Source organism: Veillonella parvula (genome assembly GCF_047241225.1).
Lineage (GTDB): Bacteria > Bacillota > Negativicutes > Veillonellales > Veillonellaceae > Veillonella > Veillonella parvula_O.
In genome coordinates, this window is sequence record NZ_JBKTIE010000001.1 from 288,358 (window position 1) to 346,028 (window position 57,671).

At 38.6% G+C, this 57,671-nt stretch carries 60 protein-coding genes (2 of these 60 only partly in view); 59 read left to right on the top strand and 1 reads right to left on the bottom strand.

The genetic code is table 11. From position 1 onward, the window contains the following. The 20 genes from ACLRYO_RS01330 to ACLRYO_RS01425 form a co-directional block, all read left to right on the top strand. On the top strand, window positions 1–2,577 hold the 3' portion of the coding sequence (locus tag ACLRYO_RS01330) for an insulinase family protein (protein WP_120055321.1). It extends 333 nt beyond the left edge of the window; the window shows 2,577 of its 2,910 coding nt (coding positions 334–2,910); the start codon falls outside the window, past its left edge; the stop codon is at window positions 2,575–2,577. 80 nt (window positions 2,578–2,657) lie between these two features. Continuing rightward, window positions 2,658–3,632, top strand: a complete 975-nt coding sequence (gluQRS, locus tag ACLRYO_RS01335) for a tRNA glutamyl-Q(34) synthetase GluQRS (RefSeq protein WP_120055319.1) — start codon at window positions 2,658–2,660, stop codon at window positions 3,630–3,632. Window positions 3,633–3,764: 132 nt separating this feature from the next. Further along, a complete protein-coding gene (locus ACLRYO_RS01340) occupies window positions 3,765–4,139 on the top strand; it encodes a CoA-binding protein (RefSeq protein WP_120055317.1) in 375 nt (124 codons plus the stop codon). A gap of 9 nt (window positions 4,140–4,148) precedes the next feature. After that, a complete protein-coding gene (trxA, locus tag ACLRYO_RS01345) occupies window positions 4,149–4,469 on the top strand; it encodes a thioredoxin (protein ID WP_004696229.1) in 321 nt (106 codons plus the stop codon). 402 nt (window positions 4,470–4,871) lie between these two features. Beyond that, complete coding sequence (mraZ, locus tag ACLRYO_RS01350; protein ID WP_004696227.1) at window positions 4,872–5,303, top strand: division/cell wall cluster transcriptional repressor MraZ; 432 nt, start codon at window positions 4,872–4,874, stop codon at window positions 5,301–5,303. A 9-nt stretch (window positions 5,304–5,312) separates the two neighbouring features. After that, the gene (gene rsmH / locus ACLRYO_RS01355; RefSeq protein WP_413084638.1) at window positions 5,313–6,245 is read left to right on the top strand and encodes a 16S rRNA (cytosine(1402)-N(4))-methyltransferase RsmH; all 933 of its coding nucleotides are present in this window, start codon (window positions 5,313–5,315) and stop codon (window positions 6,243–6,245) included. 21 nt (window positions 6,246–6,266) lie between these two features. After that, a complete protein-coding gene (ftsL, locus tag ACLRYO_RS01360) occupies window positions 6,267–6,671 on the top strand; it encodes a cell division protein FtsL (protein WP_004697156.1) in 405 nt (134 codons plus the stop codon). 55 nt (window positions 6,672–6,726) lie between these two features. Then, window positions 6,727–8,211: a UDP-N-acetylmuramoyl-L-alanyl-D-glutamate--2,6-diaminopimelate ligase gene (locus ACLRYO_RS01365; RefSeq protein ID WP_278618157.1), complete on the top strand. Its 1,485-nt coding sequence runs from the start codon at window positions 6,727–6,729 to the stop codon at window positions 8,209–8,211. Window position 8,212: 1 nt separating this feature from the next. Continuing rightward, window positions 8,213–9,571, top strand: coding sequence for a UDP-N-acetylmuramoyl-tripeptide--D-alanyl-D-alanine ligase (locus ACLRYO_RS01370; RefSeq protein WP_120055311.1), 1,359 nt, complete (start codon window positions 8,213–8,215; stop codon window positions 9,569–9,571). A gap of 56 nt (window positions 9,572–9,627) precedes the next feature. Further along, window positions 9,628–10,614: a phospho-N-acetylmuramoyl-pentapeptide-transferase gene (mraY, locus tag ACLRYO_RS01375; RefSeq protein WP_008601232.1), complete on the top strand. Its 987-nt coding sequence runs from the start codon at window positions 9,628–9,630 to the stop codon at window positions 10,612–10,614. Between the two features lie 83 nt (window positions 10,615–10,697). Then, window positions 10,698–12,068: a UDP-N-acetylmuramoyl-L-alanine--D-glutamate ligase gene (murD, locus tag ACLRYO_RS01380; RefSeq protein WP_021148273.1), complete on the top strand. Its 1,371-nt coding sequence runs from the start codon at window positions 10,698–10,700 to the stop codon at window positions 12,066–12,068. Then, window positions 12,068–13,177, top strand: a complete 1,110-nt coding sequence (gene murG / locus ACLRYO_RS01385) for an undecaprenyldiphospho-muramoylpentapeptide beta-N-acetylglucosaminyltransferase (protein WP_021148272.1) — start codon at window positions 12,068–12,070, stop codon at window positions 13,175–13,177. Before murD ends, murG begins: the two co-directional genes overlap by 1 nt. 14 nt (window positions 13,178–13,191) lie before the next feature. Beyond that, on the top strand, window positions 13,192–14,574 hold the full coding sequence (gene murC, locus ACLRYO_RS01390; RefSeq protein WP_215675560.1) for a UDP-N-acetylmuramate--L-alanine ligase: 1,383 nt from the start codon (window positions 13,192–13,194) through the stop codon (window positions 14,572–14,574). After that, window positions 14,571–15,503 carry a D-alanine--D-alanine ligase gene (locus ACLRYO_RS01395; RefSeq protein WP_215675562.1) on the top strand — a complete coding sequence of 311 codons (933 nt, stop codon included), beginning with the start codon at window positions 14,571–14,573 and terminating at the stop codon, window positions 15,501–15,503. The genes murC and ACLRYO_RS01395 overlap by 4 nt, the downstream gene beginning before the upstream one ends. A gap of 28 nt (window positions 15,504–15,531) precedes the next feature. Next, a complete protein-coding gene (locus ACLRYO_RS01400; RefSeq protein ID WP_021148270.1) occupies window positions 15,532–16,413 on the top strand; it encodes a cell division protein FtsQ/DivIB in 882 nt (293 codons plus the stop codon). After that, window positions 16,414–17,109 (top strand): DUF881 domain-containing protein, encoded by a 696-nt coding sequence (locus ACLRYO_RS01405; protein ID WP_042986433.1) that lies wholly within the window; start codon window positions 16,414–16,416, stop codon window positions 17,107–17,109. Continuing rightward, window positions 17,106–17,450, top strand: a complete 345-nt coding sequence (locus ACLRYO_RS01410) for a small basic family protein (RefSeq protein ID WP_021148268.1) — start codon at window positions 17,106–17,108, stop codon at window positions 17,448–17,450. Before ACLRYO_RS01405 ends, ACLRYO_RS01410 begins: the two co-directional genes overlap by 4 nt. A gap of 138 nt (window positions 17,451–17,588) precedes the next feature. After that, complete coding sequence (gene ftsZ, locus ACLRYO_RS01415) at window positions 17,589–18,629, top strand: cell division protein FtsZ (RefSeq protein ID WP_004697140.1); 1,041 nt, start codon at window positions 17,589–17,591, stop codon at window positions 18,627–18,629. 80 nt (window positions 18,630–18,709) lie between these two features. Beyond that, complete coding sequence (locus ACLRYO_RS01420) at window positions 18,710–19,279, top strand: outer membrane beta-barrel protein (protein WP_278618156.1); 570 nt, start codon at window positions 18,710–18,712, stop codon at window positions 19,277–19,279. A gap of 249 nt (window positions 19,280–19,528) precedes the next feature. Then, window positions 19,529–20,776, top strand: a complete 1,248-nt coding sequence (locus tag ACLRYO_RS01425; protein WP_278618155.1) for an aminotransferase class I/II-fold pyridoxal phosphate-dependent enzyme — start codon at window positions 19,529–19,531, stop codon at window positions 20,774–20,776. A gap of 129 nt (window positions 20,777–20,905) precedes the next feature. On the opposite strand, the gene ACLRYO_RS01430 is transcribed toward ACLRYO_RS01425, so the two are convergent. Beyond that, window positions 20,906–21,175, bottom strand: coding sequence for a DUF896 domain-containing protein (locus tag ACLRYO_RS01430; protein WP_278618154.1), 270 nt, complete (start codon window positions 21,173–21,175; stop codon window positions 20,906–20,908). Window positions 21,176–21,298: 123 nt separating this feature from the next. Here ACLRYO_RS01430 and nth point away from each other — a divergent pair, with 123 nt between their 5' ends. The 39 genes from nth to ACLRYO_RS01625 all read left to right on the top strand — a co-directional run. Continuing rightward, the gene (nth, locus tag ACLRYO_RS01435) at window positions 21,299–21,934 is read left to right on the top strand and encodes an endonuclease III (protein ID WP_278618153.1); all 636 of its coding nucleotides are present in this window, start codon (window positions 21,299–21,301) and stop codon (window positions 21,932–21,934) included. Between the two features lies 1 nt (window position 21,935). Beyond that, window positions 21,936–23,381, top strand: a complete 1,446-nt coding sequence (locus tag ACLRYO_RS01440; protein WP_413084640.1) for a hypothetical protein — start codon at window positions 21,936–21,938, stop codon at window positions 23,379–23,381. 104 nt (window positions 23,382–23,485) lie between these two features. Next, on the top strand, window positions 23,486–23,755 hold the full coding sequence (locus ACLRYO_RS01445) for a YdbC family protein (RefSeq protein ID WP_004696187.1): 270 nt from the start codon (window positions 23,486–23,488) through the stop codon (window positions 23,753–23,755). A gap of 79 nt (window positions 23,756–23,834) precedes the next feature. Then, the gene (rpmE, locus tag ACLRYO_RS01450; RefSeq protein ID WP_004696185.1) at window positions 23,835–24,032 is read left to right on the top strand and encodes a 50S ribosomal protein L31; all 198 of its coding nucleotides are present in this window, start codon (window positions 23,835–23,837) and stop codon (window positions 24,030–24,032) included. Between the two features lie 57 nt (window positions 24,033–24,089). Beyond that, the gene (locus ACLRYO_RS01455) at window positions 24,090–24,995 is read left to right on the top strand and encodes a DUF1385 domain-containing protein (RefSeq protein ID WP_008601206.1); all 906 of its coding nucleotides are present in this window, start codon (window positions 24,090–24,092) and stop codon (window positions 24,993–24,995) included. 2 nt (window positions 24,996–24,997) lie between these two features. Then, the gene (gene prfA, locus ACLRYO_RS01460) at window positions 24,998–26,080 is read left to right on the top strand and encodes a peptide chain release factor 1 (protein ID WP_004697261.1); all 1,083 of its coding nucleotides are present in this window, start codon (window positions 24,998–25,000) and stop codon (window positions 26,078–26,080) included. After that, entirely contained in the window at window positions 26,073–26,942 is an 870-nt protein-coding gene (gene prmC / locus ACLRYO_RS01465) for a peptide chain release factor N(5)-glutamine methyltransferase (protein ID WP_004697198.1), read from the top strand. The genes prfA and prmC overlap by 8 nt, the downstream gene beginning before the upstream one ends. A gap of 1 nt (window position 26,943) precedes the next feature. Next, complete coding sequence (locus ACLRYO_RS01470) at window positions 26,944–27,975, top strand: L-threonylcarbamoyladenylate synthase (protein WP_004697150.1); 1,032 nt, start codon at window positions 26,944–26,946, stop codon at window positions 27,973–27,975. A 112-nt stretch (window positions 27,976–28,087) separates the two neighbouring features. Next, window positions 28,088–28,534 (top strand): low molecular weight protein arginine phosphatase, encoded by a 447-nt coding sequence (locus ACLRYO_RS01475; RefSeq protein ID WP_004697098.1) that lies wholly within the window; start codon window positions 28,088–28,090, stop codon window positions 28,532–28,534. 11 nt (window positions 28,535–28,545) lie between these two features. Then, window positions 28,546–28,983: a ribose 5-phosphate isomerase B gene (gene rpiB / locus ACLRYO_RS01480; protein WP_004696955.1), complete on the top strand. Its 438-nt coding sequence runs from the start codon at window positions 28,546–28,548 to the stop codon at window positions 28,981–28,983. A gap of 46 nt (window positions 28,984–29,029) precedes the next feature. After that, window positions 29,030–30,262: a serine hydroxymethyltransferase gene (gene glyA, locus ACLRYO_RS01485; RefSeq protein WP_004697326.1), complete on the top strand. Its 1,233-nt coding sequence runs from the start codon at window positions 29,030–29,032 to the stop codon at window positions 30,260–30,262. 184 nt (window positions 30,263–30,446) lie between these two features. After that, window positions 30,447–31,073 carry a uracil phosphoribosyltransferase gene (gene upp / locus ACLRYO_RS01490; RefSeq protein ID WP_004697164.1) on the top strand — a complete coding sequence of 209 codons (627 nt, stop codon included), beginning with the start codon at window positions 30,447–30,449 and terminating at the stop codon, window positions 31,071–31,073. A 239-nt stretch (window positions 31,074–31,312) separates the two neighbouring features. Continuing rightward, complete coding sequence (locus tag ACLRYO_RS01495) at window positions 31,313–32,338, top strand: sugar-binding transcriptional regulator (protein WP_004697235.1); 1,026 nt, start codon at window positions 31,313–31,315, stop codon at window positions 32,336–32,338. Window positions 32,339–32,405: 67 nt separating this feature from the next. Continuing rightward, entirely contained in the window at window positions 32,406–33,416 is a 1,011-nt protein-coding gene (gap, locus tag ACLRYO_RS01500; protein ID WP_004697289.1) for a type I glyceraldehyde-3-phosphate dehydrogenase, read from the top strand. A 13-nt stretch (window positions 33,417–33,429) separates the two neighbouring features. Further along, a complete protein-coding gene (locus tag ACLRYO_RS01505; RefSeq protein ID WP_039964996.1) occupies window positions 33,430–34,608 on the top strand; it encodes a phosphoglycerate kinase in 1,179 nt (392 codons plus the stop codon). 1 nt (window position 34,609) lies between these two features. Further along, window positions 34,610–35,380 carry a triose-phosphate isomerase gene (gene tpiA, locus ACLRYO_RS01510; protein ID WP_060919726.1) on the top strand — a complete coding sequence of 257 codons (771 nt, stop codon included), beginning with the start codon at window positions 34,610–34,612 and terminating at the stop codon, window positions 35,378–35,380. A 13-nt stretch (window positions 35,381–35,393) separates the two neighbouring features. Beyond that, on the top strand, window positions 35,394–36,920 hold the full coding sequence (gene gpmI / locus ACLRYO_RS01515) for a 2,3-bisphosphoglycerate-independent phosphoglycerate mutase (RefSeq protein ID WP_105086770.1): 1,527 nt from the start codon (window positions 35,394–35,396) through the stop codon (window positions 36,918–36,920). Window positions 36,921–37,037: 117 nt separating this feature from the next. Continuing rightward, entirely contained in the window at window positions 37,038–38,321 is a 1,284-nt protein-coding gene (eno, locus tag ACLRYO_RS01520; RefSeq protein WP_008601191.1) for a phosphopyruvate hydratase, read from the top strand. Between the two features lie 188 nt (window positions 38,322–38,509). After that, entirely contained in the window at window positions 38,510–39,520 is a 1,011-nt protein-coding gene (locus ACLRYO_RS01525; protein WP_413084641.1) for a GspE/PulE family protein, read from the top strand. Then, complete coding sequence (locus ACLRYO_RS01530; RefSeq protein ID WP_105086768.1) at window positions 39,504–40,523, top strand: type IV pilus twitching motility protein PilT; 1,020 nt, start codon at window positions 39,504–39,506, stop codon at window positions 40,521–40,523. The genes ACLRYO_RS01525 and ACLRYO_RS01530 overlap by 17 nt, the downstream gene beginning before the upstream one ends. 8 nt (window positions 40,524–40,531) lie before the next feature. Continuing rightward, window positions 40,532–41,707 (top strand): type II secretion system F family protein, encoded by a 1,176-nt coding sequence (locus tag ACLRYO_RS01535; RefSeq protein ID WP_105086767.1) that lies wholly within the window; start codon window positions 40,532–40,534, stop codon window positions 41,705–41,707. A 36-nt stretch (window positions 41,708–41,743) separates the two neighbouring features. Then, on the top strand, window positions 41,744–42,190 hold the full coding sequence (locus ACLRYO_RS01540; RefSeq protein WP_004697182.1) for a competence type IV pilus major pilin ComGC: 447 nt from the start codon (window positions 41,744–41,746) through the stop codon (window positions 42,188–42,190). 164 nt (window positions 42,191–42,354) lie between these two features. Then, the gene (locus ACLRYO_RS01545) at window positions 42,355–42,786 is read left to right on the top strand and encodes a prepilin peptidase (protein ID WP_413084642.1); all 432 of its coding nucleotides are present in this window, start codon (window positions 42,355–42,357) and stop codon (window positions 42,784–42,786) included. After that, the gene (locus tag ACLRYO_RS01550; protein WP_004697487.1) at window positions 42,765–43,226 is read left to right on the top strand and encodes a hypothetical protein; all 462 of its coding nucleotides are present in this window, start codon (window positions 42,765–42,767) and stop codon (window positions 43,224–43,226) included. Before ACLRYO_RS01545 ends, ACLRYO_RS01550 begins: the two co-directional genes overlap by 22 nt. Before the next feature lie 43 nt (window positions 43,227–43,269). Continuing rightward, complete coding sequence (locus ACLRYO_RS01555; RefSeq protein ID WP_227037026.1) at window positions 43,270–43,590, top strand: hypothetical protein; 321 nt, start codon at window positions 43,270–43,272, stop codon at window positions 43,588–43,590. After that, window positions 43,587–44,258: a hypothetical protein gene (locus ACLRYO_RS01560; RefSeq protein ID WP_105086765.1), complete on the top strand. Its 672-nt coding sequence runs from the start codon at window positions 43,587–43,589 to the stop codon at window positions 44,256–44,258. The genes ACLRYO_RS01555 and ACLRYO_RS01560 overlap by 4 nt, the downstream gene beginning before the upstream one ends. Then, window positions 44,239–44,646 carry a hypothetical protein gene (locus ACLRYO_RS01565; RefSeq protein ID WP_004697137.1) on the top strand — a complete coding sequence of 136 codons (408 nt, stop codon included), beginning with the start codon at window positions 44,239–44,241 and terminating at the stop codon, window positions 44,644–44,646. Before ACLRYO_RS01560 ends, ACLRYO_RS01565 begins: the two co-directional genes overlap by 20 nt. A gap of 9 nt (window positions 44,647–44,655) precedes the next feature. Then, window positions 44,656–45,510, top strand: a complete 855-nt coding sequence (locus ACLRYO_RS01570) for a hypothetical protein (protein WP_105086764.1) — start codon at window positions 44,656–44,658, stop codon at window positions 45,508–45,510. 322 nt (window positions 45,511–45,832) lie between these two features. Continuing rightward, window positions 45,833–46,090, top strand: a complete 258-nt coding sequence (locus tag ACLRYO_RS01575; protein WP_278604837.1) for a hypothetical protein — start codon at window positions 45,833–45,835, stop codon at window positions 46,088–46,090. Between the two features lie 7 nt (window positions 46,091–46,097). Then, window positions 46,098–46,487 (top strand): hypothetical protein, encoded by a 390-nt coding sequence (locus ACLRYO_RS01580; protein WP_051147528.1) that lies wholly within the window; start codon window positions 46,098–46,100, stop codon window positions 46,485–46,487. A gap of 119 nt (window positions 46,488–46,606) precedes the next feature. Continuing rightward, window positions 46,607–47,449 (top strand): shikimate kinase, encoded by an 843-nt coding sequence (locus ACLRYO_RS01585; RefSeq protein WP_105086762.1) that lies wholly within the window; start codon window positions 46,607–46,609, stop codon window positions 47,447–47,449. Beyond that, entirely contained in the window at window positions 47,421–48,335 is a 915-nt protein-coding gene (locus ACLRYO_RS01590) for an ATP-dependent 6-phosphofructokinase (protein WP_233189879.1), read from the top strand. The genes ACLRYO_RS01585 and ACLRYO_RS01590 overlap by 29 nt, the downstream gene beginning before the upstream one ends. 159 nt (window positions 48,336–48,494) lie before the next feature. Continuing rightward, the gene (locus ACLRYO_RS01595; RefSeq protein WP_413084643.1) at window positions 48,495–49,577 is read left to right on the top strand and encodes an efflux RND transporter periplasmic adaptor subunit; all 1,083 of its coding nucleotides are present in this window, start codon (window positions 48,495–48,497) and stop codon (window positions 49,575–49,577) included. Between the two features lie 12 nt (window positions 49,578–49,589). Next, window positions 49,590–50,312 (top strand): ABC transporter ATP-binding protein, encoded by a 723-nt coding sequence (locus ACLRYO_RS01600; RefSeq protein WP_119207986.1) that lies wholly within the window; start codon window positions 49,590–49,592, stop codon window positions 50,310–50,312. Then, entirely contained in the window at window positions 50,305–51,516 is a 1,212-nt protein-coding gene (locus tag ACLRYO_RS01605; RefSeq protein WP_178884799.1) for an ABC transporter permease, read from the top strand. The genes ACLRYO_RS01600 and ACLRYO_RS01605 overlap by 8 nt, the downstream gene beginning before the upstream one ends. A 225-nt stretch (window positions 51,517–51,741) precedes the next feature. Next, on the top strand, window positions 51,742–52,206 hold the full coding sequence (locus tag ACLRYO_RS01610) for a PaaI family thioesterase (RefSeq protein WP_060924243.1): 465 nt from the start codon (window positions 51,742–51,744) through the stop codon (window positions 52,204–52,206). Window positions 52,207–52,242: 36 nt separating this feature from the next. Next, window positions 52,243–53,265, top strand: a complete 1,023-nt coding sequence (gene pheS / locus ACLRYO_RS01615; RefSeq protein WP_316138577.1) for a phenylalanine--tRNA ligase subunit alpha — start codon at window positions 52,243–52,245, stop codon at window positions 53,263–53,265. 9 nt (window positions 53,266–53,274) lie between these two features. Continuing rightward, window positions 53,275–55,719: a phenylalanine--tRNA ligase subunit beta gene (pheT, locus tag ACLRYO_RS01620; RefSeq protein ID WP_413084644.1), complete on the top strand. Its 2,445-nt coding sequence runs from the start codon at window positions 53,275–53,277 to the stop codon at window positions 55,717–55,719. 88 nt (window positions 55,720–55,807) lie between these two features. Continuing rightward, window positions 55,808–57,671: the 5' portion of a DUF3656 domain-containing U32 family peptidase gene (locus ACLRYO_RS01625; RefSeq protein WP_287507684.1), read on the top strand. Its footprint extends 560 nt past the window's final position; the window shows 1,864 of its 2,424 coding nt (coding positions 1–1,864); the start codon lies at window positions 55,808–55,810; its stop codon lies beyond the right edge, outside the window.

The window sequence follows — 57,671 nt, forward strand, 5'->3', positions numbered from 1 at the left end:
AAGAATGATAAAGACTTCCACAACTTGATGGACGTATATCTTGATGCTGTATTCTATCCACGCGTTCGTGAAGATGCGGAAATCGTGATGCAAGAAGGTTGGCATTATGAGTTAGATAGTGCGGACGATGAACTTACCTATAAAGGCGTTGTCTTCAATGAGATGAAGGGTGTTTATTCCTCTCCGGATTCCGTTTTAGAGCGCCAAATGATGCGTGAACTTTTCCCAGACACCACTTATGGTGTTGATTCTGGTGGAGATCCTGACCATATTACAGACTTAACTTATAAAGAGTTCCAAGAGTTCTATCGAGTTCATTATCATCCGTCCAATAGTTATATCTTCCTTTATGGTGATATGAATATTGAAGAGCAATTGGCATTCTTGAATGATGAGTACTTAAGTCATTTTGATGCTATTGAGGTTAATACAGAGGTTGGTATACAAACGCCATTTACGGAAGGTAAAGTGGTAAGTTATCCATATAGCGTAGGTTCTGAAGAGCCAACAGACAACCGAACTTTACATTCCTTTGCCTATGTGTTACCTGATGTAACTCCTGAGCATAGCTTGGCTTTTGAGGTATTAACACATGCATTGTTGACATCTCCTGCGGCTCCTCTTAAACAGGCTTTGGTGAAAGCCGGTATCGGCTCTGATGTGAGTGGTTATTATCTTGATAGCATTCGTCAACCTTTGTGGACCGTGCAAGCAACTGGTTCTAATCTCGATAAACAAGCTGACTTGCAGCGTATTGTGGAATCTACATTGCAAGAACTTTGTGATAACGGTTTAGATAAAGAATTATTAGAAGCTTCCTTGAATAGCATTGAGTTTGCTCTTCGTGAAAGCGACTTTGGTGGTCGCCCAATTGGTCTTGCTTATGTTATCCGTATGATGGATAATTGGCTATATGACAATGACCCACTTGAGTTATTACACTACGAAGAAGCATTAGTGAATATTCGCAAGGGCTTATCCGGTACGTACTTTGAAGATTTAATTCGTCAATCTATCTTAAATAACAATCATAAAGTGCTTGTTTCTATTTATCCTGAACGTGGTCTTCAAGAGCGCAAGGATGCAGAGGTTAAAGAATATTTAGCTTCTGTAAAAGCTAAGATGACTCCAGAAGAAATCGAAGCGATTGTAGAGCAAACAAAACGACTTAAACTTCGTCAAGAGGCTCCAGATAGCGACGAAGCATTAGCGTCGATTCCATTGCTTGAATTATCAGATTTAAATCCTAATATTGAAGAAGTAGAACGTCGTGAAAGTAAAATTGGCAATACTACAGTACATTTTGTACCTACTTTCACAAAAGGCATCAACTATGTAGGTCTTTACTTTAATTTAAGTTGTCTTACAGAAGATGAGTTGTTCTATGCCGATATTCTAAGTGATATTATCGGTCGTATCAACACATCTGAACGTGGCTATGAAGCATTGGCGAAAGATATCAATATGAATCTTGGTGGTTTAAGCTCAGATATTACGGCTATTAGCAAAGATGGTAAGCGTGATGAATTTACGCCTCTCATGATTGTTCGAGCTAAAGCCTTGCATTCTAAATTACCTGACTTATGCCGTTTGATTAACGAAGTAGTACAAAAAGCAGATTATAGTGACCATAGACGCTTGACCGAACTTGTTCAAGAAAGCAAAGCTATTTGGGATAATGAAGCGTTTCGTCGTGGCAACTCCATTGTAAGTCAACGTGTTATGGCACAAGTATCTGCAGTTGGTAAATTTAGAGATAATGGTAACTTCGGTTACTATCAAAAGATTAGCGAATTGGCTTCTAATCCTGCGGCATTACCATTATTGCCGGAAAAATTAGCTGATGTGGCTCGTAAGATTTTTCGTGCTAATAATGTGGATATCATGTTCGTTGGTGAAGAAGGAGAATTAGAAGCCTTTGAAAATCTTATGAAACCATTGATTGAAACCTGGGATACTACTGACTTAAGTAATGATACATTAAAAATTACACGTTTGTCTGGTAATGATGGTATCGTTACAGCTGGTAAGGTTCAATACGTAGCTCAAGGTGGTAACTTTATAGACCATGGGTATAAACACGTAGGCCCAATGAGTGTATTGGAAACGATTTTACGTTATGAGTATCTTTGGATTCGTATTCGTGTACAAGGCGGTGCTTACGGTGCCTTTGCAAACTTCTATGACGATGGTAATATGATTTTCTGTAGCTATCGCGATCCAAACTTGGTAGAAACATTAAATGTATATAAAGAATTACCTCAATACCTTCGTGAGTTTGCGTTGACTGATCGTGAGATGCGTAAATATATTATCGGTACTATGAGCTCCTTGGACTTGCCTATGACTCCTGCGTTGCGTGGTCCACGTGCGATGGGGATGTATTTTAGCGGTGCTAAACTAGAGGATAAGGTAGAGTTTCGTAAACAAGTTATCGCTTGTAAGCCAGAGGATATCGTTGCTTTAGCAGATGTGGTTGAACCAGTGTTGAAGGACAATCACATTTGTACAATGGGGAACGAACAAAAAATTAAAGACGCTGGTAAGGTATTCGATAACATTATTTCTCTAGGATAATCGTTTTATATTATTTATAGTGGCATATTCTGTGTAAGTTTACGGGATATGCCACTTGTTTTGTACTGTAGGAGGGCATCATGAAAGGTCGATTTGCTCCAAGCCCCACAGGATATATCCATCTCGGAAATGTATGGATAGCCCTCTTATCTTATATTTCTACGAAGCAACAAAAAGGGCAGTATGTTGTGCGAATGGAGGATATAGACATCCAACGCTCTAAACGTGAGTTAGGGGAAGCTCTATTAGATGATTTAGAGTGGCTAGGATTTGAATGGGATGAAGGACCTCGCGTTGGTGGCTCAGAATCAACATATTGGCAAAGTGAACGACAAGCATTTTATGGAGATATATTAGAACATCTTGCATCAGAAAAACTAATTTATCCTTGCTTTTGTAATCGCACGAGACTGCATTCTATTGCTTCGGCGCCCCATGTAGGAGAGGTAGTACATCGATATGATGGCCGTTGCCGTCATCTAGAGGATAAATTGATAAAAGAGTTTATGATGTCTAAGGAGCCATCTTTGCGTTTAGCCGTTAATTCCTGTGATATAGATTTCGTAGATTGTTGGCAAGGCTTTCAACATATTCATTTGGAAGGTGAATTAGATGATTATGTATTGCGTCGTGGTGACGGTATGTATGCCTATAATTTAGCTGTTGTACTGGATGATATTGCTATGGGGATAACGGAGGTCATTCGTGGAGACGATTTACTAGAGACTACAGGGCAGCAAATATATTTATATAGAACATTACAAACCAGTTTCAAATCTAAAAATATACAACTACCTTCTTATGGGCATGCTCCATTATTAATTGATTCTGAAGGGCATAGATTATCTAAGCGACAAAAGAGTATTACTATTCGTGAATTACGTGAAAATCAATGGTCTCCTAATAGGATTTTAGGTGAGCTGGCTATTGTAGGGGGGTTAGTTGAAGCTCATACATTAAGTCGTAGAGAAATCAGTTTATCTGAATTAATTGAGATTGATTTAAATGTACCTAGTCTTAGTCAGAAAACGATTGAGATACAAATTAAAGAATAGAGTAATAAAATAGTATTGATTTATGTTATAGGATGTTTGCTAAAAGAGAATAATTCTTCAACTATATAATTCGATATAATATATTGACAATATTCGATATTTATTTATAATAGTATATAAGAGGTGGTCGAAATGACAATTCAACAAGCTTTAGATCAAAAAGTATGGGCCGTTATTGGAGCTACCCATAAAACCGAGAAGTTCGGTTATAAGATTTATAAATGTCTTAAAGATCACGGATATGAAGTATATCCAGTCAATCCTAATATTGCAGAAATAGATGGAGACACTTGTTACTCTAGTCTTTCTGCACTTCCCGTTGTGCCTGCTGTGGTAGATTTTGTTGTACCAGAAGTAGCGGGGTTAGCTGCACTTGATGAATGCAAAGAACTTGGCATTTCTGTTGTGTGGTTGCAACCGGGGGCGGATAAACCATCTGTTGTTGAAAAAGCACATGCTTTAGATCTGCATGTCATTCAAGATTGTGTATTAGTTCAATTACCGTAGGAGGGTACAATGAGCGAATTAAAAGATTTAAAAACTGCTGAATATCAAGATTTAGTAAACCAAGGTGGTGTTACTGTTGTTGACTTCTGGGCTCCATGGTGCGGTTATTGCGTACGTATGATGCCAATCATTGAAGAAATTGCAGGTGAGCTTGAAGGTAAAGCTAACTTTGTAAAAGTAAACGCTGATGAAGAACCAGAATTAGCACGTAACTTACAAGTTGAAGTATTGCCTACATTCGTTATTCTAAAAGATGGTGAAGTAGTAGACCGTAAAATTGGTTTCTTGCCTAAAGGCGATCTTCAAGCGGCTATCGAATCTAAATTCTGATACTATAATTAAAATTATATAAATAGAGGAAAACCTCATCAATGTATGTGTTGTACATTGATGAGGTTTTTTTGCTTTTTTAATATAGACCTAAATATATTTAACGTTTATGCGTTACTAAACATAATATATTGAATTGCTAAACATAATACATCTAAAAGTGGGGTTTATGTCCATTTAAGGAGTGACATTACGCAATTGTGGTGGAGAGTGGTTTAAATTGTTTATTTTTTAATATTTAATCGAACATATGTATTGTAGAAAAGAGGAGAAAAATAGAGATTAAACAAGAAAAATATAAAAAAGTGGGATAAAAATGGATTTTTTGTTGTGAAAGGTGGGGAATTGTGGTAGAATTTACCATATAGTGGTGGATAAGAAATAGTAAAGGCGGTGATACATATGTTCATGGGCGAATATAATCACACCATTGATACAAAAGGGCGGATGATTATACCTGCTAAAATACGTGAACAACTAGGCGATTTGTGCATCGTTACAAAAGGCCTAGATAACTGCTTGGCTATTTACACCGAAGAGGCATGGAAAAAAATTTCTACTGCTTTACAATCACAATCCTCCACTAAAGCTAGCGTGCGTGCTTTAAAACGTTTTGTTTTTGGTAGTGCCGCTGAACTTGAATATGATAAACAAGGTCGTGTCCTCATTCCTGTACCATTACGTGAATATGCAAGCCTTGATAAACAGGCTGTTATTGTAGGTGCTGGAGACCACGTTGAAATTTGGAGCCGTGAAAAATACGATTTCTATGATGAGCAAGTGGCTGAAAGTATGGAAGAATTAGTTGAAGGGCTTGAAGGGATTATGTTATAGGAGGCTATGATGGAATTTAATCATACTAGCGTACTCTTACGTGAAACGGTGGACTCCGTCGTAACTAATCCAAAAGGCATTTATGTGGACTGTACCCTTGGTGGGGCAGGACATGCTCATGCAGTGGGCGAGATGCTAGATCCAGAAGGCATGATTATAGGTTTAGATCAAGATGAAGATGCTTTGAGTGTAGCTCGACAGCGTTTATCTGATTTGAAATGTCAGGTGTTAACGATACCTACAAACTTTTCTAACTTAAAAGAAGCCCTCCAAAATGCGGGCATTTATGAAGTCGATGGTTTTATATTTGATCTTGGTGTATCCAGCTATCAACTAGATACTCCTGAACGAGGTTTTTCATATATGAATGATGGACCTCTTGATATGCGAATGGATAAAGATGCACCTCTCACGGCAGAGGAAATTGTCAATGAATATGACAGTGAACAATTACTGCAAATTATCCGCGATTATGGGGAAGAACGATGGGCTAAACGAATTGTCGAGTTTATTGTTGAAGCACGTCAAGAAAAAAGAATTACTACTACTGGTGAGTTAGTTAGAATTATTAAGAATGCAATACCTGCAAAGGCGCGACAAGATGGACCTCATCCGGCAAAACGGACGTTTCAGGCCATACGTATTGAAGTAAATAGAGAATTAGCAATTTTGCATGATAGTTTTGTAGATGCTGTATTGATGTTAAAACCAAAGGGAAAGATTGGAGTTATTACATTCCACTCCTTGGAAGATCGAATTACAAAGCAAACTTTTAAAGAGTTAAGTACTGCATGTATATGTCCTCCACAATTGCCTGTGTGTGTTTGTAATCACAAGGCAGTTGTAAAGGCAAAGAATAAGGCTATAGAGCCAAGTATAGGGGAGATTGAAGTTAATCCGAGAGCTAGAAGCGCTAAATTGCGCGTAGCAGTAAAGTTGTAGATTTGGAAGGGGTTAAGTGTTATGTTAGCGAGAAAGGCTGTTGTGGGCCAAGTAAAAGGTGATATGTTGGTCATTGCACAAGGGAGAAGACGTAGTGCAAACGTAGCTTTAGATTTAAGCCCTATGATGTGGCAAGTTGTATATGGTATTGCTGCATTAGTTGCATGCTTACTTATCATGATGGTTATGAATGCATACAGTACAAAGTTGGGCTATGAGGTAGTTAAAACACAGCAAGCTGTAGTACAATTAACAAAAGATAACGATGCATTGGACGTTGAAGTGGCTTCCTTGAAGTCTCCTGTACGTATCCAACAAATCGCAGAAGAACAACTAGGAATGGTTTTGCCTGATTCTTTTGTTTATAGCACAAAAAGCGCTGTTACTGAACGTAATGTACAAGAGAAACAGCAAATTATAGACTAGCAGGCGAAGCAGCTCGTATTGGGCTGCTTTCCTTTGCGTGTAAAGGAGATTGTATATGAAACACTTACAAGATATAGTAAAAACCTTACATGCACCGCATGTAGAAGGTAATACAGCTGTTGAAATTTTAGATGTAACCGCTGATTCTCGTGCTGTAAAAGCAGGTAGTTTATTTATTGCTTTAGATGGTGCTACTGTCGATGGACATGACTATGTTAATAAAGCTGTTGAGGCTGGGGCAGTAGCCGTATTAGTATCTAAACCTGTTGAGATAAGTAGTGACGTTTGTGTTATCACTGTTGAAGATACACGTGCGGCTATGATGGCCTGTGTGCCATACTTTTTTGATTATCCAGCCAATTCCATGCGCATGATTGGTGTCACTGGTACTAATGGTAAAACGACTACAACTCATATGATTCGTCATATTTTGAAAGCTCAAGGTCATAAGGTCGGTGTGATTGGTACTGTTCATATCATGATTGGTGATACATCATATCCGATTCATAATACGACTCCTGACGTAGTGGATTTACAACATATTTTGCATCAAATGGTAGAAGAGGGTGTTACACATTGTGTAATGGAAGTATCTTCTCATGCGTTGGCTTTAGGACGCGTATCTGGTGTTGAGTATGATACGGCTGTATTCACAAATCTTACACAAGATCATTTAGATTTTCACAAAACATTTGAGAATTACTTGGCAGCTAAATGTAAACTATTTGAACAAGTTAGCAAATCAAACCAAATAAAATCTGGTAAAGGTGCTGTTATCAATATTGATGATACCTATGGGCATCGGGTTGTTGAAAAAACTACAGCCCCTATCATTACCTATAGTATTGATGGTAGCGGCACATTGAATGCTCATGACGTAGATATGACGCCAAAGTCTAGCTGTTATACTGTATCTTATGATGGTCATGATTATACAGTTGCAATGAATACGACTGGCTTGTTTAATGTGTATAATACATTAGCAGCTATTGGTGCCTGCCTATTAGAAGGTATTTCCATGGAAGACATCGATAAAGCGTTGAAAACATTTAGAGCTGTACCTGGTCGTTTTGAATTGATTGAAGAAGGTCAACCATTTGCTGTTGTTGTAGACTATGCACATACACCAGATGGGTTAGAAAATATTTTACAAACAGCAAAGGCTATTCAAGAAAATCGTATTATTGTAGTCTTTGGCTGTGGCGGTGACCGAGATGCAACGAAACGTCCTATTATGGGACGCATTGCGGCACAATACGGTGATGTTGTGTATGTTACATCTGATAATCCACGTACAGAGGATCCTGTACAAATTGTTAAAGATGTGGAAGTCGGCGTTAAAGACGGCCTTCGAGAAGGAACTCACTATGAAGTTATCGTTGATCGTCGAGAAGCGATTCAACATGCAATACAACATGCAAAACCTGGGGATATTGTACTCATTGCAGGTAAGGGGCATGAGGATTACCAAATCTTAAAGGATAAAACGATTCATTTTGATGATCGTGAAGAGGCGCGAGCAGCCCTCAAGGAGATCTAATATGGCAGAATTTACATTGTCTCAAGTACTGGAAGCCACACAGGGGACGAGTGCACATACCGACAATATTAAGTTTTTAGATGTATCTACTGATACAAGAACTATTGAATCAGGCTTTTTATTTGTAGCCTTAAAAGGTGATACCTTTGATGGCCATGATTTTATCAATGCGGCTATCGAAAAAGGTGCTACAGGGGCTATCGTTGAAAAAGGACGTTCTGTAGAAGGTATTGCTTGCATCGAGGTAGACAATACTTTGGTAGCATATCAAAACTTAGCACGATATCATCGTCGCCGCTTTGATATTCCTGTAGTTGCTATTACTGGTTCCTCTGGTAAGACAACAACAAAAGAAATGGTGGCAGCCGTACTTGGCACAGAATTTAATGTATTAAAAACTGAGAAAAATTTTAATAATGAAATTGGCTTGCCAAAAACCTTGTTACGTTTGACCGCTGAGCATGAAGCCTGTGTTGTTGAAATGGGTATGCGTGGGCTCGGACAAATCGAAGAACTGGCCTTGATTGCAGAACCAACGATGGGGATTATTACTAATGTTGGTACTAGTCATATCGAGCTTTTAGGTTCTCGCGAAGCCATTGCTGAAGCGAAAGGTGAGTTGATTCGTTGCTTGCCTGAAAATAGTGTGGCTATCCTTAATGAAGATGATCCATATGTAAAAGCTATGGATCGTTTAGCTAAGGGTAAAACAATTACCTATGGTATTGAACGGAATGCTACTTGTATTGGTAGCCATCTGCGCTATAAAAAAGACGGTATTAAGTTCACTTGTAAGTGTTATGATGAAGTTTTTGATATCTTTTTGCCTATGATTGGTGAACACAATGTATATGATGCATTGGCGGCTATCGTTGCAGGTCGAGTGCTAGGCATTAAATCTAACACAATTCGCAAAGGTTTGAGTGAGTTTAGTGGAACTCCAATGCGTCAAGAAATCGTCCCATTTGAAGATATTGTTATCTTAAATGATGCTTATAATGCAAACCCGTCATCCATGGCAGAAGCTATTAAAGCACTTGGTCAATTAGAAGGTAAGCGTAAAATTGCGATGCTAGGCGATATGCTCGAGCTCGGCGACTTCTCTGAAGAAGCACATCGTGAAATCGGTCATTTGCTTGCTGAAGAGGGTTATAGTGTTGTATTCACCTTTGGTGATGCTGCTGCCTTCATTGCAAAGGAATCAAAAAAAGCAGGTTTAACTACATTCCGTTGTAACAGCCATTTAGAAATGGCCAACGCATATAGTGATATTCGTGAAAAAGGGGATGTTATTCTTGTGAAAGGTTCCCGTGGTTTACGAATGGAGCGCGTTGTTGAAGAATTAAAGGATCGAGAATAATAGGTAACGGCTAGTTATATCTAGCCGTCCTATTTATTAATAAGTAGAGGATTCATATGATAAATCACATTCTATTAGCCTTCGTAGCGACTTTCATCATTACGGTAGTGCTAGGTAAAATTGCTATTCCTATGTTGCGTTCTTTGCACGCACAACAAAGTATTCGTGAAGAAGGCCCTGAAAGTCATCAAGCAAAAGCCGGTACGCCAACAATGGGTGGTGCTTTCATGATGGTGGCCCTTATTATTGGCGTGGCATTGTTTGCACCATGGAATGTGGGCACAGGAATGTTATTATTTTTAACACTGGGTCATTGTTTATTAGGTTTTTTTGATGATTTTGTAAAAGCTGTAAAAAAACGCAATCTTGGTTTAACAGCGAAGCAAAAATTACTTGGACAATTTATATTGGCTGCCGTATTCTGTTATTGCATTACTGAGATTATGGTTGTTCCTACCACATTATGGATTCCTGTTGTAGATACACAATTACAATTGGGATGGGGTTATTATGTATTGGCATTTTTGATTATTGTAGGAGCTACAAATGCAGTAAATTTAACAGATGGTCTTGATGGTCTTGCTGGTGGTACATCAGCAGTGGCGGCGATAGCATTCTCTGTTATTGGTTTGATGGCTGCATCGATGACAAATTCTATTGGTGCTGAAAGTGTTGCGTACTTCGGCGCTATAATAGCAGCTGTATGTCTTGGCTTTTTGGTATATAATGTGAACCCTGCAAAAGTATTCATGGGGGATACAGGCTCTTTGGCATTAGGTGGTGCTTTTGCAGCAATGGCTATTTTAACTAAAACAGAATTGCTACTTGTGGTGATTGGTGGCATTTTTGTTATGGAAGCATTATCTGTTATTATTCAAGTTATTTCTTTCAAAACACGTGGTGTGCGTGTATTTAAGATGAGTCCTATTCATCACCATTTTGAACTTTCCGGATGGGCAGAACAAACAGTTGTTAATCGTTTCTGGTTTGGTGGCGCTGTTTTAGCCATTATTGGTGTACTTTTAGCGACTATAACTTTATAAGATAATACTTAACGGAAGTTGTAAATAATGGTATGCTTATTAGATAGGATACATTAATTTTATAAATAATTTAGGTGATATAGATGGAATATGGAGATAAACATATACTTGTTCTTGGCGCTGGAGCTAGCGGTATAGGTGCCTCTTGGGTATTAGCCCAAGTGGGTGCGCATGTTGTGTTAAATGATTATAAGCCTATGACACTGCCTACGGCTGAGGAGAAACGACTCGTTGCGGCAGGGGTAAATATTATTACAGGGCGTCAAGATGAATCCTTGCTAGATGGCGTGGATCGTATCGTTATTTCTCCAGGTATTTCTTTAGACATTCCGATTGTAAAAGCAGCACAGGCCCGTGGTATTGACGTGGTCAGCGAAGTAGAATTAGCTTATGAAGTATCTAAATCACCTATCGTAGCTGTTACTGGTACAAATGGTAAGACTACGACAACAACCTTATTAACTAAAGTACTAGAAGGCTCTGGAAAACCAGTCCACGTCGGTGGAAATATTGGTGATTCTCTTAGTGAAGTGGCGTATTCTATGCCTGCAGACGGTTTTTTAGTAGCTGAATTATCTAGTTATCAATTAGAGACAATCAAGCATTTTAGGCCTATTGGGGCTATTATGCTCAATATTACTCCAGATCACTTAGCTCGTCATAAGACGATGGAAAACTATATTGCTGCGAAGGAACGCATCTTTGAAAATCAATTAAGTACAGATTATTTAGTGTTGAATATAGATGATCCCGTTGTAGCTGATATGGAACATCGTGCGCCTAGTCATATTCTAAAAATTAGTCAAAAAAAAGCCGTAGAGAATGGCGCTTATTATGCTGATGGGCAATGTTATATTGCTAAAGATGGGGTAGCAAAATTTGTTATTGGAAATGAAGATATTCATATTCCAGGCAGTCATAATATTGAAAACATATTGACCGTTATTGCTTTATCTCATGCATTGGGCGTACCTGTAGAAACAATTCATCGTATTATTAGTGAGTTCCATGGCGTTGAACATCGTTTAGAACGCGTTAAGACGATTGATAGTATTACATTTTATAATGATTCTAAAGCGACTAATGTAGATTCTGTGGTTAAAGCATTAGAATCCTTTGATCAACAAGTTATTCTATTAGCTGGTGGTCATGATAAAATGACGCCTTTAGAAGACTTCATGGAGTTAGTTAAGGAGAAGACTAAAGCTGTTATTTTCATGGGGGAAGCAGCAGATCGTTTTGAGACGGCTGCAAAAGAGGCTGGTGTGAAGCCGATTTATCGTGCTTTATCCATGAAAGAAGCCGTAGAACAAGGCTATAAATTGGCAGAGACTGGCGATATTGTGCTATTATCTCCGGCTTGCTCAAGCTTTGATTGGTACAGCTGTTTTGAAGAGCGTGGAGATGACTTTAAACGTTGTGTTCATATGTTGCAAGAGGGAGGACACCATTAATGAAACGTGTTATTATTTCAGGTGGTGGCACTGGTGGACATATATATCCAGCAATAACTATATATAAGGAAATTATGAAACAAAATCCTGATGCAAAGGTGTTATATGTTGGTACCAAGCAAGGTCTCGAGGCTACATTAGTTCCTAAAGAGGGGATAGAGTTTACTACGATTCCTGTGCAAGGCTTGCAGCGTCAATTATCGTTAGGTACATTAGTTACATTAGGTAAAACTGCTTTAGGCATTGTAAAAGCTAATGCCATAGTTTGTAAGTTTAAACCTGATGTGGTTATTGGTACTGGTGGTTATGTATGTGGGCCTGTTCTCTTGGCTGCAGCATTACATAATATTCCTACTATAATTCAAGAACAGAATGTCATAGCAGGCATTACTAATAAAATTCTGAGTCGTTTTGTTGATGTGGTAGCCCTAGGCTATAAGGATGCAGAAGCATCGTTTTCTAAAGCAAAGCGCGTAGTCTATACAGGGAATCCTGTTCGTCCAGATGTGCTAGTTGATTCGAGAACAGCGGGACGTAACTATTTCAATTTAAGTGATGATACCTTTACAGTACTCATAGCTGGAGGTTCTCGAGGGGCGAGAACTATTAACAATGCTATGATAGATGTACATAAACACTTCCAAGGTGTGAAAGGTATTAAATTAATCCATATTACGGGAAACGGAGAATATGAATCTGTTTTATCCCAATTGGGTATTACCGATGGGGATGGTTTAGGTAGTTCATCTTTGATTTTGCCGTATTTACATGATATGCCAAAAGCACTAGCAGCAGCCGATTTAGCAGTATTTAGATCTGGTGCTATAGGTCTTGCAGAATTAGCAGTTCGCGGTATTCCATCCGTATTGATACCGTATCCATACGCAGCGGAAGATCATCAAACCTATAATGCACGTATCTTTGTACAAGAAGGGGCGGCGCATATGATTGTAGATAAAATGTTGAGTGCTCACGATTTAATAGGGGAAATCGAGATGTTTATGGCCAACCGTGATTTGTTGGCACAAATGGGAGACCGAGCATTGCAATTGGGGAAACCGAATGCGGCTCATGATATTGCAAAATTAGCTTTATCTATTGCAAAGTAACAAGGAGAGGTTTTATGTTAGACGGTATTCACAAAATTCACCTTATCGGTATTGGTGGATCTGGTATGCGTGCGATAGCGAATATTTTGATTCAAAAAGGTTATGATGTATCTGGTTCAGATATTGCTGAATCTGCAGTGATTTCTAAGTTTAGAGATATGGGTGCCACGGTGCATATCGGTCATAATAAAGAATATGTAAATGGTGTTGATGCTATAGTTCGTTCTACAGCGATTCGTGAAGACAATCCTGAAATTGTTGCTGCTAAAGAGCAAGGGATTACCATTTTACATCGTTCTGATATTGTAAAGGCTGTATTAGATGTAACAGATGGTATCGCAGTAGCTGGTGCGCATGGTAAAACATCTACAACTTCAATGATTGGACAAATTTTAGTGGAGGCTAATGCGGACCCTACGGTAATTATCGGTGGCGAAGTAGATTATCTCAAAGGTAGCAGTTGCCTTGGGAAAGGCCATTTTTCAGTTGTGGAAGCGGATGAGAGCGATGGTTCATTTTTAAAATTGCATCCACATACTATCGTTATAACTAATATTGAAGATGATCATATGGATCATTATAAGACTATGGATAACTTGTTAAACGCTTTCTGTGAGTTCGTCGAAACGTTACCAGAAGCGGGCAAGGCTATCGTATGTGGTGATAATGAAAATATTCGTTATGTTATGAGCCACGTAAAGCGTACTTTTATTACGTATGGGTTAGAGGATAATAATGATTATGTAGCAAAAAATATTCATTATGTGGACTCTTCCTTGGTATATGATGTATATCATAAAGGCATTAATATAAGCCGCATCAGCTTGCGCGTGCCAGGAGAGCATAATGTATTAAACTCATTGGCAGCCTTTATTGTGGCTCATGAATGTTGCGGTGTAGAGAATCGCTTTATTACAAAAGCGTTAGGTAAATTTATCGGTGCAAAACGACGCTTTGAAACAAAAGGTCATGTTGGTGGAGTCTGGGTTGTCGATGATTATGCACATCATCCAACAGAAATTAAAGCGACCTTAAGAGCAGCAAAAGAGCTTGAAAAACATCGCGTTATTTGTGTGTTTCAACCGCATCGGTATACACGTACAAGCTTGTTGAAAGATGAATTTGCTACGGCTTTTACAAGTGCTGATGAAATATATATGACAGATATTTACAGTTCTGGTGAAGATCCGATTGCAGGTATCGATGGACGTACTATTCCTGACGCTGTTGAAGCTGCTACACATAAGGTTGTACATTATGTACCATCTGTTGATGATATACCGGCTGTATTGGCAAAAATTGTGCGACCTAATGATCTAGTTATCACAATGGGTGCCGGTTCTATTAATCAATATGGACCTAAATTATTAGCTATATTGGAGGAAGGCTTACAATGAAAGATAGAAAAATAATCGTATTGATGGGTGGCCCTTCCAAAGAGGCTGAAGTATCTCGCCGTACTGGCGCTGCTATTGCGGAAGCACTCGAAAGTAAAGGGTTTAATGCCCAAACATTAGAACTTAATCCTCGTACTGTTTTAAAAGACATTGAATCCTTAGGTGGAGAGATTGTATTTAATGCAATTCACGGTCGTTATGGTGAAGATGGTGCATTACAAGGCTTACTTGAAATGGCAGAAATTCCATATACTGGATCGGGCATCATGGCTCATGCGGTAGGAATGAATAAAAAAGTAAGCAAAGATGTTTTCAAAGGGGCTAATATTCCAACAGCTACTTCTGAATCCTTTAATGGTAATTTAGAATCTGCAGAAGCTATTATAGGACATATTCGCAAACAATTTACGATTCCTGTAGTGGTGAAATCTGCTACTCAAGGCTCTAGTATTGGCGTTACCATCGTTCGTGATGAGGCACAATTGGAGGCTGCTGTTACAGAAGCGCTAAAATATGATCCGATTCTTGTAGTAGAACAATTTCTTGATGGTCGCGAATTTACAGTATCCGTTCTTGACGGAAAGGCATTGTCAGTAATTGAAATACGTCCACATTCTGGGGAGTATGACTATACCAGTAAATATACTGTAGGTGCTACAGAATATTTAGTACCTGCGCCTATTAGTGAAGAAATGACTGCTGAGATGCAACGCATAGGGGAACTTGTGTATCGTGAAGTACAAGGCAGTGGGGTTATTCGTGTTGATATTATGACAGATCATGCAGATAATATGTATGTTTTAGAATACAATACTGTGCCAGGTATGACGGCAACGTCTTTAGTACCAAAGGCAGCTAAAGAAATGGGAATTGACTTTCCAACATTATGTGAAAAGATTCTATTAACAGCTAGTATAGGGAAATTTTAAGGGCTGAATAGAACATAAGGAGTTATCTATGGATGATAAGCAATACCATCCATCCAACTCTGGGGAGATGCAGTCTTCTACACCTGTTCATGATGAACGGGCTGTATTTAGAAAACGAGTGTTAAAAATCGGTGGTGCAGTTACTCTCGTGTTGGTGGGATTGTTTACACTACCTATTCCTTTTGGATCCTTAAAAATTATAGGATCGGATAAGGTAACTGTACAAGATGTAATGGTAGCAGGGGATATTCATGAACCTGTAAATATATTGCAAATTAGTACAGAGAAATTAAAAACTAGATTGGCGAAAGACTTACGGGTTGAAGAGGCCCAAATTAGTTATCAATTGCCATTTACAATGGTTGTACGTGTCATAGAACGCAAGGCTGTTGCAGTTGTACCAGCTCAGTTTGGTTATTTAACACTTGACAGTAAAGGTCAAGTGATTGCATCAGAGCCTGCAATACAAGATACGTCGGTACCAATGATATCAGGCGTTAAGGCGGGAAATATTTTGTTAGGTGATACCGTTGTGGATAAGCCCATTTTGGCGGCTCTTGAATACTTGAACTCTCTTGATGAGAGCACCTTCAAGAATATTGCAGAAGTCAATATAGGAGATCCTGATGCGATAATGGCTTATACCGTATCGGGGGTGCAAATTAGATTAGGGGATAGTAAAGATTTACCTAAAAAAGCCGAGTTAACTCAGTCCATGTTACAAGATATTAAGACAACACATAGCAATGTACAATATATAGATGTTAATGTTTCATCGCCATATATAAAAACTGATGTAATACCGGAAGTTAAAAAGCATCAGCCTGGAACAAAGAATACAGAAGATTCATCTACTAAGAAGGATGATAAAAAACAAGATAAGCAAGGTCATGTTGAAGATAAAAGGTAGATGATTGTCGTGAGACACGAACGGTGGGCAATAGCCTTAGTCAGTTGTATATTGGGTTTCATGGTTGTCACCCAATATAAGATGACTCAAGATAATATAGAAGAAAATATCCGTTTACAACGAGCTGGTGATTTAGCTGTACAATTGCGAGAGGCCCAAAGTGAACGTGATGCATTGTTAAAACAAATAGAAGAGCTTAAACAGTCTGGTGCTACTGGCAATGTTAAAGCAGACGAACAGTTGATGATGAAAGCTGCGTTAACTAATGTTAAAGGTACGGGTGTTAGTGTATTAATCGAGGATAGCTTAAAACCAATTCAAAGTGGTGAGAATCCTAATTTATATGTAATTCATGATGAAGATATTTTACGTATTGTTAATGAATTGCGAGCTGGTGGGGCTGAGGCGATAGCTATCAATGATCAACGTCTCATAGGGACTTCTGAAATACGATGCTCTGGCCCGACTATTACTGTAAATGGTAAGGTTTTTGGGGCGCCTTTTACAGTTAAAGCGATTGGTGATCCAAAAACATTAAATTCTGCGCTCACCATGCGAGGCGGTGTGGTAGATTCCTTGAAACACTGGGGCATAAAGGTAACCATAAAGGAAGAAAATGAATTAGCTATTCCAGCTTTTACAGGAACCTTCAGAGAAGAGCATATAAAGCCTAATGAAACAGGAGGTAAAGAATGAATATTTATATCTTTGCCATTGTTGGTCTAATTGTAGGTACTACATTAGGGTGGCTTTCACCATTTCATATACCTATAAGTTATGCAAATTACACATCAGTCGCTGTTCTGGCTGCACTAGATGCTGTATTTGGTGGTAGCCGAGCTGCATTGGAACGAACCTTTGATCTTAGTAATTTTGTGCTTGGGTTCTTTTCAAATGTTGTGTTAGCTGTTATTCTTGTATATGTAGGTGACCTCATAGGAATTAACCTATATTACGTAGCTCTTATTGGCTTTGGATTGCATGTATTTATTAATGTAGGCGCTATACGAAAGATTATTATAACTAAGCGATTCTAATAAATCACATTCTATATAGTGGAAAGTTTTTAAATTTTAGTGTAAAATAAATGTAATTGTTATAAGATTGTCAGTATATAAATCGATACATTGGGACGTATATTGATACGATAGATAACGATAAGAGGAGGAAGTTCAATGTCTGATTTTGCAAATATTAAAGTTATCGGTGTTGGTGGCGGCGGTAATAACGCTGTTAATCGCATGGTAGATAGCGATCTTAAAGGTGTTCAATTTTTATCCGCTAATACTGAAAGCCAAGTGCTTGAATTATCTAAAGCGGATGTAACGATTCAAATCGGCGAGAAGGTTACAAAAGGTCTTGGTGCAGGTGCAAATCCACAAATCGGTGAAGAGGCTGCTCAAGAAAGTCGCGAAGAAATTATAAAAGCTCTTGAAGGTGCTGATATGGTATTCGTAACTGCTGGTATGGGTGGTGGTACTGGTACAGGTGCTGCTCCTATTGTTGCAGAATGTGCTAAAGAAATCGGTGCATTGACAGTCGGCGTCGTTACTAAACCGTTCGCTTTTGAAGGTAAACGCCGTCGTGCACAAGCGGAAAAAGGCATTGAATTCTTGACTCAAAAAGTAGATACTATTATCGTTATTCCTAATGATAAATTGTTGCAAGTTGTAGATAAAAAATGTTCCTTAAGTGATGCATTCCGTACAGCTGATGATGTACTTCGCCAAGGTATCAAGGGCATTTCAGACTTGATTCAAGTTCCTGGCTTGATCAATCTTGATTTTGCAGATGTTAAAACTATCATGACTGAACAAGGCGAAGCATTGATGGGGATTGGCGTTGGCGAAGGTGAAAACCGCGCTGCTGACGCAGCTAAAATGGCTATTAATAGCCCATTGTTGGAAACCTCTATCGATGGTGCAAAAGGCATCTTACTCAATATTTCTGGTAGTGCAAACTTAAGCTTGTTTGAAATTAATGAAGCTGCGGAAATTATTTCTGAAGCGGCGGATCCTGATGCAAATATTATCTTCGGTTCCGTTATCGATGAAAGCTTAGGCGATACAGTTCAAATTACTGTTGTGGCAACTGGTTTTAATTCAAATACTAAGAATGTACCTGAATTCGGTAAAACAACAACTACATCCCGTCCGGCATCCACTACAAATACTAACAGTGGTATCCCTGATATCCCTGTATTCATGAAACGCTAATTTATAGATTGTATAATTACTATACCTATCGATTAGTAACTTATTAAGACATACCGTTGGTATGTGTATAGGAGGTAAAAATGAAGAAATTAGTATTATTAACTTTAGCAGCTACAGTTGTAGCCGGTAGTGCATTTGCTGCAGCTCCTGTAACGAAAATTAGTGATGGATCCACTAAGGTACAAGCTGATTATGCTTTTAAACAACACGTATCTAACGGTGGCGGCAATAGCAATGATGGTTTCGGTGTTTCTTTACAACACGACCTTTCCAATAAAGCCGCATTACAATACTCTTACGATAAATTAAATGCAAAAAATGGTGATATTAAAGATCATCAATTAGCATTGGTTTATAAAGTACATCCAAATGTAAATTTATATGGTGCAGGTACTGCGATTCGTACAAATGATACTGAACTTGGTTTCCAAGCTGGTGTTATCGGTCATGTACCTTTGACTAATAAAGTAAACGGCTTTGCTAAGGCTGGTTGGGGTAATGATATTAAGCAAACTTATCAAGTAGGTGCTCAATATGAAGTACGCCCTAATGTAGATTTGAATGTATACTATGGCTATGATAAATATAGTGTAGATAGCAATGATAAAACTGCAAAAGGTTTACACGCTGGTGTAGGCTATTCCTTCTAAGGATGATGATGACCACTCTTTTGAGTGGTCTTTTTTTTATATATTTACTGTTTTATTGTATATTTCTTAATTATTTTTCCTAAATAAGGTACTTAATATATTCTATATATATTTAATAAGTGTTGAGTTACTAATAGTTAGTTAAATCTTCTATGTATACAATATATTTACTGAATATACGTTGTATATTTAAATTAGTTTAGGTATGATAAATATGTAATATTCATTTCAGATAGGATGGTGCTAGTTATGACAAGTGTTGCTGCAAAGCATGCAAAAGGAAAAAAATTAAAAGACGTGATCTTCGTAACTGCTGGTCAAGCTCAAGCTGATGCTAAAGAAAATGGCCGTGAGAATGTTGTAAATGGTACGTTGGGTGCTATTCATGATGAAGAGGGAAACTTAGTTTTTCTTAAGACCGTTAAAGAAGAATATTTGAGTCTTTCGGATTCTGAACATGTTGGTTATGCACCAATTGCGGGTATTCCAGATTTTTTGTGTGCTGCTGAAAAAGAATGTTTTGGAAATTTCCGTCCAGAAGGTCATATTCGTAGCATTGCTACCGCAGGTGGCACTGGTGGCATTCATCATTTGATTCATAACTATACGGAGCCTGGCGATGAAGTATTAACAGCGGATTGGTACTGGGGTGCATACCGTGTTATTTGTAGCGATACTGGACGTACACTAGTTACGTATTCCTTATTTGATGAACATAATAACTTTAATCATGAAGCATTCCAAAATCGTGTAAACGAATTGGCGGCTAAACAAACAAATGTGGTTGTTATCTTTAATACACCTGGTAATAACCCAACCGGCTACTCTATTGAGGATAAAGATTGGGATTCTATCCTTAATTTCCTGAAGGATTTAGTTGCTATTGGTCGAAATAATGTGATTATTGGTATTGATGTAGCATATCTTGATTACTCTGGTGAAAAAGATGAGGTACGTGCGTTCTTCAATAAATTTAGTCATTTACCAAAAGAAATTCTCACCTGTGTGTGTTATAGCTTATCTAAAGGATTCACTATGTATGGTCAGCGCGTTGGTGCGATGATTGGAATCTCTGACGATGAAGAAATAGCTGATGAGTTTTTCGAAGTTAACAAATCTACAAGTCGTGCCACATGGTCCAATATTTGTCGTCCCGCAATGCGTACAATGGCTAATATTGTGGCTGATCCAGCTAAGTTTAAGGAATATGAAGCTGAACGCAATTGCTATTATCAATTAATTCGCGATCGTGCTGATATCTTTAAACAAGAAGCAGCACAAGTAGGACTTCTCATGTTACCTTACCGCGGTGGCTTCTTTATTACAATTCCTACAGACTCTGCGAATGCTATCTGTGAAGAATTGAAAAAAGAGCACATCTATGTGATTGCATTAGCAAATGGTATTCGTATAGCAGCATGCGGTATTCCTAAATGTCAAATGACAGGTCTAGCTGAAAAAATTTATAATGCCATGAAAAGTCTTGGTAAATTATAATAGATAAGTAAGTTATACTAAAAACCACTTGATACATGTATCAAGTGGTTTTTAGTATGTAGATATAAATTTGATTGAATAAATATAAAAGGATATTAGTAATGTAATCAAATTTGTTTATTTCTTACATTAGTGAATATTCTTATGCTCTTTAATGTCTTGATCAGCTTCTTTTGCCAAATCTTCGAGAGCTCGTTTAGGAACTGTTCGTTCACCTGTTTCTGGGTCTATAAATTCAACGCGGTCTAAGGTGCTTGTAATTTGCCCTCGAATGAAGCTTAAGTAGATTTCATATAGTTCTTTTTTTTCTGCTAATTCTTCTGGTGTTAATTCTTGACCAGATTTTTTCTTTGCAGCTAGTTCGTTTATTCGATTTATTGTATCGTTAATATTACTCATATGCGCCTCCTGTATTCTATATTAGAATAGCATGTTTTATTATAACATAGAACTTAATGAATACGTATGGTAAGATATAAGTTGTACGCGTCTGTACTTTCACAGGTGAGAAAGGAGAGCTGTATGCGTGTAACAAAAACGATAAAGGCAGAGCAGTTAAAACTATTACAAGAGCATTATTTTGATGCAAAACCTGCCCTTGATTATACAAATGAATTTGAATTATTAGTGGCTGTCGTGCTATCTGCACAGTGTACGGATGAACGGGTTAATATTGTTACTAAACGATTATTCCCTAAGTTAAATCATCCTGCTAAAATGCTTGAAATTGGAGTTACTAAGTTAGAGACTCTTATTAAAGATTGCGGCCTTTATAAATCCAAGGCTAAAAACTTAATTGCTACCTGTCAAATTTTAGTTGACCGATATCATGGAGAGGTACCTCGTGAGTTTGATCAGCTCGTTGAACTACCTGGTGTGGGTCGTAAAACAGCAAATGTAGTGGTGTCCGTTTTGTTTGGTACACCTGCAATTGCGGTAGATACTCATGTATTCCGCGTGTCAAACCGATTAAAATTAGGTATTGCGAAAACGCCAGAAGAGATGGAACAAAAGTTACAAAAGGCAATTCCAAAAAAGGACTGGGCTGCTGCACACCATTGGTTAATCTATCATGGCCGTAGATTGTGTAAGGCTCGTAAGCCTTTGTGTAATGAATGTTTTTTAAATCATTTATGTCCTTCTGCAGGAAAGGTTTAATATGAAAGTAAATAACGAAGAATTTATTGCCCTTTGTGCTAATCATGGTATTGAGGGAATTGATATTGTAAATGAGTTAATGCGTTTTAAAGTGCTAGATCAATTGATTTCTAGTAATGCTAGCTCCCGTGAGTGGGGTGTAACGGCAGATGATTTATATGCGTTAGCAGAAAAATCCACAGTAGAATCCTTTGGTCCTGTACCATATGATTTGAATACATTCCAAGCTCTTTATGGACCATCCTTTAGAGTGGAATTGTTTGATTTTATTAGTGACACAGGCATTTTAGAAGGTCTAGATGTAGGAACTATTTGGGAAACTCCTGTTCGTGAAAGTATCGAAGCTCATAGTAAAACGGGAGAATTGGTTCTGTATGCTTATGTAGAAGAATATGCAGGCATGGTTGAAGAGATTCTTCAATCTTATGAAGATAAAAAAGTCGTTCTGTATACGGCATCTCCCGTGTGTTATAGCATTTTGACACGTTTATATCCAATGGCTCAAATCATTAATCAATGGCCTCATCGTAGCTATTTTGACCATATCTTTACAGGCACAGTTGGTATGTTCCAATCCTCTGAAGATATTGTGGAAGAGGTCGCTAACGGATTACATAACTTGGTTCCAGAAGGGACTGCTCAATTATTCTTACCTGCTACAATGGCACAAAATCAATTGGGCTTAAATAATATGGCGTTGCAATTTTTCTTGAACCAAAAACGAGTAGAAGCTATACGGGAATGGACTCCATTAGGGGCTTATGAAATCGTATATGGTAAATACGATGTAAAAAAAATGCGTGTTGGTCTTCGTGAACGTGTAGGGGATGAGTGGAAAACAATTAATTATATTCCATTACCTCATGGCGTATTTGCGCAATTGCCAGTATTTACGGTATTAAATTATGGCTTGTCCTTGCGTTCTATTTTGTTGCCCGGCAGTCAAACGGACGTAGCCTTAGGTCAAGATGGTATTTATTGCATTGATAGCCGTGTATCTGAATTAGGTCGCACTGCTCTTATTGAAAGTGGAGCTTATTTTCTTACTTTTAAACGTCATACTGATCATATTGATGTAGATATTGCGACAGAAGCGCCTGTAGATGATATGTACTGGATGCTCCCAGATGCTGAATTAGCATATATGTGGTATGCCTATTTCTGCAGCACTACGGGTCAAACATTGATTCAAGAAATCTCCATGCTCGTTCAAACAGATGAATCCTTTGGCTATATGCTTAGTAGCGTACGTCGTCGCGTATTAGATGTAAAGGATGAGACCCAACTAATTGAATCTGTACAGGCTGCTGACGAGGCATATATTAAGGCTGTTACGGAGGCTACAACGAGTTGGAAAGAGACCGTAGATTCATTAGGTGCACAAGTTATGCCACCTACAGCTTCTATTGATATTGAAGATTATAGTGACTATAAAAAAGAATTGTAAATCATATAATTTTGGTTTAAAATATATCGTATCCTAAAAAATATAAACTACTAAATATAGTAGATACGAAACATAGCATATGAATATGTAAGAAAGGAGGACCTATGGCAGTTATTAATTTTGAAATCTTCAAGGTTATTGGTACTTTATCTGAAGATAAAGATGGTTGGAAAAAACAATTAACATGTACTAGTTGGGGAAAATACAATCCTAAGTTTGATCTTCGTGCTTGGGATAGTGAATATACAAGCATGAAAAAAGGTATTACCCTTTCTTTAGAGGAGCTTATTGCATTGCGTGACATCCTCAACGAAAGCGACTTGGAAGCTATTTTAGCTGAGGCTATTGAAGAAAAGCAAGCATCCAAGGAATAGTATTGGTTACTTGCATTTGTGCAGGTGTCATGCTATAATCTATAAGAATAATATTGATTGCTGGAAAGAGGTGTATAGAATGAAACAAGGTATTCATCCAGACTATAAAGAAGCTACAGTAACTTGCGGTTGTGGCAACACATTCAAAACTGGCTCTGTAAAAGAAGACCTTCGTGTAGACGTTTGCTCCAAATGCCATCCGTTCTTCACTGGTCAACAACGTGCGGCTCAAGCTCGTGGTCGTATTGAACAATTTAACAAACGTTACGGCAAATAATTTGTATTGTAATGTAACATGTATTGGCAGGGCTGTTGGCTCTGCCTATATTTGTTTATGAGAGGAGATCTTGTGAACAGAGAACGTATAAAAAAGTTTGTCGGAGGACAGGCTGTGATCGAAGGTGTCATGATGAGAGGCCCTGGCTATACGGCAACTGCCGTACGTGAGCCTGCGGGAACTATTGTAGTTCAAAAAGAGGCTACAAAGTCCATTGCTGACACATATCCAATATTGAAAAAACCATTTCTTCGTGGCTGTGTAGCTCTCTATGAATCTCTAGTGATAGGCATGAAGGCTTTATCCTTCTCTGCTAAGGCTGCTGGCGATGAAGAGGAAGAAATGTCTAATAGTGAAATCGCCATTACCATGGTTATTTCTACACTATTTGCGATAGCTGTGTTTTTGGCATTGCCTACATTTATCGTAAAATTCATTCCTGGTGTACAGGATAATCATATAGTATTAAATCTCATTGAAGGTGTCATTCGTTTAGTACTTTTCTTACTTTATATTTGGGGGATTGGTCTTACGAAGGATATTCAACGAGTTTTCCAATATCATGGGGCAGAGCATAAAACGATTCATACTTATGAATTAGATTTGCCTTTAACTGTAGAAAACGTTCGCCAACAAAGTCGCTTGCATGCGCGATGTGGTACAAATTTCTTACTTATTGTTATGGTAGTTAGTATCTTTGTATTTGCTTTCTTGGGTTGGCCCAATTTGTTGGAACGTATCGTGAGCCGCGTACTCCTTATGCCTGTAGTAGCTGGTATTGCGTACGAGGTAATTCGTCTTGCTGGACGTAGCGATCATTCTTTTGTGAAAGCTCTTATTAAACCAGGTCTTGCGTTACAATATATGACAACGCGTGAACCAGAAGATGATCAAATTGAAGTTGCTATACGAGCTTTAGAAGAGGTCCGTCCGCCTGAGAGTGACGCATATGAAGAGGAATAAACATGTTAGTTGATAAATTACAAGTTATTGAAGATAAATTTATGGATCTTGAGCAGCGCATTAGTGACCCAGAGGTCATTGCTCGCCAAGATGAATGGCGTAAATTGACCCGTCAACATGCTCAATTATCTGAAACCGTTGAAACGTTCCGTACTTACAAAAAAGTTTTATCTGGTATTGATGAAGCTATGGAAGTTATTGAAGATAAATCCATGGACGAAGAATTCCGCGAAATGGCACAAGAGGAATTGAAAGAGTTGAAACCTCAAAAAGAGGAATTGGAAGAAAAGTTGCAAGTTCTATTATTGCCTAAGGATCCTAATGATGATAAAAATATTATCATCGAAATTCGCGGGGGCGCTGGCGGTGATGAAGCTGCATTATTTGCAGGTGACTTGTTTCGCATGTACACAAAATATGCGGAAAGCCAAGGCTGGCGTTGTGAGATTATCGATGCTAATGAACCAGAGCTTGGTGGCTTTAAAGAGGTTATTTTCTCTGTGGATGGTGAAAATGTATACTCTAAGATGAAATTTGAATCTGGTGTACATCGTGTACAACGTGTACCGGCTACAGAAACACAAGGCCGTGTACATACATCTACAGTTACAGTAGCCGTATTGCCAGAGATGGAAGATGTTGATATTGAAGTTAATGAAAAAGATTTAAAAATTGATACATATCGTGCGAGTGGTGCCGGTGGTCAGCATATCAATAAAACTGAGTCTGCTGTTCGTATTACACACTTACCATCTGGTATCGTTGTAGCGTGTCAAGATCAACGATCTCAATTACAAAACCGTGAAAAAGCTATGCGTGTATTGCGTGCTAAGTTACAGGATCAAGCTGAACAAGAGGCCATTTCTAGTATGGCTGCAGATCGTAAGAGTCAAGTCGGCACAGGTGATCGTAGTGAACGTATTCGCACCTATAACTACCCACAAGGTCGCGTCACAGATCATCGTATTAATTTAACATTATATAAATTAGATGCTATTTTAAATGGCGATCTTGATGAAATTATTCAAGCCTTAAATGCTGCAGACCAAGCGGCAAAAATGCAGGAGGCTAATACAAATGCATAAGGAGATTTGGACAATCGGTCGTATTCTCCAGTGGACAGAGCAGTACTTTCAAAGCAAGGAGATGGATACACCTCGACTTGATGGGGAAGTACTGCTTTCTCACGTTTTAGGTAAAAATCGGATTTATCTATATACCCATTATGACCAACCGCTTATTCAAGACGAGCTCGATGCCTTTAGGCCTCTCGTTCAACAACGGGCTAAGGGGCATTGTGTAGCGGCTATCATTGGGGAAAAGGACTTTATGGGGTTGACCTTTAAGGTGAATGATAAGGTATTGATTCCACGACCTGATACGGAAACCTTGATTGAGCATGTACTAGGTACTTATCCAAAAGATAGTAATGTGCGTATTCTTGATGTATGCACAGGCCCTGGGACAATATTATTAAGTCTATTACATTATTTGCCAAATGCTAGTGGTGTTGGTTTAGATATCTCCACAGATGCTTTACCGGTGGCACGCGAAAATGGTGAGTCCTTTAATTTAGCTGACCGAGTACAGTTTATGGAATCAGATATGTTCTCCACTTTATATGGAAAAGAGGAGAAATTTGATCTTATTGTTTCTAATCCTCCATACATTCGAACTGGTGATTTAAAGATGTTGTCTCCAGATGTATTAAATGAGCCTCATATTGCATTATTTGGTGGAGAGGATGGGCTTCAATTTTATCGAATCTTAGCTAAAGAATGTAGAAATTATTTAAACGCTAATGGCCGTGTGGCGTTTGAAGTAGGCTTTGACCAAGCAAAAGAGGTAGGTGCTTTATTGCAAGAAACAGGTCAATATTCGAATATTCAATTTATAGCTGACCTCGGTGGTCATAACCGGGTAGTGACAGCTGTATATGAGGGCTAATATGGATACTAAAATCATTACAAATCCATCAGAACAAGATATAGATACGTTAGCCCGTGCTTTGCGCAATGGTGAATTGGTGTCTATTCCTACAGAAACTGTATATGGATTAGGTGCAAATGGTCTAGATCCAGAGGCGATGGATAAAATCTATGCTGCCAAAGGACGGCCTTCTGATAATCCACTTATTTTGCATGTTCCTAATAGTGAAAGCATAAAACCTTTGGTAACAGAAATTTCTGCTACGGCGCAAGCCTTAATGGATACATTCTGGCCAGGGCCATTAACGATTACATTGCCTAAATCTGATTTAGTGCCAGATCGTGCAACAGGTGGTTTATCTCGTGTGGCGCTTCGGTGTCCTGATCATGAGGCATGTCGAGTATTATTAGAGCGTGCAGGCATACCTATAGCGGCACCTAGTGCCAATATTTCAGGGCGCCCAAGTCCAACTACTGCAGAAGATGTATATAATGATATGAATGGTCGCATTTCCTATATCTTAGATGCTGGTCCATGTACGATTGGTGTAGAGTCTACTGTTGTAGAAGTCCATGATGATAAGGTCATTATATTAAGACCTGGTGGAATTACAAAAGCACAGCTTGAACGTGTGGTGTCTACTGTTGAGTATGATACTGCGTTAGTTAATGCAACCACTATACCAAAGGCTCCTGGCATGAAGTATACGCATTATGCGCCTGATGCACCTATGACGGTTGTTGTAGGTAGTCCAGAAGGTGTAGCACACACTTTCAAAGAGCTTTCAGAAGGCATAGAAGGTCCCATAGGGTGTTTGGTAAGTCATGAAACGTATAACTTGATTAAAGAGGATGGACGATTTATGTGCCATTGTTTTGGCCATCATGGAGATGCGTTAGCATTGGGGCACGACTTTTATAAAAGTCTATTACATTTTAATGAAAATCATGTTACGCTAATCCTAGCAGAAGGTGTTGATGATGATGGTTTCGGTGTTGCCATTATGAATCGAATGGAAAAAGCATCGAGTCATCATATCATTTATAAGTAAATTTAATAGCATAAAGATGTCCACTGATAATAGAAAAATGTCTTTACATATTGGATAGATTTGCTATAATGTATAAAGTAATCACAAAATGTGATTGAGTAAGGATGTTATTATGAATATTTTATTTGTATGTACCGGTAACACTTGCCGCAGCCCTATGGCTGAAGGTATTACACGGGCCCTTGCAGCGGAGAAACATAAGGATGTTACAACTGTATCAGCTGGTTTATTTGCCGCTTATGGAGCAAAACCAACTGAACAAGCCGTAGTAGCTGTCCGTTCCATTGCAGATATTTCCAACCATGAATCGAGACCCTTAACGATGGAACTCGTAAATGCAGCAGATCTTATTCTTGGTATGACGAAAGATCACAAATCTGTACTACTTCGCCAATTCCCCTTTGAGGAAGGTAAAATTAAAACAATTTCCGAGTGGGGTGGTCTAGATGGTGATGTTACGGACCCATATGGATCTGACCAAACCGTATATAATCAATGTGCGGAACAAATTTATCACTTAGTAGAGGCCGGTCTTACATCAGTGCCTCAGAAGGCGTAGGAGATGAAATTATGAAAGTTGCAATCGGTTGTGATCATGGCGGATTAAATCTGAAGGAATCTGTTAAAGAAGTATTGAGTGCATTGGGACATGAAGTAGAGGATTTTGGTTGTTATTCAGCTGAGTCTTGCGACTATCCTGATATTGCAGTACCTGTAGCAAATGCAGTTGTATCTGGTCAAGCAGATCGCGGTATTTTGATTTGTGGTACAGGTATCGGTATCGGTATTGCAGCAAATAAGATAGCGGGCATTCGCGCTGCTCTTTGTCATGATACATTTTCTGCTCACGCATGTCGTGAACATAATGATGCGAACATCCTTACTATGGGTGAACGCGTTATTGGACCAGGCCTTGCTAACGATATTGTAACCATTTTTATGGAAACTGAGTTTGAAGGTGGACGTCATGCACGTCGTGTAGAGAAAATAAAAGCATTAGAGAAATAATACATCATTACTTTATAGATAGTTGTTCTATATGAGGAGGATACTCATGAGTTTCTTAGAAAAACAAGACCCTAATATTCAAGCTGTTATCAACCAAGAGTTAGCACGCCAACGCGATAAATTAGAAATGATTGCTTCTGAAAATTTTGTTTCTCAAGCTGTAATGGAAGCTCAAGGTAGCGTATTGACTAACAAATATGCAGAAGGGTATCCTGGTAAACGCTATTATGGCGGTTGTGAAAATGTTGATGTTATTGAAACATTGGCTATCGAACGTGCAAAACGCCTGTTCGGTGCAGAACATGCTAATGTACAACCTCACTCTGGTTCTCAAGCAAACTTTGGCGTGTATTTCGCATTATTACAACCAGGTGATACTATTGTGGGTATGAACTTGTCCCATGGCGGTCATTTGACTCATGGTTCTCCAGTTAACGTATCTGGTACATATTTCAATGTAGTACCTTATGGTGTAGATGCTGAAACACAACAAATCGACTACGATGAGTTCCGTAAAATTGTATTGGAAGCAAAACCTAAGTTGATTATCGCTGGTGGTAGTGCTTATAGCCGTCAAATCGACTTTAAGAAAATGGCTGAAGTGGCACACGAAGTAGATGCTATTTTCATGGTAGATATGGCTCACTTTGCTGGACTTGTAGCAGCTGGTTTACATCCAAACCCTGTGGAATATGCAGATATCGTTACTACAACAACTCATAAAACATTGCGTGGCCCTCGTGGTGGTATGATTCTTTGCAAAGAAAAGTATGCTAAAGCAATCGATAAAGCCATCTTCCCTGGCATCCAAGGTGGTCCTTTGATGCATGTTATCGCTGCTAAAGCTGTAGCATTTGGTGAAGCTTTACAACCTGAGTTCAAAGTGTATGCACAACAAGTTATCGACAATGCAAAAGCGTTGGCTGCAGCATTACAAGAAAAGGGCTTAACAATTGTTTCTGGCGGTACAGATACTCATGTTATGCTTGTAGATGTTCGTAATACTGGTTTAACTGGTAAAGAAGCTGAACACTTACTCGATGAAGTAGGTATTACATGTAATAAAAATACAATTCCATTTGATCCCGCTAGCCCATTTGTAACAAGTGGTATTCGCCTTGGTACGCCAGCTCTTACAACACGTGGTTTGCAAGTGAAAGATATGGAAGAAATTGCTGATATTATTGCAGTGGTTCTTAAAAATCCTGAGGATAAATCGGTCCATGAAGAAGCTAGTAAACGTGTTGCTGCACTTTGTGAAGCGTATCCATTGTACTAATCGATTGTACTAATATTAAATATATATTTATAGTCCTATAAGTTTATAGGTAGTGTAAAAGGGGTGTGCCATTGGCACATCCCTTTCAATATTTTTATGGCATGATTTTCTAATCTGTGATAGAGTAAATATAATAGTTAATCGCTAGAATGGGATATGTATATTGTTTTATAGGAGGACAGTCATGAAAGTTAATGTTATGACACATCCATTGATTCAACACAAAGTTACATTGATGCGTGACGTACAAACAGGCTCTAAAGATTTCAGAGAACTACTTGATGAAATTACTATGTTGATGGGGTATGAAATTACACGCAACTTACCACTTGAGGATGTGGATGTAGAAACACCACTAACTAAAATGACTGGCAAACGAATTGCAGGTAAAAAACTGGGTATTATCCCAATTCTTCGCGCTGGTCTAGGTATGGTAAATGGTATGCTTAGTTTAATTCCAACTGCAAAAGTTGGTCATATCGGTTTGTACCGTGACCCTGAAACTTTGAAACCAGTAGAATACTACTGTAAACTACCATCCGACGTAGGGGAACGCGACTTCATCGTAACTGATCCAATGCTTGCTACTGGTGGTAGTGCAGCCGCAGCAATTACATTGCTAAAAGAAAAAGGTGCTAAACATATTAAATTAATGTGCTTAGTAGCTGCTCCTGAAGGGGTAGAAGCAGTAAATAAAGAACATCCAGATGTTCCTATTTATGTAGCAGCACTTGATGAAAAGCTTAATGATCATGGTTACATCTTGCCTGGCTTAGGGGATGCAGGTGACCGTATCTTCGGTACAAAATAAAATACAATAAAACGACATATTAGAATATAATAAGGGGACATGACGACATATTATTAGATTTGAAATAATAACAAATTATCTAAGGCGTATGTCGTTTTCTCTTATTTAGGGTTGAATAAAAATTACATAAGGTATACAATACAAGTGTAAAAGTATTTTTTTATTTTAGGTGGGACGGATTTTGTTCACATGGGACGAAAAACGATTCATGTAATCTCAACGGGTAAAGGAGGGACCCGATGAACGAATTTCTAATGATATGTGAACGTATTGTTCCTGAAATTGTTAGCGTATTGAAGGAGCGATACAAAATACTAAACCACCTTGTTTATGAAGAGCCTATAGGCCGTAGAACATTAGCTACCGCAACGGATCTTCCAGAGCGAACCGTAAGAAGTCATATTGAGTTAATGCGTGCTAATGGTCTTGTAGACATTTATAAACCAGGGATTTTTCTCACTGATGAGGGACATGCAATTGTTCCAAAGTTACGAAATTTTTTAAATGAGCTAGATCGTATTAACGAGTTAGAACATCGATTGACTGAAGCACTTCATATCGATAGAGTTGTTATTACACCTACAGAAGGAACCTTGATGGTTAAAAAGTTAGGCTTTACAGCGGCAAAGTTATTGCAAGACCTATTGAAACCTAATGCAGTAGTAGCCATCAGTGGCGGTAGCACCATGGCAGCAATAGCTGAAGAAATACCTATCTTACCTTTCAATCCTACTGTGGTACCAGCCCGTGGTGGCGTTGGTGAAGTAGTGGAATACCAAGCTAATGTAATTGCTTCGGTGCTTGCTGAACGACTAAGTGGTTCCTATAAGATGCTCCATTTACCTGATGGACTTTCACAAGACTCATTACATATGCTCATGACTTGTGAACCACAAATTAAAGAAATTGGAGACCTCATTAGTAGGACTGACGTACTATTATTTGGTATTGGTACTGCAATGCGCATGGCGGATCAGCGCCATATTGCCGATGATGTGCGTAAGCAGTTGGTAGATAATCATGCGGTAGGTGAAGCACTTGGCCAATATTGTGACATTGAGGGTAAGTTAATTTATTCTACTAATAATATTGGTTTATCACTTCCCGATGTAGTAAAGGTTCCCAATGTTATTGCTGTAGCTGGCGGACAAGAAAAAGCGAGCGCTATTATAGGTGTGATGCGAGCTTGCCAGAAAGGGATACTTATCATTGATGAGCAAGCAGCCGAAGGTATGCGTCAATTGTTACAAATTTCTGCCTTATAGGCGAATTAGTAGTTATAAATTTTAGTTTGAATATGGTTAGAATTTTTGTTATTAGGAGGATCTAACAATGGCAGTAAAAGTTGGTATTAACGGTTTTGGTCGTATCGGTAAATGTGTAGTTCGCGCAGCGATTAATAATCCTGATGTGGATGTAGTGGCAATTAATGCAACTGGTGATAATGAAGGTACTGCATTATTGTTAAAATACGATTCCGTACACGGTACAATTCCTAATGAAGTAACATTTGATGAAGAAAATATCTATGTTGATGGTAAAAAAATCCGTGTATTCCATGACCGCGACGCTTCTAAATTACCTTGGTCTGAAGAAGGCGTAGAAATTGTTATGGAATGTACTGGTAAATACCGTGATGCAGAGGAAGCAAAGGTTCATTTGAATCAACCTACTGTAAAAAAAGTATTAATCTCTGCACCTGGTAAAAACGAAGACTTAACTATGGTTATGGGCGTTAACCAAGATATGTATGATCCTGCAAAACATCACATTATCTCTAATGCATCTTGTACAACAAATTGCTTGGCTCCATTTGCTAAAGTATTATGTGATGAATTCGGTATCAAACGCGGTATGATGACTACAATTCATTCCTACACAAATGACCAAAAAATTCTTGATGCACGTCATAAAGATCCTCGCCGTGCTCGTGCTGCAGCAATGTCCATCATTCCTACAACAACTGGTGCAGCGAAAGCTGTTGCTAAAGTATTGCCTCAATTAAAAGGTAAATTAGATGGTTTTGCATTGCGCGTTCCTACTCCAGACGTATCTGCTACAGATCTTGTTTGCGAACTTGAAAAACCGGCTACTAAAGAAGAAATCAACGAAGCATTCCGCAAAGCAGCAGCTGGTGAATTAAAAGGTATTCTTGGTGTATCTGATGTACCATTGGTATCCTGTGATTTCAGCTCTGATCCTCGTAGCTCCATTGTTGATGCTGATTTGACAATGGTTATGGATGGCAACATGGTAAAAGTTGTTTCTTGGTATGACAACGAATGGGGTTATTCCGAACGTCTTATCGACATGGCCGCATTTGTAGCAAGCAAAGGCTTATAATCAGGAGGCTTTGATGAAACAAACAATTGAAGGTTTACAAGTAGCTAATAAAACAGTATTTGTTCGTGTTGATTTTAATGTTCCTATGAAAGACGGTGTCATCACTGATGACACTCGTATTCGTAGTGCATTACCTACTATCAATTACTTAATCGAAAAAGGGGCAAAGGTTATCCTTGCTTCTCACTTTGGTCGTCCTAAAGGAGAACGCAAACCAGAAATGTCTTTGGCACCATGTGCTAAGCATTTATCCGAGCTTATCAACAAGCCTGTAGCATTCGTAGATGACTGCATTGGTCCTAAAGTTGAAGAAGCTGTAAAAGCATTACAATCTGGTGATGTATTGATGCTTGAAAATTTGCGTTACCACAATGAAGAAACTAAAAATGACCCTGAGTTTGCTAAGCAATTGGCATCTCTTGCAGATGTTGCTATCAATGATGCGTTTGGTGTATCTCACCGTAATGCGGCATCTGTAGTCGGTATTGCTGATTATATCCCTATGGCAGCAGGTTTCTTGCTCAAAAAAGAAATTGACGCATTAAGTGCAGCTATAGTACATCCCAAAACACCTATGGCAGCTATTATTGGTGGCGCGAAAGTTACAGATAAAATCTCCGTTATTTCTAACTTATTGCCTAAAGTTGATGTAATGATCATCGGCGGTGGTATGGCTAATGCGTTCATTAAAGCGCAAGGTTGCAATATTGGTAGCTCCTTATTTGAAGAAGGTCAAGAAGTTATCGCTACAGACCTTGTTATGGAAGCTCGTGTAGCAGGTGCTAAATTACTAACACCTATTGATGCTGTAGTAGCAGATGCTTTCAGCAACGATGCTAATACTAAAATCGTTGATGTTGATCAAATCGAAGATGGCTGGATGATATTAGATATTGGGCCTAAAACCCGCGAACTTTATGTAGAAGCATTGGCGCCAATGAAGACTATTATTTGGAATGGTCCTATGGGCGTATTTGAAATGGAAAACTTTGCAGCTGGTACAAATGCAGTAGCGAAAGCTGTAGCTGAATCTGATGCGATGACTATCGTTGGTGGTGGCGACTCTGTAGCAGCCATTGAAAAAAGTGGTTTAGCAGATAAAATTAGCCACATCTCCACAGGTGGCGGTGCATCTTTAGAATTCTTAGAAGGCAAAATCCTACCGGGTATTGCTGCATTGTCCGAGGCATAATATGAGAAAACCCATTATTGCAGGGAATTGGAAAATGAATGGCACCATTGCATCTGGATCAATTCTGATCGAAGCGTTTAACAGCGTGTTACAAGATATGGAATTGTCCTGTGATGTAGTTGTATGTCCGCCTTTTACAGCTATCGAACGTGCTGTAGTATTGACGAAAAATACAGCTATTGAAGTAGGTGCACAAACTATGGATTATCATGATGCTGGTGCGTTTACTGGTGAGATTTCACCACTTATGCTTACAGAAGTAGGCGTTAATTATGTAATCATCGGTCACTCTGAGCGCCGTGAATATTATGGCGAAACAGATGAGACCGTTAATGCAAAAATTAAAAGTGCATTTCATCATAATTTGAATCCTATTGTCTGTGTTGGTGAAAGTTTAGAACATCGTGAAACGGGTCATACACTTGACTGGATTACGTCTCAACTAAAAGGGGCTTTGGCTGATATTCCGAAAGAACAAGTCAGTCAATTGATCATTGCGTACGAACCAATTTGGGCTATCGGTACGGGCAAGACAGCAACGGCTGATCAAGCTGAAGAGGTATGCAAAGAAATCCGCAATTACATTCAATCTTTATATGATAATGAAACTGCCGATGCAGTACGCATCCAGTATGGTGGTAGCGTTAAATCAGAAAATGCACTAGAAATCCTTGGAGAGCCTAATATTGACGGTGCTCTCGTAGGTGGTGCATCACTTGTGGTCGATGAATTTATTGATATTATTAAAGCTGCAAACCAAGTAAGCGCTTAATATGAGGTTACAAATGGCTAAATTAGAGGCTCCCGTAATGCTAGTCATCCTAGATGGCTTTGGCTTGGGGGATAAATCAGACACAACCAATGCTGTAGTACAGGCGAAGCCGCTCTGTTTTAATCGATTATGGGATACGTATCCACATACAACATTAGAAGCATCAGGGCTTGCGGTAGGCCTTCCAGAAGGTCAAATGGGAAATTCTGAAGTTGGCCATTTAAATCTTGGCTCTGGTCGCATAGTGTATCAAGATTTGACTCGTATTACTAAAGATGTCGAGTCTGGTGAGTTTTATAATCGCCCTGTTATGAAGGAACTATACGAAGTAGCTAAGAAGCAAAGCTTACATCTTATAGGTCTAGTTTCAGATGGTAATGTGCATTGTTCCTTAGATCATATTAAGGCAGTCATCAAGGGGGCTCATGATAATGGAATCGAGCATGTGTATGTCCATGCTTTGCTCGATGGTCGTGATGTAGCTCCACAATGTGCACAAGGCTATTTAAAGGACTTAGAAACGTATATGGCTGATCTCAATTGTGGTAAAATTGCTACAGTTAGTGGTCGCTATTATGCAATGGACCGCGATAATCGTTGGGACCGCGTTGAATTGGCATATAATGCCATTGTGCATGGTCAAGGTGAAATAGCTATATCTGCATGTGAAGCGGTGCAACAGTCTTATGATAAAGATGCGGCAGATGAGTTTGTACTTCCTACGGTGATTGATGCTGCAGGGACTATCAAAGATGGAGATGCGGTTATATTCTGTAACTTCCGCCCAGACCGTGGTCGTGAACTTACAAAGGCACTAGTGTTACCTGATTTTGATGGCTTTAAAAGGGAGCCACTATCTATATATATGGCAACTATGACAAAATACGAGGATGGTTTGCCCGTACATATTGTGTATGAAAAGGATACATTATCTGAAACATTAGGTGAAGTTCTAAGTGCAGGTGGTTATCGCCAATTGCGTATTGCGGAAACAGAAAAGTATGCTCATGTTACATATTTCTTTAATGGCGGTGAAGAGGAACCCTTTGAAGGAGAGGATCGCATTCTTGTAAAATCCCCTCAAGTGGCCACCTATGATTTACAACCAGAAATGAGTGCTTATGAAGTGACCGATAAGGTTGTACAAGCGATACAAGATGAAACATATGACATGATTATCTTGAATTTTGCAAATCCAGATATGGTTGGTCATACTGGTAGCTTTGAAGCTGCCGTTAAAGCGGTTCAAGCAGTAGATACTTGTTTAGGTCGTATCGTGGAGGCTATTCGTAGCAAGAAAGGTCATCTGTTAGTTACAGCAGATCATGGTAATGCAGAGCTTATGGTTAATCATGAAACAGGTAAGGTACATACGGCACATACAACGAACTTGGTTCCTTTAATTTTAATGAGCGACAGTTTAAAAACAGCTACATTAGAAGCTGGTAAATTATGTGACATTGCTCCTACATTATTAGACTTAGCTGGGATAAAACAACCAAAAGCTATGACAGGTCATAGCTTGGTACATAAAGCATAATATGGAGCTTTCACTATATTAGTAGTTAATTAGAGTTATAAGCCTATAAGGTTTAGCTCAATATATATAATGGCTGTCAGATGGCAGTTATTCCATTAGATTATATGAGGTGAAGAAATGGCAGTAATTGAACAAGTCATTGCAAGAGAGATTTTAGATTCCCGCGGTAATCCAACAGTTGAAGTTGAAGTATGTTTAGAAGATGGTACTATTGCTACAGCAGCAGTTCCATCTGGTGCTTCCACAGGTATGTTTGAAGCCGTAGAATTACGGGATGGAGATAAATCCCGTTATTCCGGTAAAGGTGTTTTAAAAGCTATCGATAATGTAAATGCTAAAATCGGTCCTGCACTTATCGGTTATGATGCGACAGAACAAGTGGCAATCGATAACTTAATGTTGCAATTGGATGGTACCGATAATAAATCTAACCTTGGTGCAAATGCAATCCTTGGTGTATCCATGGCAGTAGCTCGTGCTGCAGCTGAATCTTTGGACTTGCCATTATTTGTATACCTTGGTGGCTTTAATGCAAAAGAGTTGCCAGTTCCTATGATGAATATCTTGAACGGTGGCGCACATGCTGATAATAACGTAGACATTCAAGAATTTATGATCATGCCTGTAGGCGCTAAATCTTTTGCAGAAGCTCTTCGTAGCTGTGCAGAAGTATACCATACTTTGAAATCCGTACTTCACAATAAAGGTCTTAGTACTGCAGTAGGTGATGAAGGTGGTTTCGCACCTAACTTATCATCTAATGAAGAAGCATTAGAAGTAATCTGTGAAGCTATTAAAGCTGCTGGTTATGAACCAGGAAAAGATTTCAAATTGGCACTTGATTCTGCATCTTCTGAATTCTACGAAGGTGGTAAATATAACCTTGCTGGGGAAGGTAAAGTTAAAACAGCAGCTGAAATGGTAGATTTTTACGAATACCTAGTAGGCAAATATCCAATCATATCCATCGAAGATGGCCTTGCAGAAGAAGATTGGGAAGGCTGGAAATTGTTGACAGACCGCCTTGGTGACCGCGTACAACTTGTTGGTGATGATTTATTTGTAACTAACACAAAACGTTTGGCTCGTGGTATTGAGCTTGGTGTAGGTAATTCCATTCTTGTAAAAGTTAACCAAATCGGTACTCTCACTGAAGCTTTCGATGCTATGGAACTTGCTAAACGTGCTGGTTACACTTGCGTAGTATCTCACCGCTCTGGTGAAACTGAAGATACATTCATTGCTGATATTGCTGTAGCTGTAAATGCTGGTCAAATTAAGACTGGTGCACCGGCTCGTTCTGAACGTGTAGCAAAATATAATCAATTACTTCGCATTGAAGAAATGTTATACGAAACAGCTCAATATAAAGGTAATGACGTTTTTTATAACTTAAAATAAGATACGTTATATCTAATAGTCCAATAAGGGCGCCCTTTGGGGCGCCTTTTTTGTATGTCTAAAAAAAGAAAAGTTTTCGCTTCGTGGATTTTTAAAAATAAAAGAGGGATTTAGAGGCTGATGTCGAAACCTATAACGCCATACGCTAGTGTGAGGTAAAAACATACCGCAAGGTATTGGAGGTGACCATGTATGTAGACGTAACATTAGACGATATTATCTTGTATGCTTTAGAACACCATGTAAGTGATATCCACCTTGATCCCGTTGAAAGTGGTGCTCATGTTCGGTTGCGACAAGATGGACTGCTGCAACATTACATGACTGTATCATTTGAAGAAGCTGAACTCATTATCAACCGTATTAAGGTTTGTAGCTCTCTAGATATTAGCGAGAAGCGTTTACCACAAGATGGGCGTTGGTCTTGGAGTCATAAAAATAAGTCTGTAACGATGCGTGTATCTACATTGCCTAGCCTATACGGAGAAACCTTAGTATGTCGCCTTATGGGAAATGAAGGGAGTCATAAAGACTTAAAAGAATTAGGCATGCAGCCGGATATCTTTGAGCACATTGAACAATTATTAAAACGTCCTTATGGATTATTACTTATCTGTGGACCTACAGGCAGTGGTAAGACAGCTACTTTATATGCCATGCTTCGCATGTTAAATTTAGACGAAACTAAGCTTATCTGTCTTGAAGATCCTGTAGAAGCTGAAATCAAAGGGGCTATACAAATTGGTATTAATGAAAAGATTGGATTTACCTTTGCCAAAGGTCTTCGCTCTGTATTACGGCAAGATCCAGATACGATTATGATTGGTGAAATTAGGGATAAGGAGACCGCAGAGTTAGCCGTTAAGTCTGCTTTAACGGGGCATCGCGTATTATCTACTATACATACCAATACAGCTATAGGCGTTGTAACGCGACTCATGGATATGGGCGTAGAGCCGTACTTAATACGGGCTACTTTAATGGGGGCTATTGCACAACGGCTAGTACGAAAATTTGATGGTACAGTATATCAAGGACGGACTGCTCTATTTGAATACTTAGAAATACCAGCTAATTCGGCTCATTGGGACGAATTGGAAACACATTTATTATTGTCATTAGAAGAGTCTGCTCGTAAGGCCGTATCTCAGCATGTTACATCTATAGAGGAGGTGCATCGTTGTGGACTCATGCTGTAAACGTGAAAGTTTAGAAACTATTGTAGAAAATGCAATACAACTATCATCAACAGATATTCATCTACAATGTGGTCAGCCTATCTATTTGCGACATGGTGATGGATTAAAGGCTACTTCATTTATGTGTACTACAGAATTAATCGAGGATATATTGCGCCGTTGCGGTATAGCATCCTATGAATGGCAGTCTCTTGATGAGGCTTGTTCCTGTTGTGGTGTGCGTATTCGTGTTCATCTATATCGAGCTAATCAGACCATATGTGGTACATTGCGATTACTTTGTCATCAGCAACTTAAGTTAGATGATAATAGTGAAGGTCAGTTATTACAAAAGCTATGTGAAGCACATGATGGTCTATTGCTTGTTTGTGGTCCTACAGGCAGTGGTAAAAGTTTTACCTTAGCTTGTTGTATTGATTATATAAATCAGACTATGGAGCGCCACATTATTACCTTAGAAGACCCTATCGAATTTGAGTTTGTACCTAAAAAGTCTTTAATACATCAACGACAATTAGGTGCTGATATTAATACTATGTCAGATGGTATTCGAGATGCTTTACGAGAGGATCCGGATGTCATTATGGTAGGCGAACTTCGAGATCGTGAAACCCTTGAAGCGGCACTTCATGCGGCAGAGACTGGTCACCTTGTAATGGCGACTATGCATACACAGCGTGCAGTGATGGCGGTTCACCGCATGATTTCTCTATTTCCTGGGGAGCAACAAGAAGAGATACGCAATCAAATATCTCAAGTGTTACGGGCCGTTATATGTCAGCGTTTACTTCGATGGAATAAAAAGTTCATTACTATTCGTGATATTTTGCTAAATACCCATGCAGTAGCAAATTTGATACGGACCCGTAAGGAACCACAAATCATATCTATTCAAGAAACGCAACTACCGATGAAAACATTAGAAATGGCTGTGCGAGATGTAAAGGCACAATATGGAGCCCAACAACAATTGCATACCTTGCTTGATCAACAATTATCGTAGGTGAGTATATGGAGGCTTATGAATATGTCGTAAAAAATAATCAAAATGAAACAGAAAAAGGTTTGATGTGGGGGGATTCAGAGCAAGAAATTGCAATACGGTTAAAACGAGATGGCTATAAAATTTATAGGATATCGTTGCAGAATGAAAAAAAGAAACATAAATGGAATCATACTATGGTGGTAGATGTGACTTATCAATTAGGTCTACTCATTGAATCTGGTGTTCCATTACGGCGTGCCTTACAGCTACTCTGCCAGGGAAAACGAGGACTACTCTATACAGCTTTATATGAATCTATAGAGCGTGGTCAGACTTTATCACAAGCCCTACGGCGTGAAGGATGTCCTCCTATTGCTTTGGCTTTACTAGAAAGTGGTGAAGCAGCGGGCACCTTGGGTGAGAGTTTACAATATATATCCCGTCACTACGATTGGGAGAGGCAGCTGAAACAAAAGGTTATGAGTGCTATTTCTTACCCTTTATTTCTTCTTCTGATGATGAATATATTTTTTCTAGTCACCATTTTGTTTATTATTCCTTCGTTTGAAAAGGTATTTACCACTATGCATATTACATTACCTTTGATGACGCGAGCTCTTTTTGCATTAGGACAAGGGTTAAAATCGCATCCTTTAATGGTAATAGCTATACATTGTGTTGTAATAGGTTCCTTAGCATTTGCTTATAAACAGCATAGTATAAAGTGTAAAGTACATCGTTGGCTTTGGCTGTTGGCTCACCGATACCAATGGAGTACTTGTGTGTATTATACAAGTATGTTAAAAGTTTGGGCTCTCTTACTAGATTCTGGTATTTCTATCATTCAAACCATGAATATTACACGCCCTTTGTGGGGGAATATATATGGTGTTGAATGTAGTAAACAGGTGGAAGCAAAGTTATTATCAGGACACTCACTGGAAGAAAGTTTGCGTACTGGTCAGATAGGAAATGCTTTTATATGGCAAATGGTCTCCATTGGAGAAGAGAGTGGTGAATTAGTAAAGATGTTAAACCACTGTGGCTGCTACTATGAATCTATACTTTCAAAATATATTGCCCGTTTAGAACGATTGTTGGAACCGATTTTACTAACCCTAATGGGAATCGGTGTAGCCGTATTAGTTGTATCTGTTATGTATCCCTTATTCACGTCCATTGCCAACTTAGGAGGGCAATAGACAATGTTATTACTTAACTATTAAAAGGAGAATATTATGAAGTCTGTTATGCATATGATTCATGGAGTGAATCATCGATTAGAAATGTGCGGTCAATGGGTCGTAGATCGATTACATATTTCTCGTGTTCGAGAAGGGTTTAAAAAATCGAGAAAAGGCGGATTTACTCTCGTTGAATTAATGGTTGTAGTAGCGGTTATCGCTATATTAGCGGCTATTGCAATGCCACAATTCTTATCTGCAGCGGATAAAGCTAGAAATGCTAAAGAAACAGCAGATATTCAAATTATAAAAAATGCCACTCAATTGTATATGATTGATAAGAATGTTGATACACCTCCAACAGTAGAAAATCTATATAAGGAAGGTTATCTTACTGAACATGTTAAGACTGCAAAAGGAAAAGAATACACTATTACTTATGAAGTTGTCAGTGGTGGGACTTCAAAATCTGTTGTTGTTAAAGCACCTAATGAGCCTTAATTAACTTGTATAGATTATGAATTATATACGTTAGTTATATGAAAGGACAAGGTATGAAAGGGACTAATTATGTAATAGGACTTTTGGTATATATAGCATCTATATTGTTACCTATTATAGTTTCATCAAAAACAATATCTTATACTCACATTGCTTTGTATGCTGTGTTTTCACTCATCATCATAGCAGGTGCTACCATCGATATGCATTACTATATATTGCCTGATGAAGGAGCATTGGCTCTTGTAATAGGTGGCATTATATATAGCTATATAAATGATCAATCTATGTTAGTAACCTTATTAAGTGTTATCAGCGTAGGTACTATTACATATGGACTTCGTTTGATTAGCCGTAAAGGCTTTGGTATAGGCGATATTAAATGGTTTTCTGCTATTGCAATATGGCTTACTCCATGGGAAATTATATGTTTCTTTTACGTAACTTTTTGTGTTGGTTCTCTCTATCTCTTACTCACCGGTTATCGTAATCGATATATCCCATTTGGTCCCTTTCTATGCTTTGGCGGATGGTGTGCCTTACATGGTGGTTCCTATATGGAGGTGCTTTATCAATGGTTAAGGTGCAACTTATAAATCGTCAGAGTGGATCTTTATTGGCGGAATGGATTATTACTATTGGTTTAATCTTATTGCTCATCTCCATTGCCTTACCTATTGTGACAACACCTAGTCGTTATACTTTAAATGGTGCTACGCAAGAGGTGGCGTATATGCTCAAGAAAGTTCAACTGTGGTCTATGTTAGGGCATAAATCTAATGGTAAAGGAAGAATGCTTTTTATTTTAAATAAGGATAGTTATACATTAGAGGAAGATGTTAATCATCATACGGTAAACATATTATTACCGCAAAATATTGAGAACGAACGGTCTATGACAATTATTTCTTTTTCGGCCTTAGGCTTACCTTATGATGGGACAGAAATTATTTTGAAAGATCGTGAAAGTGGTGAGAAAAATCGTATATGGATATCTGTACAAACAGGGCGAATTAGGTGGGAAGAAGTGCACTGAAGGATTTATGTATGGTGATGCCTTAATATCAGCTGCTATAATCATGCTCATTTTACCTATTGTATTATCTATATTTTGGATGGCTACTCTTACGGTATATAAGGCGTATTATTGGGATCATATATTGCAAGATACCATAACGTATTTAGAAAAGGCTAAAGCTTCTTATTATAAAACTGGAACAATAGAAGCAGGTGTATATAACTCTCAATTCACTATGAGTCCTAGTGAAAAAATTACTTATAAAACACATATAAAGCCTGTAGTGATAGAAGGTGTATCTTTACAACGATTAACAGTAGATGCCATCGATAATCAATCTGTTGTCTACTCTCTATCAGTTGATTTGGAGGGGATACATTGAAGGGCGAGGATATAGAAAAGGTAATTGGAAAGAACAAAGAATATAAACAGAATCCTATAGCAAATAAGAATAAAAATAATAATAAGAAAAATAATAGTAAGAATAGAAATAATATGGGATTTATTTTGTATTCTACGCTCATTAGTATGACGATTTCTGTCATAGTTCTTACCATATTGTTAGGCATCGTATTCTATGCAGTTATGTGGGATGCTAAATTACTAGATAGTGTAGCTATGATGGAGGATGGTCGATATACACGGCGGATGGTTGTGGCTCAAATGATATGGAACCCTGTGAAGGTTACTGTAGAAGACCATAATAAGAGTTTATATATTCACGATACAAAACGTACAACCTTAACTGTACAACGTCATGCACTATACAGAAAATTAACAGATAGTAGCTTGCAGCCTGTCAGTGGCAGTCGAATTGTAGGAACTACAGATAAACGAAATGTGGGCTATACTCAGGAATATCCTTTTAGTGTAGATACTAATGGGACCGTGTATTTGCGCTGGTATATTAACAATCGTTTTGTTAATGATAGGAAATATACAAGTGGTTATGGAGGACTAACCATATATGAGGTCTCCATTGGACAGAGTGCTATTTATGATTGGTATAAAAGTAAAGAGGAGACAAGTCATGAACATAGGAGCCCATAACGCGGGCTTTATTACATATATAGCGATACTTACGATGTCCTTTTTATTACTATTAGCTTTTATGGGGCTGCGTATAGGACAAATATGTGAAAGTAATGTGGTGGATGAATTGCATTTGGAAGAAGCTCATTACGCAGCACAAAGAGGTGCTCATTGGTTTGTGGGCTATTGTAAATTAGGAAATGTATGGGACTTTCAAAATAAACTTGTTGTAATAGATGATGAAAATGTAGAGATTACTATTGAAGCGGACAGCTCAACAGATAATCCGCGTCATATTATGAGTTATGGAAAACTGAAGAATAGTGAAATCGTGAGTCGTGTACATATGTATGTGACCGTAGATAAAGAAAAACATATGCATGTTATAAAGGTAAAACCTTATTGAGGTGATTCTATGAAACGAAAAAAGAAAATACATTCTGGAGTATGTATAACTGATGAACATATTGTATGTGTTACCGCTCATATAGAAAATAAAACAATGGTCATTACTGATGCGTTAGAAATGAAGCGTACAGGACCTATTGATGAAGACGTTACAAAATTTATAGAAACGTATGATTTAGATGAAGGGGCATATAGTATTGTTGCTAATATTGATACACAAATGCATGTAGCACCTTATGATCCTCATGATTTTGATATGAAGGAGTTTATAAAGTGGAATATAGAGGACTACTTTAGCTTTGATGGGGATAGTTTCCAAATGGATGCTTGTCGCCGGGAATATCCACGACACAATTATCATATGTTTATGGTGGCTGTAGATCGGCATTCACTAGAGCTTTTGAAGCAAGGTATACGAGATACTTATGCACCCGTTGATGTTATTGATTTTTGGCCTATTCCTATTTGTTATTGCTTGATGCGGCGCAGCGGTACTGTAACAGGTGTTGTGGAAGAAGGCGCCATGCATTTATGGCTTTGGTGGAATGATATATGCATTCAAGAGTGTATTGTACCTATTACTGGTAGCGATGTAGCTGAAGCTATGGATAAGTTAGAAGTGAGATTACAAGACTTTGGTATAGATGAGATACAGGGAATTCGGATGTATGGGTTAGAATCTATAACAAATGAAGAACGGACAGATATGGAAGGTATAATTTCCATGTATGGAGAAACTGAATATATTCCATTATTATTCTTAGGTCGTGGCCGTAATCGTTGCAAGCAAGGGCAATTAGATTGGGACATGGCTATTGGTATGGCGGCAAGGGGGCTTAAATGGATTGGATTGGGCTGGTAAGGACAGATGTATTAATTTAATGCCTCGCTCGTTACGATGGCATAGTTTATGGCATACCTATCGATACCTTCTTTATGGGATAAGTCTTATATACATTATAGTAGGGCTTGTTACTATATATAGTTGTTGGTCAAGCTATCGTAGCTATGAAAATCGAAAGATAGACATTGTGCGATTGCAAGCAAATGCTCAGTATCAAGAAATACATCAACAATATGGTGAATTAATGGAAATAAGAAATAAAATAATAAAGAATAAAATCCTTAAGAATCAAACAGATATATTACCCAATACAATGGTCCTATATATTCTTGATGCCGCTATGTCAGAACATATTAGTCTACAGCATCTTAGCATTAAGGATGGGCGTATCAGTATAGATGGTATAGGTACGAGTGACGAAATGTGTCGTAAATTTATTGCTATTCTCCAACAAAAATTACTAGGGATGGAGTGTCATGGAACAGTTAAAGCAGATAAAGGTGTTTATACATTCCATATGGACGGATCTAAAAGAGAGCACAACATATCAGGTCGAGAGAATATTAACGGGCCTAGTGTTGTGGGGGATGCTCATTAGCCTTTCTATGTATGGGCATATTTATTTTGAAGACAAAAATAATAGCTTAAAAAATCAACAAGATAATTATAATATACAAATGAATGCTGAGTCAGATTATATAGTGTCTAATGAAGCAAAACTATTAGAATCTTTTACACGGAACAAGACATCTAATACAAGTTCTAATACAAATATTTTTGATTCCTTGCAAGGAGAACCCTTAATGATTGTCAGTACTGATGAGCATGAAGGTATACTAGAATTAACAGTATTAGGTAGTACAGAGCGTATGATTAACTGGATAAATACTGTTGAAGAAAAGGATCCTTCACGCCGTATAGAAATAGAAGATATAGAACGTAAAGGTAATGTAGTTTATGTGCATTGTGCAATTAAATCGATTATAAAACCTTAATGAAAATCGGGTGTACTGTATAGAGACAGATTATAGATTTTATGTCTATAGTCTGTCTTTGTTTTTGGACCATTTTATAGTACAATGAAGGATATGTAATGATAAGGGGCACATAATAGATGATAATAAAACGGAATATTATGCTCATCGGTTCTATGGGAAGTGGCAAAAGTCACTTTGGACGGAACCTTGCAGAACGCAAGGGTTGGCAATTTGTAGATACCGATCGCGTATTAGAAAGTCGTTTTGGGTTGCCCATTGCTGAGATTTTTAAAAAGATAGGAGAAAAAGCATTCCGCCGCGCCGAAATGGATGTACTAAAAAAGGTTTGCTTATACCATGAAGCAGTGATTTCTGTGGGTGGGAATTTTCCTATTGAACATCGCACCTTAAAGGTATTAAAAAAATATTCCTATATTATTGGTATCCGAGCTGCACAATTCCGTATTGTCAGTCGCGTGAATCGCCGTGTTGGGAAACGGCCTACCATGGACTATAGTAATGTGAATGCCTTTGTACATGCTATGATACAATCGTGGAAGCCCGTGTATAAGCAGTGCGATTTTGTACTAGATACAACAAATGGCCGGACCTATGATTTTATACAGCGTATTGAGGATGAATTAGATGCCTCAGATGTGCAATTTAAAGCAAGACGTCAACCCAATGATATAAACGATGTAGATGCTAAAGAAGCATCTGAAGATATACAATTTAATAATCAACAAAGTAGGAAAAAAGAGATTTCTGAAGCAGTATCAAAAAGAGCAATGTCTAATAAAATTCGTTATGATAAACGGTATAAACAAAAGACTTCTAATCAAACGAATAAAAAAGGTAAGGCACATAGTATATCCAAACAACGTACACCACAAGGGGGTAATGGATATGAGAAGAATCGCAATACTAACAAGCGGCGGAGACGCACCTGGAATGAACGCCACCATAAGAGCGCTAACTAGAAAAGCTATACATGAAGGTTTTGAAATATTTGGTATTGAACGTGGCTATTTAGGTATCATTGAGGAAAAGATATTTCCCTTATCGAATCGAGACGTTGGTGGCATCATAACACAAGGTGGTACGATGCTGAAAACGGCACGCTTTCCAGAATTTCAGAATGAAGAAATTCAACGCAAAGCTTATGAAATTTTGAAAACTTATGACATTGACCATTTGGTTGTTATCGGTGGTGATGGCTCCATGCGTGGTGCTACAAGTTTATCTAAACTTGGTATGTCTACTATGACCATTCCATGTACGATAGATAATGACATGGGTGGTACACAATATACGATAGGCTATGATACGGCTCTTAATACGGTAGTTGATGCGGTTGGGCGTATTCGTGATACATCAAACTCCCATGAACGTGTAGCTATTGTGGAGGTTATGGGGCGCAAAGCTGGACATATTGCATTAAAGGCAGGCCTAGCTTGTGGGGCAGAAATAGTTTTGGTTCCTGAAAATCCCATGCCTTTACATGCGGTTTGTCGTCATTTAAAGGAAACACAAATTCGGGGTAAAGAATATAGTGTTATCCTCGTTGCAGAAGGTGCCTATAACAGCGGTGAGGTGAAAGCTTTTATCAAGGAGCATACAGAATTTGATCCTAGCCTAACTGTGTTAGGCTACTTACAACGTGGCGGTGGTCCATCGGCATTTGATGCTATTTTAGCGGCTCGCATGAGTGAAGTCTGTATTAATTTATTGATGAGTGGTGTCGCTAACCGATTAGTAGGTTATATAGATGGTCATATCCGTGCACTATCTTATGAAGAGGCAGAACGTCTTGAATTTCCAATCGATGAGAAGGATTATAGATTATTGTCAATATTGAGTAGTTAATGGCCCGTAAGGGCCATTTTTTATATATCATAATTTATTCATTAATGAAATTATATTGCGTAAAAGCAATTGGTGCTGTATAATTTAAAAATACTATATGTGTTGATATAGAATAAATGTCTTTTTAATATATCTTCATCTTAAAAAAAGGAGATCATAATGAAAGAGTTCTTACAAAAGCATCGTAAACGTATAGTAACAGGTGCTGTTGTTCTTTGTGTTCTTGGTGGCGGCACATATTACTACATGGATAGTCTAAATGCAAATCAAGCACAAACGTTATATACTACTGGCAAGGTTGAAAAGGGTGATGTAAAAACTAGTATCAGTGCCACAGGTACTATTAACCCTGTAAATTATGTAGATGTTTCTACAAATGTTGCTGGTAAACTTGAAAAAGTTTTAGTTAAAGAGAATGATCAAGTTACGGCCGGTCAAGTTATCGCTTATATTGATACACGTCAATTACAAGCATCTGTTGATGATGCTCGTGCAGCGTTAGCCAAAGCAGAACTTGATATGAATCGTTATAAATCCTTGGCGGCTCAAGATGCTATTGCACAACAAACATATGATGATTCTGTAACATCTTATGAACGTGCTAAATCTACTTATGAACGTGCTGCCGCAGATTTAAGTGATGCTACTATTACAGCTCCAATGTCTGGGACTGTTGTTGGTACACCGTTGAAAGCTGGTCAAACTATCAGTACTGGCATTTCTACACAAATGATTATCGCTACGATTGCAGATTTAAGTGATTTAGAAATTTACCTAACTGTAGATGAAACAGATATTGGTAGTATCAAACAGGGCGCGAAAGTAGAATTTACAGTAGACTCTAAGCCAGGTGAAACTTTCACAGGTTACGTATCTGAAATTGCAAAAGGTACAAAAGGCAATATGGGCGCTACAAGCAATAGCGTTGTGTACTATACCGTAAAAGTTCAAATTCCTGAAAATATTTCCAACAATTTCTTACCATCTATGACGGCTCGTGCAACTATCTTTGGCGAAGATATTAAAAATACATTGGTAGTACCTCTTACTGCAGTGCGTACAGATAAGCAAGGGGAATATGTATATGTTATTAAAGATGGTCAACCAGTACGTACAGCTGTTTCTACAGGTGTAACTGGTGATACTAATGTACAAATTCTAAAAGGTTTATCTGAAGGTGATGAAATCATCGTAAGTGGTGATGTAACAGCACCTAAGAATAATAGCCGTGGACCGTTCTAATAGTAGGTGAATATGAATCAAGCAGTAATCGATATACAAGGGATTACGAAGACCTATGTAAATGGTAAATTATCGGTGCCTGTTCTACATGGGATCGATTTACAGGTCAACAAAGGCGAATTTGTGTCTATTATGGGTCCATCTGGTTCTGGTAAATCTACCTTTATGAACATACTTGGTTGTTTAGATAGACCAACAACAGGTTCATACCGCCTAAATGGCGATGAGGTTGCTACCTTATCCGACGATGAATTGGCCTTTGTACGAAACAAACAAATAGGCTTTGTATTCCAAAGTTTTAACTTATTAACAAAATTGACAGCGTTAGAGAATGTGGCGCTCCCTATGATTTATGCAGGGATGGATAAAAAGTCACGTAATGAACGTGCCGCTGCATTGTTATCCTCTGTTGGCCTTGGAGATCGTATGGATCACTTGCCATCTGAGTTATCTGGTGGTCAGCGTCAACGTGTAGCCATAGCTCGCGCGTTAGCGAATAATCCGGCTATCATCATGGCCGATGAACCGACAGGTAACCTTGACTCCAAGTCGACTATTGATGTTATGAATATCTTTAGAGGTCTCTATGAGGAAGGGCGTACAATTATCCTCGTTACTCATGAACCTGAAATTGCAACCTATGCAAGTCGTAATGTAGTATTGCGTGATGGTTTGATTGTAGAGGATTCTCAAAATCTTAATATGACGCCTGTACAGGAGGTGCCACATGTATAAAGAGAGTTTCTTAATGGCATGGGCATCCCTCATTGCTAATAAAATGCGTTCCATTTTAACCATGTTAGGCATCATCATCGGTGTAGCTGCCGTAATTGCCTTAGTATCTATTGGTAATGGTGTAAAGCAAGATATTCAAAACTCCATCTCTAGCTTAGGATCTAATCTATTGATGGTTATGCCTGGGGCACCACGCACACCAGGGGTTCGACCTTCTGCAGGTTCTATGAAGTCTTTAAAGGTTTCTGATTACGAAGCGATTTCAAAATTGGATGGTGTAAGAGCTGCCAGTCCGATGACAAATGGTTCGTATGTAGTAATTTATCAAAATAAAAACTGGACCACTTCTGTATCTGGTGTTAGTTATAATTATTTAGATGTAAACAATTGGTCTATGAAATCTGGTCGCTTCTTATCTGAAAAGAATGTACAGAATCGTGAACGTGTGGCAGTAGTAGGTAAAACAGTTGTTAAAAATCTATTTGGTGATGAAGATCCAGTAGGTGCAGAAATTCGTGTTAAAAACATTCCGTTCCGTATCATTGGTGTCCTTAATAGTAAGGGCAGTGGTGCTATGGGTAATGACCAAGATGATATGGTTATTATCCCGTATACTACAGCCATGGAACGGGTAGAAGGTGTTGATTATCTTCGAATGATCTACGTAGTAGGTAAGGATGAAAACGGTATCGATCGTTTACAATCCGATATTGAAAACCTGTTGCGCGTACGTCATGGAATCAAGGATACTAATCTAGATGATTTCAATATTCAGAACATGAACTCCATCATGGAAACTATGGAGGAAACTACAGGAACATTAACATTATTCCTTGGCGCCGTAGCTGCTATCTCACTCGTTGTTGGTGGTATCGGCATTATGAATATTATGCTAGTATCAGTAACAGAACGGACAAGAGAGATTGGGGTGCGTAAGGCTTTAGGTGCAACTTATAGTGTTATCGTTACACAGTTCCTTATCGAGGCTGTTGTTATCAGTCTGATGGGGGGCATCATAGGTATTGCACTCGGTATAGGGGCCTCTAAGTTAATTGGTATGGCTTCAGGCATGAGTACAGTTATATCTATACCAACTATTGTAATGTCTTTTGCCTTCTCTATGGCAATAGGTTTGATCTTTGGTATTTATCCAGCTCGCAAGGCGGCAAAACTTAATCCAATTGATGCATTACATTATGAATAGTCTTAAACTGTAAGTTTCTATTTTTAAGAACATACTAATAAATAGATAGAGTTATTCGCATATGGTGCGTTGCATGATACAATATGTATGATGTAACGCACCATTTTTATATGCTTGTATGTAATTTGTGCTATATACTTATGAAATTTTCATGCAAGCAATTTGTAATAAACGGGATATGTAGATTACCTAATCTACGGGTAAGTATATTGAATGGAGAACCTTATGGCTACAACATTGTTAGAATATTTCAACGAATTACGAAATCAGAATCCATTTTCTTGGGTAAAAGATTCTGAAATTACAGCAGTTGAACCAGGTCATGCGGAAATGACCTTACAAACAAATGATACAGAGTATTGTAATTTCCGAGGGGATTTACATGGTGCCGTTTGTATTGGATTAGCAGATAGTGTGATGGGGACAGCATGTTTTACATTGGGCAAATCTGTTAGTACCATTGATCTTAATGGTAACTATGTGAAAGCTGTTAAGGGTGGTACCGTATTGCGTGGTGTAGCTAATGTAGAGCACAGTGGTAAAACAACCATGGTTGCGACAGCACGTATCTATAATGAATTAGGTGAACTTGTTCATTTAGCACGTGGTACATTTTTTGTACTAGAAGAGAAGTCATTACCTGAATTACCATGGCGTTTTATTGAAGAAGACAACCCTGATTTGGTATAATATAGTTTAGACTTTTAAATATAGGAGGATGCTTTAATGAAAGAAGAATTACAACGGATTAAGGCTGAAGCTCTTGATGCGATTAAAGGGTTGACAGATATACAATCACTGCAAGATATACGCGTTAAATATTTAGGTAAAAAAGGTGAGGTAACGGCATTACTAAAAGGTCTTGGTAAATTATCTCCAGAAGAACGCCCGAAGGCTGGCGCCCTCGTTAATGCTGTTCGTGAAGCATTAGAAGCCGAAATTGATACGGTTAAAGTTCGTATGGAAACGGCAGAGTTAAATGCTCGCTTAGAACAAGAACGCATCGATATTACATTGCCAGGTCGTGCACAAAAAATGGGTCATATTCATCCATTAACAAAGGTTAATGAAATGATTGAAGACTTCTTTATGAAAATGGGCTATACCGTTGAAGAAGGCCCTGAGGTTGAGCAAGATTACTACAACTTTGAATGCTTAAATTTGCCTAAAGATCATCCTGCACGTGATATGCAAGATTCCTTCTATATTACAGAAAACTTCTTATTACGTACCCATACATCTCCAGTTCAAGCTCGTACAATGCAACGTCATGAACCTAATAGCCCAATTCGTATGATTGCGCCTGGTAAGGTTTACCGTTGGGACTATGATGCGACACATTCCCCAGTATTCCATCAAGTGGAAGGTCTCATCATCGACGAGCATATTACATTTGCTGATTTGAAAGGTACATTAGAGTCCTTCTTACGTCACATGTATGGTGATGAAACAAAGGTACGTTTCCGTACAAGCTTCTTCCCATTCACAGAACCATCTGCAGAAGTAGATATTTCCTGTGTAATGTGTGGTGGCGAAGGTTGCCGTGTATGTTCTCATACAGGTTGGCTTGAAATTTTAGGCTGCGGTATGGTTCATCCGGATGTATTGCGTATTAATGGGTACGATCCTGAAAAGGTTAAAGGCTTTGCCTTTGGTATGGGCGTAGAACGTATTGCTATGCTTTTATACGGCATTAACGATTTACGTCTATTCTTTGAAGATGATGTACGATTCTTGGAACAATTTTAGGAGGAACTCATGAAAGCAAGTTTACAGTGGATGAACGAATACGTGCCTGTGGATATGAATCGTCCTGCTCAAGAATTGGCCGATGAATTAACACAAGCAGGGATTCCTGTAGAAGATGTCATTGCTATGGATAATGGCATTAAGAAAATTTATACTGGCAAAATCGTGGAGGTTACAAAACATCCAGATGCAGATAAATTACAAGTATGCCAAGTTGAATGCCTTACAGAAGAAGGTGAACCTGTTACAAAACAAATCGTAACGGCTGCTACAAATGTTGCTGTAGGCCAAATCGTACCTGTAGCGTACCATAAATCTCGCTTAGCTGATGGAACAGAAATTAAAAAAGGTAAATTGCGCGGCGAAGTATCTGAAGGCATGTTCTGTTCTGTTGCAGAATTTGGTATCTCCAGCGATTTAGTATTGCCAGAAGAAGCACAAGGTATTTATATCTTTCCTGAAGGCACACCAATCGGCCTTGATGTAAAAGATGTATTAGGCTTAAACGACACAGTATATGAATTTGAATTGACTGCAAACCGTGCGGACTGTTTCTCCATGGTTGGTTTATCCCGTGAATTCGGCATGATGACAAATCAAAAAGCTTTATTCCCTATTATCATGGTTAACGAAAATGGTGAGTCCATTGAAGGCAAAGCATCTGTATCTGTCGAAGCGGATGATCTTTGCACGCGATTCATGTCTCGTATCGTTACAGATGTAAAGGTTGAACCATCCCCATTGTGGATGCAAAATCGTTTGCGTAACAGCGGCATTCGTCCTATTAATAATGTAGTAGACGTAACAAATTATGTTATGTTAGAACTTGGTCAACCTATGCATGCTTATGACTATGACCATGTAAAAGGTCATAAATTAGTGGCAAGACGTGCTAAAAATGGTGAAGTTCTTGTTACACTTGATGGTTCTGAACGTGAATTGAATGATTCTATGCTTATAATTGCCGATGCAGAACGCCCAGTAGGTGTTGCAGGTATCATGGGGGGCTTTGATAGTGAAGTAACAAATGAAACGACTACTGTTATGCTTGAAGCTGCTGTGTTTAATGGTCCATCCATTCGCCGTACTGCAAAAGCGCTTGGTATGCGTTCTGAAGCATCTGGACGTTTTGAACGTGGCGTAAACCATAAATACACAGCTTATGCTATCGATAGAGCAGCACAGTTGTTGCAACAAATTTGCCCATCCTGTAAAGTTGACGTAGGCATTATCGATGTGTACAAGAACCCTGTAGAGCAACATACAGTTACTTTCACAGCAAAACAAATCAACGATTACTTGGGTACAAACATTGAAAAAAACGAAATGGTTCGCATTTTGACTGCTCTTGAATTCGTTGTAACTGAAGAAGGGGACCAATTATCTGCCCTCGTTCCAACATGGCGCGGTGACGTAACAGTAATGCCTGATATCGCCGAAGAGGTGGCTCGTATTTATAACTATGATAATATTGCTCCTACAATTCCTGTAGCCGTATTGTCCTCTGGTGGTATGACGCCTAAGAAAGCTCTTACGAAAGAGGTAACACATACGTTAGCTAAATTGGGTATGACTCAAATCATTACATTTAGCTTTATGCATAAAGATGGCCTTTCCAATATGATGCTTCCTGAAGGGGATAGCCGTTATACAGCCATTCCAATTTTGAATCCTATTTCCGAAGAATTCCCTTATATGCGTACTACATTGGTGCCAGCTGTTATCGAAGCTGCGAAACGCAATATTGCGCAACAAAATAAGGATCTTTGGTTGTTTGAAACAGCGAATGTATATGAACCAAAAGCATTGCCTTTGACAGAGGTACCTCATGAACGCCCTATGGCTTGTGGTATCTTGATGGGCAAAGCAAACCAAGCTGGCTGGAATCAAGCAGAACGCACTACAGATTTCTATGATGTAAAAGGTATCGTAGATGCGTTGTTGGCTGAACTAGGTGTTAAAGGCTATGAAATTAATCGTGGCACTGAACCTTACTTCCACCCTGGTGTAAGTGCTCAATACGTAGTTGATGGTAAAATGATTGCTCAATATGGTGAATTACATCCACAAGTGAGCAAAAACTTTGATTTACCAGGCAAAGTATACATGTTTGAAATCGATTTGGAAGCAGTATTATCCTTAACGATTCCAGCATTCCGCTATACATCTTTCAGTAAATTCCCAGGTACTAGCCGTGACCTTGCTATTGTGGCACCTGTGTCCGTATCTAGTGGTGAAATTTTATCTATCATTAAAGAGCATGGTGGCGAATATTTAGAAAGTGCATCTATCTTCGACGTTTACGAAGGTGAACATATCGAAGCTGGTTACCGCAGTCTTGCATACAACTTGCAATTCCGCTCTATGGAAGGCACGTTGAATGATGAAGATATTGATGGTAACATTCAAGCTATTATCGATGCATTAGCAGAAATTAACTGCAGATTACGTTAATCTCAAGCAGTATATTGAAAGGGTTTACCATATGGTAAACCCTTTTAGTACTATAGTTATACCTTTAGTTAGGTAGAAAGGATTATCCATGGAATTATTGGCTCCTGCCGGTACGATGGAAAACTTTATAGCCGCTTTAGAATCTGGGGCTGATGCTATTTATCTTGGCGGTAAAGGCTTTAATGCTCGTGCTCATGCAGCAAACTTTGGCATTGAAGAACTGGCTGAGGCTATTCGTTTGGCTCATATTTTAGATGTGTCCGTATATGTAACCGTAAATATCCTCATAGGTGATTCCGAATTAAAGGATCTCGAGGCGTATTTAAAGGACTTAGAGCGCATCGGTGTGGATGCTATTATCGTTCAAGATTTAGCAGTTGCTAAATTGGCACAACGAGTGGCTCCTAAACTTCACTTGCATGGCAGTACGCAGATGACGGCTGCTACATTAGATGCTGTTCGTTTTTATGAAAGCCTCGGTTTTACCCGTGTTGTATTGGCTCGTGAATTGAGCCTCCTTGAAATTGAACATATTTGTAAAAACTGTACAGCTGAAATCGAAGTCTTTGTACATGGTGCCTTATGTGTGTGCTATTCTGGTCAATGCTTGATGAGTTCCTTTATCGGTGGTCGTAGTGGTAACCGTGGTGCCTGCGCACAACCTTGCCGTTTGCCTTATGAACTATTGAATTCTTCTGGTACTAGTTTGCTACCTAAACACGAAGCCTATTTATTAAGTCCAAAGGATCTTAACTATAGTGAGCATATGAATGAGCTCGTAGCTGCTGGTGTTACGTCCTTTAAGGTAGAAGGGCGTATGAAAAAGGTTTCCTATGTGCGCCAAGTCATTGGGACCTATCGTCATATTTTAGATACAGCTCATATGGATGCTGCTGATGCCGATGCATTGGCGTCTGGGTTTAATCGTGGCTTCTCTACAGATTACTTAACAGATCATGTAGGGAAATCTATGATGACTGTGGTTGCTCCAAATAATCAAGGCAAATTAATTGGTAAAGCAGAGGTTAAAAAGGGACAAGTTCATTTATTCCTAACAGAACCGATTGAAAAAGGATCACTTTTAAAGATAATGCAAGATTCTGGTAGTATTACGTATTATCAAATTGATCAAAATTGGTCCTTAATGGATGAAAAGCATTTTGTAGGCAAACCTGATGAAGGGTTTGCAGCGGGACAAGTATTTTTAGCATCTACGCCAAAATCTCAAAAGCAACGAGGCTTACAAGATTTCAGTGCTAAATTAGAGATACATGGTTATCTATCTATTAATACAGACCGAGAACAACCTTGCACAGACCTTACCTTTGTATTGAATGATGGGCGTACTGTGACTGTATCTAATGAGTTTGAACCGGTTTATGCTAACAATAAACCGACTACATTAGAGAAGGTTACAGACCAAGTAGGTAGATTAGGCAATACATTGTTTACGCTTGGCTCTATGTCTATTCCTGATGGACCTTATATGTGGCCAGCTAGTGTGTTAAATGCATTGCGCCGAGATGCTGTAGGAGCACTAGAAAACTTATTGATTACAGACCATGAAACGGCTTGGGCTGAGCTGGCTGTAGAGCCTCAAGATATGTCATCTATGGCTGCTAAGGGTAAGGTTCAATATTCTGAGACTATGGTGAGTGCTCGCGTTGATGAGCTAGAGGCTGTGAAAGCAGCTATTGAAGGGGGCGCTAAGAAGATTATCTTCGGTGGTGACCGTTTACAACGTAAGCCTTATGAACTTAGCATCTACGAGCAGGTAAATAAGCTTTGCAAAGACCATAATGTACTTTGTGTATTTGCTACCCCTCGGGTTGTGAAAGATGATGAAGTAAAGGCGTATATGAATACCCTTAAGGCTATAGTTGAGGCGAAACCAGATAGCATTTCTATTCATGTCCCTCAAGCGTTATTGTGGCTTCGTGACTTAGGGTATA

Coding starts and splice junctions, on each gene's coding strand:
- murG (WP_021148272.1), top strand. CDS start 12,068: ATGAAACGTGTTATTATTTCAGGTGGTGGCACTGGTGGACATATATAT.
- ACLRYO_RS01610 (WP_060924243.1), top strand. CDS start 51,742: ATGGCTACAACATTGTTAGAATATTTCAACGAATTACGAAATCAGAAT.
- ACLRYO_RS01370 (WP_120055311.1), top strand. CDS start 8,213: ATGGCAGAATTTACATTGTCTCAAGTACTGGAAGCCACACAGGGGACG.
- ACLRYO_RS01575 (WP_278604837.1), top strand. CDS start 45,833: ATGTCAGAACATATTAGTCTACAGCATCTTAGCATTAAGGATGGGCGT.
- ACLRYO_RS01440 (WP_413084640.1), top strand. CDS start 21,936: ATGAAAGTAAATAACGAAGAATTTATTGCCCTTTGTGCTAATCATGGT.
- ACLRYO_RS01550 (WP_004697487.1), top strand. CDS start 42,765: ATGGTTAAGGTGCAACTTATAAATCGTCAGAGTGGATCTTTATTGGCG.
- ACLRYO_RS01505 (WP_039964996.1), top strand. CDS start 33,430: ATGAAACAAACAATTGAAGGTTTACAAGTAGCTAATAAAACAGTATTT.
- ACLRYO_RS01495 (WP_004697235.1), top strand. CDS start 31,313: ATGAACGAATTTCTAATGATATGTGAACGTATTGTTCCTGAAATTGTT.
- nth (WP_278618153.1), top strand. CDS start 21,299: ATGCGTGTAACAAAAACGATAAAGGCAGAGCAGTTAAAACTATTACAA.
- ACLRYO_RS01420 (WP_278618156.1), top strand. CDS start 18,710: ATGAAGAAATTAGTATTATTAACTTTAGCAGCTACAGTTGTAGCCGGT.
- ACLRYO_RS01605 (WP_178884799.1), top strand. CDS start 50,305: ATGTATAAAGAGAGTTTCTTAATGGCATGGGCATCCCTCATTGCTAAT.
- gluQRS (WP_120055319.1), top strand. CDS start 2,658: ATGAAAGGTCGATTTGCTCCAAGCCCCACAGGATATATCCATCTCGGA.
- mraZ (WP_004696227.1), top strand. CDS start 4,872: ATGTTCATGGGCGAATATAATCACACCATTGATACAAAAGGGCGGATG.
- gap (WP_004697289.1), top strand. CDS start 32,406: ATGGCAGTAAAAGTTGGTATTAACGGTTTTGGTCGTATCGGTAAATGT.
- murD (WP_021148273.1), top strand. CDS start 10,698: ATGGAATATGGAGATAAACATATACTTGTTCTTGGCGCTGGAGCTAGC.
- mraY (WP_008601232.1), top strand. CDS start 9,628: ATGATAAATCACATTCTATTAGCCTTCGTAGCGACTTTCATCATTACG.
- murC (WP_215675560.1), top strand. CDS start 13,192: ATGTTAGACGGTATTCACAAAATTCACCTTATCGGTATTGGTGGATCT.
- ACLRYO_RS01540 (WP_004697182.1), top strand. CDS start 41,744: ATGAAGTCTGTTATGCATATGATTCATGGAGTGAATCATCGATTAGAA.
- ACLRYO_RS01600 (WP_119207986.1), top strand. CDS start 49,590: ATGAATCAAGCAGTAATCGATATACAAGGGATTACGAAGACCTATGTA.
- glyA (WP_004697326.1), top strand. CDS start 29,030: ATGAGTTTCTTAGAAAAACAAGACCCTAATATTCAAGCTGTTATCAAC.
- rpiB (WP_004696955.1), top strand. CDS start 28,546: ATGAAAGTTGCAATCGGTTGTGATCATGGCGGATTAAATCTGAAGGAA.
- prmC (WP_004697198.1), top strand. CDS start 26,073: ATGCATAAGGAGATTTGGACAATCGGTCGTATTCTCCAGTGGACAGAG.
- ACLRYO_RS01565 (WP_004697137.1), top strand. CDS start 44,239: ATGAACATAGGAGCCCATAACGCGGGCTTTATTACATATATAGCGATA.
- ACLRYO_RS01455 (WP_008601206.1), top strand. CDS start 24,090: ATGAGAGGAGATCTTGTGAACAGAGAACGTATAAAAAAGTTTGTCGGA.
- upp (WP_004697164.1), top strand. CDS start 30,447: ATGAAAGTTAATGTTATGACACATCCATTGATTCAACACAAAGTTACA.
- ACLRYO_RS01525 (WP_413084641.1), top strand. CDS start 38,510: ATGTATGTAGACGTAACATTAGACGATATTATCTTGTATGCTTTAGAA.
- ACLRYO_RS01425 (WP_278618155.1), top strand. CDS start 19,529: ATGACAAGTGTTGCTGCAAAGCATGCAAAAGGAAAAAAATTAAAAGAC.
- ACLRYO_RS01585 (WP_105086762.1), top strand. CDS start 46,607: ATGATAATAAAACGGAATATTATGCTCATCGGTTCTATGGGAAGTGGC.
- pheS (WP_316138577.1), top strand. CDS start 52,243: ATGAAAGAAGAATTACAACGGATTAAGGCTGAAGCTCTTGATGCGATT.
- ACLRYO_RS01430 (WP_278618154.1), bottom strand. CDS start 21,175: ATGAGTAATATTAACGATACAATAAATCGAATAAACGAACTAGCTGCA.
- trxA (WP_004696229.1), top strand. CDS start 4,149: ATGAGCGAATTAAAAGATTTAAAAACTGCTGAATATCAAGATTTAGTA.
- ACLRYO_RS01395 (WP_215675562.1), top strand. CDS start 14,571: ATGAAAGATAGAAAAATAATCGTATTGATGGGTGGCCCTTCCAAAGAG.
- tpiA (WP_060919726.1), top strand. CDS start 34,610: ATGAGAAAACCCATTATTGCAGGGAATTGGAAAATGAATGGCACCATT.
- ACLRYO_RS01410 (WP_021148268.1), top strand. CDS start 17,106: ATGAATATTTATATCTTTGCCATTGTTGGTCTAATTGTAGGTACTACA.
- ACLRYO_RS01475 (WP_004697098.1), top strand. CDS start 28,088: ATGAATATTTTATTTGTATGTACCGGTAACACTTGCCGCAGCCCTATG.
- gpmI (WP_105086770.1), top strand. CDS start 35,394: ATGGCTAAATTAGAGGCTCCCGTAATGCTAGTCATCCTAGATGGCTTT.
- ACLRYO_RS01590 (WP_233189879.1), top strand. CDS start 47,421: ATGAACGCCACCATAAGAGCGCTAACTAGAAAAGCTATACATGAAGGT.
- ACLRYO_RS01580 (WP_051147528.1), top strand. CDS start 46,098: ATGTATGGGCATATTTATTTTGAAGACAAAAATAATAGCTTAAAAAAT.
- ACLRYO_RS01340 (WP_120055317.1), top strand. CDS start 3,765: ATGACAATTCAACAAGCTTTAGATCAAAAAGTATGGGCCGTTATTGGA.
- ACLRYO_RS01535 (WP_105086767.1), top strand. CDS start 40,532: ATGGAGGCTTATGAATATGTCGTAAAAAATAATCAAAATGAAACAGAA.
- rpmE (WP_004696185.1), top strand. CDS start 23,835: ATGAAACAAGGTATTCATCCAGACTATAAAGAAGCTACAGTAACTTGC.
- ACLRYO_RS01470 (WP_004697150.1), top strand. CDS start 26,944: ATGGATACTAAAATCATTACAAATCCATCAGAACAAGATATAGATACG.
- ACLRYO_RS01570 (WP_105086764.1), top strand. CDS start 44,656: ATGAAACGAAAAAAGAAAATACATTCTGGAGTATGTATAACTGATGAA.
- ACLRYO_RS01555 (WP_227037026.1), top strand. CDS start 43,270: ATGCTCATTTTACCTATTGTATTATCTATATTTTGGATGGCTACTCTT.
- ACLRYO_RS01595 (WP_413084643.1), top strand. CDS start 48,495: ATGAAAGAGTTCTTACAAAAGCATCGTAAACGTATAGTAACAGGTGCT.
- pheT (WP_413084644.1), top strand. CDS start 53,275: ATGAAAGCAAGTTTACAGTGGATGAACGAATACGTGCCTGTGGATATG.
- prfA (WP_004697261.1), top strand. CDS start 24,998: ATGTTAGTTGATAAATTACAAGTTATTGAAGATAAATTTATGGATCTT.
- ACLRYO_RS01445 (WP_004696187.1), top strand. CDS start 23,486: ATGGCAGTTATTAATTTTGAAATCTTCAAGGTTATTGGTACTTTATCT.
- ACLRYO_RS01365 (WP_278618157.1), top strand. CDS start 6,727: ATGAAACACTTACAAGATATAGTAAAAACCTTACATGCACCGCATGTA.
- ACLRYO_RS01400 (WP_021148270.1), top strand. CDS start 15,532: ATGGATGATAAGCAATACCATCCATCCAACTCTGGGGAGATGCAGTCT.
- ftsL (WP_004697156.1), top strand. CDS start 6,267: ATGTTAGCGAGAAAGGCTGTTGTGGGCCAAGTAAAAGGTGATATGTTG.
- ftsZ (WP_004697140.1), top strand. CDS start 17,589: ATGTCTGATTTTGCAAATATTAAAGTTATCGGTGTTGGTGGCGGCGGT.
- rsmH (WP_413084638.1), top strand. CDS start 5,313: ATGGAATTTAATCATACTAGCGTACTCTTACGTGAAACGGTGGACTCC.
- eno (WP_008601191.1), top strand. CDS start 37,038: ATGGCAGTAATTGAACAAGTCATTGCAAGAGAGATTTTAGATTCCCGC.
- ACLRYO_RS01405 (WP_042986433.1), top strand. CDS start 16,414: ATGATTGTCGTGAGACACGAACGGTGGGCAATAGCCTTAGTCAGTTGT.